The sequence below is a fragment of the Kocuria sp. SM24M-10 genome (assembly GCF_001027955.1).
Taxonomy (GTDB): domain Bacteria; phylum Actinomycetota; class Actinomycetes; order Actinomycetales; family Micrococcaceae; genus Kocuria; species Kocuria oceani.
The window spans coordinates 54,608-110,264 of the sequence record NZ_LDNX01000120.1; the positions used below are offsets into that span (position 1 = coordinate 54,608).

General features: G+C 74.7%; 51 protein-coding genes and 1 tRNA gene (1 of these 52 only partly in view). 31 read left to right on the forward strand and 21 right to left on the reverse strand.

The features are described from left to right. Window positions 1-217 precede the first annotated feature (217 nt). The gene (locus ABL57_RS13875; protein WP_047804065.1) at window positions 218-1,090 is read left to right on the forward strand and encodes a Bax inhibitor-1/YccA family protein; all 873 of its coding nucleotides are present in this window, start codon (window positions 218-220) and stop codon (window positions 1,088-1,090) included. A gap of 99 nt (window positions 1,091-1,189) precedes the next feature. On the opposite strand, the gene ABL57_RS13880 is transcribed toward ABL57_RS13875, so the two are convergent. Next, window positions 1,190-1,792: a hypothetical protein gene (locus tag ABL57_RS13880; RefSeq protein ID WP_053004976.1), complete on the reverse strand. Its 603-nt coding sequence runs from the start codon at window positions 1,790-1,792 to the stop codon at window positions 1,190-1,192. A 163-nt stretch (window positions 1,793-1,955) separates the two neighbouring features. On the opposite strand from ABL57_RS13880, the gene ABL57_RS13885 reads away from it, so the two are divergent. Beyond that, complete coding sequence (locus ABL57_RS13885; protein WP_053004977.1) at window positions 1,956-3,404, forward strand: AI-2E family transporter; 1,449 nt, start codon at window positions 1,956-1,958, stop codon at window positions 3,402-3,404. An 84-nt stretch (window positions 3,405-3,488) separates the two neighbouring features. After that, window positions 3,489-4,736 carry a threonine ammonia-lyase gene (ilvA, locus tag ABL57_RS13890; RefSeq protein ID WP_047804066.1) on the forward strand — a complete coding sequence of 416 codons (1,248 nt, stop codon included), beginning with the start codon at window positions 3,489-3,491 and terminating at the stop codon, window positions 4,734-4,736. A gap of 90 nt (window positions 4,737-4,826) precedes the next feature. Here the strand turns inward: ilvA and ABL57_RS13895 are convergent, their stop codons facing one another. The 3 genes from ABL57_RS13895 to ABL57_RS13905 all read right to left on the reverse strand — a co-directional run bounded on the left by ABL57_RS13895 (window position 4,827) and on the right by ABL57_RS13905 (window position 6,232). Then, entirely contained in the window at window positions 4,827-5,036 is a 210-nt protein-coding gene (locus tag ABL57_RS13895; protein ID WP_047804067.1) for a hypothetical protein, read from the reverse strand. Window positions 5,037-5,043: 7 nt separating this feature from the next. Further along, complete coding sequence (greA, locus tag ABL57_RS13900) at window positions 5,044-5,547, reverse strand: transcription elongation factor GreA (protein ID WP_047804068.1); 504 nt, start codon at window positions 5,545-5,547, stop codon at window positions 5,044-5,046. A 235-nt stretch (window positions 5,548-5,782) separates the two neighbouring features. Then, a complete protein-coding gene (locus ABL57_RS13905; RefSeq protein WP_047804069.1) occupies window positions 5,783-6,232 on the reverse strand; it encodes a DUF4307 domain-containing protein in 450 nt (149 codons plus the stop codon). Window positions 6,233-6,437: 205 nt separating this feature from the next. Between ABL57_RS13905 and mca the strand changes: the two genes are divergently transcribed. From mca to ABL57_RS13920, 3 genes are read left to right on the forward strand one after another with little or no spacing between them, the layout of a single operon-like run. Further along, complete coding sequence (mca, locus tag ABL57_RS13910) at window positions 6,438-7,316, forward strand: mycothiol conjugate amidase Mca (protein ID WP_047804112.1); 879 nt, start codon at window positions 6,438-6,440, stop codon at window positions 7,314-7,316. 8 nt (window positions 7,317-7,324) lie between these two features. Next, window positions 7,325-7,660 carry a hypothetical protein gene (locus ABL57_RS13915; RefSeq protein WP_047804070.1) on the forward strand — a complete coding sequence of 112 codons (336 nt, stop codon included), beginning with the start codon at window positions 7,325-7,327 and terminating at the stop codon, window positions 7,658-7,660. 55 nt (window positions 7,661-7,715) lie between these two features. Continuing rightward, entirely contained in the window at window positions 7,716-9,818 is a 2,103-nt protein-coding gene (locus tag ABL57_RS13920; RefSeq protein ID WP_047804071.1) for a thioredoxin domain-containing protein, read from the forward strand. 1 nt (window position 9,819) lies between these two features. On the opposite strand, the gene ABL57_RS13925 is transcribed toward ABL57_RS13920, so the two are convergent. Next, window positions 9,820-10,527, reverse strand: coding sequence for a hemolysin III family protein (locus ABL57_RS13925; RefSeq protein WP_075872794.1), 708 nt, complete (start codon window positions 10,525-10,527; stop codon window positions 9,820-9,822). Between the two features lie 216 nt (window positions 10,528-10,743). Between ABL57_RS13925 and ABL57_RS13930 the strand changes: the two genes are divergently transcribed. Both ABL57_RS13930 and ABL57_RS13935 read left to right on the forward strand, forming a co-directional pair. Beyond that, a complete protein-coding gene (locus ABL57_RS13930; protein WP_047804072.1) occupies window positions 10,744-11,505 on the forward strand; it encodes an isoprenyl transferase in 762 nt (253 codons plus the stop codon). Between the two features lie 133 nt (window positions 11,506-11,638). After that, a complete protein-coding gene (locus ABL57_RS13935) occupies window positions 11,639-13,003 on the forward strand; it encodes a PhoH family protein (protein ID WP_082157451.1) in 1,365 nt (454 codons plus the stop codon). A gap of 22 nt (window positions 13,004-13,025) precedes the next feature. Here the strand turns inward: ABL57_RS13935 and ABL57_RS13940 are convergent, their stop codons facing one another. Beyond that, on the reverse strand, window positions 13,026-13,781 hold the full coding sequence (locus ABL57_RS13940) for a hypothetical protein (protein WP_047804073.1): 756 nt from the start codon (window positions 13,779-13,781) through the stop codon (window positions 13,026-13,028). Between the two features lie 68 nt (window positions 13,782-13,849). On the opposite strand from ABL57_RS13940, the gene ABL57_RS13945 reads away from it, so the two are divergent. From ABL57_RS13945 to ABL57_RS13955, 3 genes are all read left to right on the forward strand, one after another. Further along, window positions 13,850-14,374, forward strand: a complete 525-nt coding sequence (locus ABL57_RS13945) for a prepilin peptidase (RefSeq protein ID WP_047804074.1) — start codon at window positions 13,850-13,852, stop codon at window positions 14,372-14,374. 114 nt (window positions 14,375-14,488) lie between these two features. Next, window positions 14,489-14,959, forward strand: coding sequence for an NUDIX domain-containing protein (locus tag ABL57_RS13950; protein WP_047804075.1), 471 nt, complete (start codon window positions 14,489-14,491; stop codon window positions 14,957-14,959). Between the two features lie 166 nt (window positions 14,960-15,125). Then, a complete protein-coding gene (locus tag ABL57_RS13955; RefSeq protein WP_047804076.1) occupies window positions 15,126-15,371 on the forward strand; it encodes a hypothetical protein in 246 nt (81 codons plus the stop codon). A 114-nt stretch (window positions 15,372-15,485) separates the two neighbouring features. Here ABL57_RS13955 and ABL57_RS13960 read toward each other — a convergent pair whose 3' ends face one another. The 3 genes from ABL57_RS13960 to ABL57_RS13970 all read right to left on the reverse strand — a co-directional run bounded on the left by ABL57_RS13960 (window position 15,486) and on the right by ABL57_RS13970 (window position 18,333). Further along, window positions 15,486-16,931: a class II fumarate hydratase gene (locus tag ABL57_RS13960; protein ID WP_047804077.1), complete on the reverse strand. Its 1,446-nt coding sequence runs from the start codon at window positions 16,929-16,931 to the stop codon at window positions 15,486-15,488. A gap of 62 nt (window positions 16,932-16,993) precedes the next feature. Further along, window positions 16,994-17,644: a carbonic anhydrase gene (locus ABL57_RS13965; protein ID WP_047804078.1), complete on the reverse strand. Its 651-nt coding sequence runs from the start codon at window positions 17,642-17,644 to the stop codon at window positions 16,994-16,996. Beyond that, window positions 17,641-18,333 carry a DUF4245 domain-containing protein gene (locus ABL57_RS13970; protein WP_047804079.1) on the reverse strand — a complete coding sequence of 231 codons (693 nt, stop codon included), beginning with the start codon at window positions 18,331-18,333 and terminating at the stop codon, window positions 17,641-17,643. The genes ABL57_RS13965 and ABL57_RS13970 overlap by 4 nt, the downstream gene beginning before the upstream one ends. Window positions 18,334-18,568: 235 nt before the next feature. On the opposite strand from ABL57_RS13970, the gene glpX reads away from it, so the two are divergent. Together glpX and ABL57_RS13980 are read left to right on the forward strand one after the other, a co-directional pair. Next, window positions 18,569-19,516 carry a class II fructose-bisphosphatase gene (gene glpX, locus ABL57_RS13975; RefSeq protein WP_047804115.1) on the forward strand — a complete coding sequence of 316 codons (948 nt, stop codon included), beginning with the start codon at window positions 18,569-18,571 and terminating at the stop codon, window positions 19,514-19,516. Between the two features lie 198 nt (window positions 19,517-19,714). Next, window positions 19,715-20,896, forward strand: coding sequence for a hypothetical protein (locus ABL57_RS13980; protein WP_047804080.1), 1,182 nt, complete (start codon window positions 19,715-19,717; stop codon window positions 20,894-20,896). Between the two features lie 110 nt (window positions 20,897-21,006). Here ABL57_RS13980 and ABL57_RS13985 read toward each other — a convergent pair whose 3' ends face one another. The 4 genes from ABL57_RS13985 to ABL57_RS14000 form a co-directional block, all read right to left on the reverse strand. Then, on the reverse strand, window positions 21,007-22,020 hold the full coding sequence (locus ABL57_RS13985; RefSeq protein WP_047804081.1) for a peptidoglycan bridge formation glycyltransferase FemA/FemB family protein: 1,014 nt from the start codon (window positions 22,018-22,020) through the stop codon (window positions 21,007-21,009). A 75-nt stretch (window positions 22,021-22,095) separates the two neighbouring features. Next, window positions 22,096-23,712 carry an LCP family protein gene (locus tag ABL57_RS13990; RefSeq protein ID WP_047804082.1) on the reverse strand — a complete coding sequence of 539 codons (1,617 nt, stop codon included), beginning with the start codon at window positions 23,710-23,712 and terminating at the stop codon, window positions 22,096-22,098. Between the two features lie 49 nt (window positions 23,713-23,761). Then, on the reverse strand, window positions 23,762-24,247 hold the full coding sequence (gene purE, locus ABL57_RS13995) for a 5-(carboxyamino)imidazole ribonucleotide mutase (protein ID WP_047804116.1): 486 nt from the start codon (window positions 24,245-24,247) through the stop codon (window positions 23,762-23,764). A 136-nt stretch (window positions 24,248-24,383) separates the two neighbouring features. Beyond that, complete coding sequence (locus ABL57_RS14000) at window positions 24,384-25,499, reverse strand: 5-(carboxyamino)imidazole ribonucleotide synthase (RefSeq protein ID WP_047804083.1); 1,116 nt, start codon at window positions 25,497-25,499, stop codon at window positions 24,384-24,386. Between the two features lie 290 nt (window positions 25,500-25,789). Between ABL57_RS14000 and ABL57_RS14005 the strand changes: the two genes are divergently transcribed. After that, the gene (locus tag ABL57_RS14005) at window positions 25,790-26,434 is read left to right on the forward strand and encodes a GtrA family protein (RefSeq protein WP_047804084.1); all 645 of its coding nucleotides are present in this window, start codon (window positions 25,790-25,792) and stop codon (window positions 26,432-26,434) included. Between the two features lie 10 nt (window positions 26,435-26,444). On the opposite strand, the gene ABL57_RS14010 is transcribed toward ABL57_RS14005, so the two are convergent. Beyond that, window positions 26,445-27,233 (reverse strand): TIGR03089 family protein, encoded by a 789-nt coding sequence (locus ABL57_RS14010; RefSeq protein ID WP_152683404.1) that lies wholly within the window; start codon window positions 27,231-27,233, stop codon window positions 26,445-26,447. Between the two features lie 312 nt (window positions 27,234-27,545). Between ABL57_RS14010 and ABL57_RS23405 the strand changes: the two genes are divergently transcribed. The 5 genes from ABL57_RS23405 to ABL57_RS14035 all read left to right on the forward strand — a co-directional run bounded on the left by ABL57_RS23405 (window position 27,546) and on the right by ABL57_RS14035 (window position 31,680). Then, window positions 27,546-28,076: a WhiB family transcriptional regulator gene (locus tag ABL57_RS23405; RefSeq protein WP_053004980.1), complete on the forward strand. Its 531-nt coding sequence runs from the start codon at window positions 27,546-27,548 to the stop codon at window positions 28,074-28,076. A gap of 14 nt (window positions 28,077-28,090) precedes the next feature. Then, on the forward strand, window positions 28,091-28,579 hold the full coding sequence (locus tag ABL57_RS14020) for a DUF3499 family protein (RefSeq protein WP_047804085.1): 489 nt from the start codon (window positions 28,091-28,093) through the stop codon (window positions 28,577-28,579). A gap of 114 nt (window positions 28,580-28,693) precedes the next feature. Continuing rightward, window positions 28,694-29,017, forward strand: coding sequence for a hypothetical protein (locus ABL57_RS14025; protein ID WP_047804086.1), 324 nt, complete (start codon window positions 28,694-28,696; stop codon window positions 29,015-29,017). A gap of 188 nt (window positions 29,018-29,205) precedes the next feature. Beyond that, window positions 29,206-30,537 carry an Ig-like domain-containing protein gene (locus ABL57_RS14030; RefSeq protein ID WP_047804087.1) on the forward strand — a complete coding sequence of 444 codons (1,332 nt, stop codon included), beginning with the start codon at window positions 29,206-29,208 and terminating at the stop codon, window positions 30,535-30,537. 99 nt (window positions 30,538-30,636) lie between these two features. Then, window positions 30,637-31,680: a TIGR01906 family membrane protein gene (locus tag ABL57_RS14035; protein ID WP_082157452.1), complete on the forward strand. Its 1,044-nt coding sequence runs from the start codon at window positions 30,637-30,639 to the stop codon at window positions 31,678-31,680. A gap of 54 nt (window positions 31,681-31,734) precedes the next feature. On the opposite strand, the gene ABL57_RS14040 is transcribed toward ABL57_RS14035, so the two are convergent. Continuing rightward, window positions 31,735-33,387, reverse strand: coding sequence for a dolichyl-phosphate-mannose--protein mannosyltransferase (locus ABL57_RS14040; protein WP_203225634.1), 1,653 nt, complete (start codon window positions 33,385-33,387; stop codon window positions 31,735-31,737). Window positions 33,388-33,466: 79 nt separating this feature from the next. On the opposite strand from ABL57_RS14040, the gene rsmI reads away from it, so the two are divergent. The 3 genes from rsmI (at window position 33,467) to cynS (ending at window position 35,865) form a co-directional block, all read left to right on the forward strand. Then, entirely contained in the window at window positions 33,467-34,372 is a 906-nt protein-coding gene (rsmI, locus tag ABL57_RS14045; RefSeq protein ID WP_047804088.1) for a 16S rRNA (cytidine(1402)-2'-O)-methyltransferase, read from the forward strand. Between the two features lie 151 nt (window positions 34,373-34,523). Next, window positions 34,524-35,366: a formate/nitrite transporter family protein gene (locus ABL57_RS14050; protein ID WP_047804089.1), complete on the forward strand. Its 843-nt coding sequence runs from the start codon at window positions 34,524-34,526 to the stop codon at window positions 35,364-35,366. 61 nt (window positions 35,367-35,427) lie between these two features. Further along, window positions 35,428-35,865 (forward strand): cyanase, encoded by a 438-nt coding sequence (cynS, locus tag ABL57_RS14055; protein WP_238986061.1) that lies wholly within the window; start codon window positions 35,428-35,430, stop codon window positions 35,863-35,865. A 281-nt stretch (window positions 35,866-36,146) separates the two neighbouring features. Here the strand turns inward: cynS and ABL57_RS14060 are convergent, their stop codons facing one another. The 3 genes from ABL57_RS14060 to ABL57_RS14070 are packed head-to-tail and all read right to left on the reverse strand — an operon-like array spanning window position 36,147 to window position 41,037. Next, window positions 36,147-38,492, reverse strand: coding sequence for a transglutaminaseTgpA domain-containing protein (locus ABL57_RS14060; RefSeq protein ID WP_053004981.1), 2,346 nt, complete (start codon window positions 38,490-38,492; stop codon window positions 36,147-36,149). Beyond that, window positions 38,489-40,090 (reverse strand): DUF58 domain-containing protein, encoded by a 1,602-nt coding sequence (locus tag ABL57_RS14065; protein WP_047804091.1) that lies wholly within the window; start codon window positions 40,088-40,090, stop codon window positions 38,489-38,491. Before ABL57_RS14065 ends, ABL57_RS14060 begins: the two co-directional genes overlap by 4 nt. Then, window positions 40,087-41,037, reverse strand: coding sequence for a MoxR family ATPase (locus ABL57_RS14070; protein ID WP_047804092.1), 951 nt, complete (start codon window positions 41,035-41,037; stop codon window positions 40,087-40,089). Before ABL57_RS14070 ends, ABL57_RS14065 begins: the two co-directional genes overlap by 4 nt. Window positions 41,038-41,157: 120 nt before the next feature. Here ABL57_RS14070 and ABL57_RS14075 point away from each other — a divergent pair, with 120 nt between their 5' ends. The 4 genes from ABL57_RS14075 to ABL57_RS14090 all read left to right on the forward strand — a co-directional run bounded on the left by ABL57_RS14075 (window position 41,158) and on the right by ABL57_RS14090 (window position 45,546). Further along, window positions 41,158-42,171: a TatD family hydrolase gene (locus tag ABL57_RS14075; RefSeq protein ID WP_047804093.1), complete on the forward strand. Its 1,014-nt coding sequence runs from the start codon at window positions 41,158-41,160 to the stop codon at window positions 42,169-42,171. 214 nt (window positions 42,172-42,385) lie between these two features. Continuing rightward, a complete protein-coding gene (locus tag ABL57_RS14080) occupies window positions 42,386-43,288 on the forward strand; it encodes a DUF559 domain-containing protein (RefSeq protein WP_047804094.1) in 903 nt (300 codons plus the stop codon). 411 nt (window positions 43,289-43,699) lie between these two features. After that, entirely contained in the window at window positions 43,700-44,602 is a 903-nt protein-coding gene (gene rsmA / locus ABL57_RS14085) for a 16S rRNA (adenine(1518)-N(6)/adenine(1519)-N(6))-dimethyltransferase RsmA (RefSeq protein WP_047804095.1), read from the forward strand. After that, a complete protein-coding gene (locus tag ABL57_RS14090; protein WP_047804096.1) occupies window positions 44,599-45,546 on the forward strand; it encodes a 4-(cytidine 5'-diphospho)-2-C-methyl-D-erythritol kinase in 948 nt (315 codons plus the stop codon). The genes rsmA and ABL57_RS14090 overlap by 4 nt, the downstream gene beginning before the upstream one ends. A 52-nt stretch (window positions 45,547-45,598) precedes the next feature. On the opposite strand, the gene ABL57_RS14095 is transcribed toward ABL57_RS14090, so the two are convergent. Beyond that, window positions 45,599-47,356, reverse strand: coding sequence for a polymer-forming cytoskeletal protein (locus ABL57_RS14095; protein WP_047804097.1), 1,758 nt, complete (start codon window positions 47,354-47,356; stop codon window positions 45,599-45,601). A 192-nt stretch (window positions 47,357-47,548) separates the two neighbouring features. Here ABL57_RS14095 and ABL57_RS14100 point away from each other — a divergent pair, with 192 nt between their 5' ends. Continuing rightward, entirely contained in the window at window positions 47,549-48,871 is a 1,323-nt protein-coding gene (locus ABL57_RS14100) for a ScyD/ScyE family protein (RefSeq protein WP_152683405.1), read from the forward strand. Between the two features lie 166 nt (window positions 48,872-49,037). Here ABL57_RS14100 and ABL57_RS14105 read toward each other — a convergent pair whose 3' ends face one another. Beyond that, window positions 49,038-50,264, reverse strand: a complete 1,227-nt coding sequence (locus tag ABL57_RS14105; RefSeq protein WP_053004982.1) for a phosphotransferase — start codon at window positions 50,262-50,264, stop codon at window positions 49,038-49,040. Window positions 50,265-50,268: 4 nt separating this feature from the next. Further along, entirely contained in the window at window positions 50,269-52,116 is a 1,848-nt protein-coding gene (locus ABL57_RS14110; protein ID WP_047804099.1) for an ABC-F family ATP-binding cassette domain-containing protein, read from the reverse strand. 466 nt (window positions 52,117-52,582) lie between these two features. Between ABL57_RS14110 and ABL57_RS14115 the strand changes: the two genes are divergently transcribed. The 4 genes from ABL57_RS14115 to ABL57_RS14130 form a co-directional block, all read left to right on the forward strand. Beyond that, window positions 52,583-53,350, forward strand: coding sequence for a hypothetical protein (locus ABL57_RS14115; protein ID WP_047804100.1), 768 nt, complete (start codon window positions 52,583-52,585; stop codon window positions 53,348-53,350). Between the two features lie 62 nt (window positions 53,351-53,412). Then, window positions 53,413-53,485, forward strand: a tRNA-Gln gene (locus ABL57_RS14120). 207 nt (window positions 53,486-53,692) lie between these two features. Next, a complete protein-coding gene (gene glmU, locus ABL57_RS14125; protein ID WP_238986062.1) occupies window positions 53,693-55,174 on the forward strand; it encodes a bifunctional UDP-N-acetylglucosamine diphosphorylase/glucosamine-1-phosphate N-acetyltransferase GlmU in 1,482 nt (493 codons plus the stop codon). Continuing rightward, window positions 55,171-55,657: the 5' portion of a ribose-phosphate diphosphokinase gene (locus ABL57_RS14130; protein WP_047804102.1), read on the forward strand. 497 nt of this gene lie beyond the right edge of the window; 487 of the gene's 984 nt are visible here — the first part of the coding sequence; the start codon lies at window positions 55,171-55,173; its stop codon lies off the right edge, out of view. Before glmU ends, ABL57_RS14130 begins: the two co-directional genes overlap by 4 nt.

A 55,657-nucleotide genomic window follows, 5' to 3' on the forward strand; every position in this document is an offset into this window, starting at 1 on the left:
CAGCGGCGCCGCCGGCCGGACGGTGAGCAGGGTGCGGGCGGGGGCCCGGCCCCGCGCGCGGGGAATGCCCCGCCCCCGCGGTGCCCTCCGCGGGGGCAGGCACCGCGGTCCGCGCCACGCCCTCGGCTTAAGCACAGCCGTTCCCCTGCTTCCACGATGCCTGCGTTGCTACCCTTGAGGGACATCACGCACAGCAGTGCCAGGGAAGGACCGACACATGGCCGGCGGGAACCCGCTCCTCCGCGATTTCACCAAGCAGGGCGCAGGCAGCGCCCAGCAGTCCCACGGGACCCAGTACGGGCAGAGCTCCTACGGGACCCCCTACCAGCAGCCCGGATACGGCCAGGCCGGATACGGTCAGACCGGCCCGTACTCCGCCGACCGGCTGGACTCGATGTACAACGCTCCGGCGGCGGGCACCAACCAGACCGGCCGGATGACCTACGACGACGTCATCATGCGCACCGCCACGGTGCTCGGCGCCGTGGTGGTCGGTGCGCTGGCCGGCTGGATCATGCCCGTGCTGACCCTGCCGGGCGCCCTGATCGGGTTCGTCCTGGCCATGGTCAACGTCTTCAAGCGCCAGCCCTCGCCGGCGCTGATCCTGGCCTACGGCCTGTTCGAGGGCATGTTCCTCGGCGGCATCTCGAGAATGTTCGAGAGCATGTACCCGGGCATCGCGGTCCAGGCCGTGATCGGCACCCTCGCGGTGTTCGGCTCCGTGCTCGTGCTCTTCCGCTCGGGCAAGCTGCGCGCCTCCGCACGGGCGACCAAGATCTTCATGGTCGCCCTCATGGCCTACGTCGTGTTCGCCCTGGTCAACCTGGGTGCCGTCCTGCTGTTCGGCTTCAACATCCGCACGGACAGCCCCCTGGGCCCGTGGCTGGGCCTGGCCATCGGCGCGATCGCCATCCTGCTGGCGGCCTACAGCTTCGTGCTCGACTTCGAGAACATCAAGCGCGGTGTCGAGGTCGGCGTCCCGGAGAAGATGGCCTGGTCCGCGGCCTTCGGCCTGACCGTCACCCTCGTGTGGCTCTACATCGAGATCCTGCGCATCCTGGCGATCATCCGGGAGATGACTTCCAACTAGGTCCTCGTTCCCAGGTTCCGCCACCGGCGACGGCCCGGTCCCCTCACGGGACCGGGCCGTCGCCGTGTCCGCTGTCCCGCCCCGGGGCGGGCGGTGGCCTCAGTGGTAGGTGATCCGCGGACCGGGCGCGGGAAGGGTGGCCGCGTGCGCCGCGGCGGCCCCCCGCGGCGGACGCCCCACGAACAGCCAGCCGAGCACCTTCTCGTCGGAGCCCAGCCCGTAGAAGGCGCGCAGCGCGTCCTCGTCCGCGCCGTCACGGGGCGCCCAGGCGGTGGCCCAGCCCGCGCCCCAGAAGGCGGCCTCGAGCAGCGGGCGGGCCCCGTGCGCGGCGGCGAGCTGCTCCTTGCGCGGCGCCCCCAGGGCGTCGTCGGGGCTGAACACCAGCGCGCACCCCAGCCCCCCGGTGCTCGCCCACTGCAGCGACCCCCGGAACGTCGCCAGCCGCCGCAGCTGCTTGCCCTTGAGCCGGGGGAACGGCGTGCTCATGGTGGGCACCCGGCGCATGCCCGCGGCCGCCGCCGCCAGCTCGGGCGCGGAGCGGCGCGTGGTCACGGCCACCCGCCAGCTGAGCCCGGGGTCCGCGGCGGCCGGGCCGGCGGCCGCGCGGAGCACGGCCTCCAGCTCCTCCCGCGGCGGGGCATCCGGGGTCAGGGCGGAGGCGGGACGCCGCTGGGCGAGGATCCGGAGGAACGCACGTGACATGGCGCCAGTCTGTCACCGCGGGCGCCCCGGCGGCGGTTTCCGCGACAGCCGCGTCGGCCGTCCCCGGCAGAGGCGCTCCCGTCCGGTCCGCACCCGGAGGAACCGGGTGCCGGTGTCGGCCCCGCGTCACCTGCCGGTCGTCCGGCCGTGGAAGGATGATGCCATGCCTTCCACTGCGCACGACGCCGAGCGTCCCCCGCTCCCGGGGCCCGGCAACGAGCTCCCGCCGTTGCACGGCAACGCCGCCGGGGGTGTGGCGGTCTCGGTGCGCGTCGCCGCCGCCTGGTCGTGGCGGCTGCTCATCATCCTCGCGGCCGTGGGCCTGTTCGGCTACATGCTCTCCACGATCACGGTGGTCATCATCCCCGTGCTCATCGCGGGGCTGCTCGCCGGCCTGCTGTTCCCCCTGGTGAAGGGGATGCGGGCCCAGCACGTGCCCGCCGGTCTGGCCTCGGGCCTCACCGTCCTGGGCTTCATCGGCCTCGTGGTGGGCCTGCTCGTGCTGGCCGGGCGGCAGATCGTGCTCGGCTTCGCCCAGCTGTCCGAGAACGTGGTGGTCGGCACCCAGCAGCTGCTGGGCTGGCTCGAGGACGGGCCCCTGAACCTCAGCGCGGACAGCGTGAACGACTGGATCGACGAGCTCGGCACCACGGTGCAGGACAACAGCCAGGCCATCCTGAACGGGGCCATGTCCTTCGGCTCCACGGCCGGCAACGTCCTGACCGGCATCATCATCATGCTGTTCACGCTGCTCTTCTTCCTCATGGACGGGGAGCGGATCTGGCTCTTCCTGGTCCGGCTGTTCCCGGTCAGCGCCCGGCGCGCCGTCAACGGCGCCGGGCGGCGGGGCTGGCACTCGCTCGTGCAGTACGCCCGGATCCAGGGCTTCGTGGCGTTCGTGGACGCCGTGGGCATCGGCCTGAGCGCCTTCTTCCTCGGCGTGCCCCTGGCCCTGCCCATCGGCATCCTCGTCTTCCTCGGCTCCTTCATCCCGATCGTGGGCGCGGTGCTGACCGGCGCGGTCGCCGTGCTCGTCGCCCTCGTGGCCAACGGCTTCGGCACCGCCCTGGCCATGCTCGCGTTCGTCCTCCTGGTGCAGCAGATCGAGTCCAACGTCCTGCAGCCCCTCGTCATGGGCCGGGCCGTGTCCCTGCACCCGCTGGCCGTGTTCCTCGCCGTGGCCTCCGGCACGATCCTCTTCGGCATCGCCGGCGCCCTGTTCGCGGTGCCCGTGATGGCCTTCCTCAACACGGTGGTGCGCTACCTCGTGGGCGGGACCTGGAAGGGGGACGACGAGATCCCGTGGGAGCCCTACTACTTCCCCTGGGAGATCAAGAAGCACGCCAGCCGCAACGAGCTGACCCGGGACCAGATCATGGCCCAGCTCCAGCGCTTCCGCCGGACCCGGGCCCAGGAGCGCCTCCAGGCCGCGCTCAAGCGCGGGCGCAAGGCCGACCGCACCCGGACCGCGGCCGGGGACGCCGGACGGCCGGGCGGCGGACGGCCGGGCGGCGGACGGCCGGATGACGGACGGCCGGATGGCGGCGAGCGGCCGGAGGAGGCCGGCGCCGGCACCGGGGAGGCCCCCGGGCGGTCTCCGGACACCGACTAGGATGGGGACCGCGCCCGCCGCCGGCGGGCGCGAGCCGTGCCCCGCCCCCGGGTCCCGCGCACGCACCGACAAGGAAGACCCACCGTGAGCCTGGCCGCCCTGCCCGTCCGCCTCGCCGACATCGAGGACGCCGCCGCACTGCTCGACGGGGTGATCGACCGGACGCCGGTGGCCCACTCGCGGGCCCTCTCCCGCCTGGTCGGCACCGAGGTCAACCTCAAGGCCGAGAACCTCCAGCGCGCGGGCTCCTTCAAGGTCCGCGGCGCCTACGTGCGGATGGCCAAGCTCACCGCCGAGGAGAAGGCACGCGGGGTGGTGGCCGCCTCCGCCGGCAACCACGCCCAGGGAGTCGCCCTCGCCGCAGACCGGCTGGGGATCACCGCCCGCATCTACATGCCCATGGGTGCGGCCCTGCCCAAGGTCGCCGCGACCCGGGACCACGGCGCGGAGGTCGTGCTGCACGGCGACGCGGTAGACGAGGCGCTCGCCGAGGCGCAGCGCCACGCCGAGCGGACCGGGGCGGTCTTCGTCCACCCCTTCGACCACACGGACATCGTGGCCGGCCAGGGCACCCTGGGCCTGGAGCTCCTCGACCAGATCCCCGACGTCGACACCGTGATCACCGGTGTGGGCGGCGGCGGGCTGCTCGCCGGGGTGGCCGTGGCCGTCAAGGCCCGCGCGGAGCAGCTGGGCCGGCCGATCCGGCTGATCGGCGTGCAGGCGGAGAACGCCGCCGCCTATCCGCCGTCCCTCGCCGGGGACGCCCTGGTGACCCTCGAGCGCGTCTCGACCATCGCCGACGGCATCGCCGTGGGGAAGCCGGGCCAGCTGCCCTTCAGCATCATCAAGGAGCTCGTCGACGACGTCGTGACGGTCTCCGAGGACTCCCTCGCCCAGGCGCTGATCTTCCTGCTGGAGCGCAACAAGCTCGTGGTGGAGCCCGCCGGCGCCGTGGGGGTCGCCGCCCTGCTGGACGGCCGGCTGCAGGAGCGGTACCCGGACCTGGGCAGCACCGCGGTGGTGCTCTCCGGCGGCAACATCGACCCCATGCTCATGCTCAAGGTCATCCAGCGCGGCCTCTCCGCCGCCGGGCGGTACATGACGATCAAGATGATGCTCACCGACCGGCCGGGCGAGCTGGCGCTGATCTCCAAGGTCATCGCCGTGCAGGACGCCAACGTCACCGGCGTGGACCACACCCGCATCGGCGGCGCGCTCAGCATGGGCGACGTCTCCATCACGATCGACATGGAGACCAAGGGCCACGAGCACTGCCGCCAGGTCCTCCGGGCGCTCGAGGCCGAGGGGTTCCACCCCGTCGTCGTGCACTGAGCGCCCCGCCGGTGCGCGCCGCGCCCGGCACGGCGACGGCGCCGGCCCCCGTGGGGACCGGCGCCGCTGCCGTGCGCGCGGGCGGCGACGTCAGGAGCGACGCCGCCCGGTGAGGTAGGTGGCGAAGCCGCTGACGAACGTCGCGAACACGAAGACGTTGCGCAGGCTGCCGGGGGCGCTCGCCGCCGGATCGCCCTGGCCGGCGAAGTGCAGGACCACGGCGACGACGCCGAGCACCACGGTGAGCACCATGAGGGCCCGGGTGCCGGGCCCGGGGCTGCGCAGCCAGTGGGTCGTCACGGCACGCTCAGCCCTGGAACGGCTTGGCGTCCAGGATCTTGACCGGGATCTGCTTGCCGTTGGGCGCGGTGTAGGACAGCTCGTCGCCGACCTGGTGACCGGAGATGGCCGAGCCCATCGGGGACTTCTCGGAGAACACCTCCAGGTCGCTGCCGGCGGCCAGGTCCTCGGCCACCTCGCGGGAGCCGATCAGGAAGGTCATCGGCTCCCCGGCGATCTCCGCGGTGACGACCATGCCGGCCTCCACGATCCCGTCGTCCGCGGGGGCCTCGCCGACCTGGGCGTTCTCGAGCAGGCCCTTGAGGTGGGCGATGCGGCCCTCGTTCTTGCCCTGCTCCTCGCGGGCGGCGTGGTAGCCGCCGTTCTCCTTGAGGTCGCCCTCCGAGCGGGCCTGGTCGATGCGCTCCACGATCTCGTGCCGGTACGGCCCGGAGATGTAGTCGAGCTCCTTCTTCAGACGGTCGTAGGCCTCCTGGGTCAGCCAGGCGCCCTGGTTGCTGGTCTTGGTCACATTCTCTCCTCGGTGGACGGACGGCCGGACCGCCGGAGCCCGCCCGGGGCGTCCCGGGCGGCGGCGGACCGGAGCGACGGCGCGGGCGCCGTCGTCGGTGCGGGGATCCGCATAACGCAAAGTCCCCGCCCCGGTGCCGGGCCGTCCGTGCGGACGGTGCCCGGTGGCCGGGGACGGGGAGTCCTGACCTCCCAGTCTAGGCGGGGCCGGGGGAAGGCCCAAAGCACGGTGAGGTTTACGACACGTCCGCGGCGGCCGTGCCGTCCTCGACCCAGCAGGAGTCGACGACCGCGGTGGTGGCCAGGTTCGTGGTGCGCACGGAGGCGCGGTGGGTGCTCGTCCCGCCGTCGCCCAGCTGCTCCTCGGGCACCGCCCCGACGGTCACCTCCGCCCAGCCCACCACGGCGTACTCCTCGTTCAGGGCGCTGACCGCGCAGGTCACCACGTCGCCGGGACGCTTGGTGAGGTCGAAGTCCGCCGTCACCCGCGCCTCGGAGACGACCTGGAAGCCGATGTCCTTGAACGTGGGCGCCGCGCCCCGGGCGGTGACCACCCACACGATGAACACGGCCGCGAGGAGGGTCGCCAGCACCAGCAGGCCCAGCCAGCCGCGCGGGCCGAGCCGGCGGGCACGGGCGGGGCGTCCGTAGCGGTCGCGGAGCAGTGCGGGGGAGTCGGTGGACACGGCGGCCTCGGGTCTCGGCAACGGGGAAGGCGGCGCCGGGCCCGGCGACCGCCCGTCCACTGTAGCCGAGCCCGCTGGGAGCATCCCGGGCACGCCGCGGCCCCGCGGACGCGTAAAATGGAGGGCGGCCCGTGCCCGCAGCGGCCGTGCCGCACCACCCCCGACCGATCCCGAGAGGACCTCCCGAGTGACCTCCCTGTCCCAGATGCGCCTGCTGGCCGTCCACGCCCACCCCGACGACGAGTCGAGCAAGGGTGCCGCGACCATGGCCCACTACGTCCGGCAGGGGGTCGAGGTCATGGTGGCCACGTGCACCGGAGGGGAGCGCGGTTCGATCCTCAACGGGGAGATGGAGGGCCACCCCTACGCCGAGCGGGACCTGACCGGCCTGCGCCGGCTGGAGATGGCCCAGGCCGCCGCCGCGCTGGAGATCCAGCACCGGTGGCTGGGCTTCATGGACTCGGGCCTGCCCGAGGGCGACCCGCTGCCGCCGCTGCCGTGGGGCTGCTTCGCCCTGCAGCCGCTGGAGCGGGCCGCCGCCCCGCTGGTGCGGCTCGTGCGCGAGTTCCGCCCGCACGTGATCCTCACGTACGACGAGAACGGCGGGTATCCGCACCCCGACCACATCCAGACCCACAACGTCTCGGTCGAGGCGTTCCGCGCCGCCGGCGACCCCGACCGGTACCCGGGCCTCGGCGAGCCCTGGACGCCGCTGAAGCTCTACTACGACCGGGCCTTCAACCTCGAGCGCTTCGTCGCCCTGCACGAGGCTCTCGAGCAGCGCGGCCTGCAGTCGCCGTACGCGGAGCGGATCGCGGCCTGGCAGGAGACCGACCCGGAGGGCCACCGCCCGCCCGCCCCCCGGCACGAGACCACCACAAAGATCCAGTGCCCGGACGCCTTCGTGCGCCGGGACGAGGCGCTGCGCAGCCACCGCACCCAGGTGGCCCCGGACGGGATGTTCTTCGCCGTCTCCGCCGAGATGCAGGCCGAGGTGTGGCCGTGGGAGGACTACGTGCTGGCGGACTCGCGGGTGTCCACCGCACTGCCGGAGAACGACCTGTTCGCCGGGATCCTGGGCTGAACGAGGAGATGACCGCCGTGCTGAACGTGCTCGCCCTGCTCCCCGCGATGGCGCCAAACCCGATCGACGAGGGCACGCTGCGCCCCGGGCTGGACCCCAGCCAGGTGACCCCCGGGGTGGCCGGCTTCCTCATGTCCCTGGTGCTCGCGGTGGCCGTGATCCTGCTCGTGCTCGACTTCAACCGCCGCAACCGGCGGATGCGCTACCGCGCGGAGTACGCCGAGCGCCGCGCCGCCGAGGAGCAGGTGGGCGGCTACACCCGGGAGGCCCCCGACGCCCCGGCCGCCGGGGAGACCCCGGGCTCTGCGGCCGAGGACCCGGGAGGACCCGACCCGCGCGGCTGAGACCGGGGCCCCTTCCTCGGGGCCCCGCGCCGGACCCGAGACCCGAGGAGCGCACGTGCCCAACCGACTGACCGGACAGTCCTCCGCCTACCTGCGCCAGCACGCGGACAACCCCGTGGCCTGGCAGCCCTTCGACGACGCCGCGTTCGCCGAGGCCGTCCGCCGCGACGTCCCGGTGTTCCTCTCGGTCGGCTACGCCGCCTGCCACTGGTGCCACGTGATGGCCCACGAGTCCTTCGAGGACCCGGAGGTCGGCGCCTACCTCGACGAGCACTTCGTGCCGGTCAAGGTGGACCGGGAGGAGCGCCCCGACGTGGACGCCGTCTACATGAGCGCCACCCAGCTGCTCACCAGCCAGGGCGGGTGGCCCATGAGCGTGTTCCTCACCCCGGACGGCCGGGCCTTCCACGCCGGCACCTACTTCCCGCCCCGCCCCGCCCACGGCATGCCGTCCTTCCGGCAGGTGCTCGAGGCGGTGACGGAGGCGTGGGCCACCCGCCGCGGCGAGCTGGAGCAGGCCGCGGACGCGGTCGCCCGCGCCGTCGCCGGACAGGCGGAGGACCTGCGCACCGCCCTGGCCGCCGGCGCGGTGCCCGTGCCGGCGGCCGGGGACGGCCCGGACCCGACCGCCGCGGCCCTCGAGGTGCTCCTGCAGGAGGAGGACCCGGTCCACGGCGGATTCGGCGGAGCCCCCAAGTTCCCGCCCTCCACCGTGCTGCCGCTGCTGGAGCGGATCGCGGCCGGGCCCGGCGGACCGGCCGCGGAGCAGGCCCGCGGCCTGCTGGGCCGCACCCTCGGCGCCATGCGGGTCTCCGCGCTCTTCGACCAGGTGGGCGGCGGCTTCTACCGCTACTCGGTGACCCGGGAGTGGTCCCTGCCGCACTACGAGAAGATGCTCTACGACAACGCCCAGCTGCTGCGCGCCTACGCGCGCGCCGCGGCCCGGGAGCCCGGCCGCGGCGACGAGCGCACGGCCGCGGCCACGGCCGCGTTCCTGCTGCGCGAGCTGCGCCTGCCCGGCGGGGCGTTCGCCTCCTCCCTGGACGCGGACAGCCCCTCCGCGGACGGGGACGTGCACAGCGGGGAGGGCGCCTTCTACGTGTGGACCCGCGCCGAGCTGGCCGCGGTGCTCGGCCCCGAGCGCGGCACGGCCGTGGCCGACCTCATGGGGGTGGCCGCCGGCCGCGCCCAGCCGCTGCACCCGGGGCGCGTCCTGGACGAGGAGGAGCAGGCACTGTGGGACGCCGCGCGGCCCGAGCTCGCGGCGGCCCGGGCGGCCCGGCCCGCCCCGGCCCGGGACGACAAGGTCGTGGCCGGGTGGAACGGGCTGGCGATCACGGCCCTCGCCGAGGCCGGCGTGCTGCTGGAGGACCCCGCGCTGCTGCTCGCGGCCGAGGAGGCCGCCGGGCACCTGTGGGAGGTGCACTGGGACGGCGGCCGCCGCCGGCTGGCGCGCACCAGCCACGCCGGCTCGGCGGAGCGCTCCATCGAGGGCCTGCTGGAGGACTACGCGCTGCTGGCCGAGGCGTTCCTGGCCCTGTACCGGGCCACCGGCGCCACGGCCTGGCTCCGGCGGGCCCGCACGCTCGCCGACGCGGCCGAGGAGCGCTTCTCGCACCCGGACCCGGACGGCGGGGAGCGGGCGCCGGGACGGATCTGGTCCGACCTCGCCGACGTCCCCGCCCCGCTGCTGGCCGCCGGCGGCTCGGGGCGCGCCCAGCCCCTCGACGACGTCACGCCCGCCGGCGCCGCCGTGCTCGCGGCGGTGCTCGTGGAGCTGTGGGCCCTGGACGAGGACGAGGCCCGCGCCCGGCTCGTCCCGTCCCTGCTCGGTCCGCTGCAGCTCCTGGCCCAGCGCTCGCCCCGCGCCGCGGGACGGGCCCTCACCGTGCAGGCCGAGCTGGTCTCCGCGCCGGCCCACGTGGTGCTCGCCGGAGGGACCGCCGAGGACAAGCTCGAGGCCCGCCGCGCCGTCGGGCCCGCCGCGGTGCTGGGCACCCACGTGATCGACGCCGACGCCCCCGGGGCGCCCGGCGCCGCACGCGGGAGGACGGCGCCGGGCGGGCGGTTCACGGTCTACGTGTGCCGGGACTTCGTCTGCCGCGCCCCGGTCCACACGGTCGCCGAGCTGCGCGAGGAGCTGGCGGCGGGGGACTGACTCAGCCGAGCATCGCGAGCATGATCGCCACGTAGTGCAGCCCGAAGCCGAGGACCGTGCAGGCGTGGAAGATCTCGTGGAAGCTGAACACCTCGGGCAGCAGCCGCGGGCGCTTGGTGCCGTAGAACACCGCGCCGGTGATGTAGGCGGCGCCGCCCGCCGCGGTGAGCACCGCCGCCGGCGGGCTGGTCTGCCAGAACTGGGGGAGGTAGACGACGGCGAGGCAGCCCATCACCACGTAGAGCGGGGTGTAGAGCCACCGGGGCGCGAGCGTCCACAGCAGCCGGAAGAGCACCAGCCCCGCGGCGCAGGCCCAGATCACGCTCAGCAGCACCCGGGACTGGTCCGGGGCCAGCAGTGCGACGGCCAGCGGGGTGTAGGTCCCCGCGATCAGCAGGGCGATGTTGGAGTGGTCCATCCGGCGCAGGACCATGTGCAGCCGGCGGGGCCAGTAGGCGCGGTGGTAGATCGCCGACACGCCGAACAGCAGGATCCCGGTGACCCCGTACACAGCGCACGCGATGCGCAGCTCCGTGGTCGGGGCGAGCATTATCGCCACGAGCCCCAGGGCGACGACGACGGGCGTGAAGCCGGCGTGGATCCAGCCCCGCCACGCGGGCTTGCGCTCCGCGAGGTCCTCGAGCCGGTGCTCGATCGCCTCCCCGAGCTCTGCGGCGGCGCGGGCCGGCCCCCCGTGCGAGTGCTCCATGGTGTTCCTTCCGGCGTGCTGCGGTGAATCCGGACGATCCTCCACCGGGTAGTTTAGGAGGCGTCCCCGGCCGCCGCCCGGGCCCGTGACCGCCGACACGGCCGGGTCCGCCGCCCCCACCAGCTCCGGCGGCGCGCCAGGCACCCCGCTCAGCACGAGCACCAGCACCAGGACCCGCGGCCCCCGCCGCGGGCGAGACCTCGGGAGGACCCACAGATGCCCAAGCCACGGCCGCTCTACCGGTTCTACGAGCGCCGGCTCGCCGCCGACCTCGACCCGCGGCGGCTGCCCAAGCACGTCGGCGTGCTCGTGGACGGGAACCGGCGGTGGGCCAAGCAGTTCGGCGCCTCGACCTCGGACGGGCACAAGGCGGGGGCGCAGAAGATCGTGGAGTTCCTGGGCTGGTGCCGGGAGCTGGACATCGAGGTGGTCACCCTCTACATCCTCTCCACCGAGAACCTCAAGCGTCCGGCCGCGGAGCTGGAGCCCCTGCTCGAGATCATCTCGGACCTCATGGAGACCCTCTCCGAGACGGGCATCTGCCGGGTCCAGCCCGTGGGCGCCCTCGAGATGCTGCCGCCGCGGCTGGCCGCGTGCCTGGCCGACCTCACCGAGCGCACGGCGGACAACGCCGGCCCGCACCTGAACATCGCGGTGGGCTACGGCGGCCGGCAGGAGATCGTCGACGCCGTGCGGGAGGTCCTCACCGAGGCCCTCGACGCCGGCGCCGACGTCCGGGAGCTGGCCCAGGAGCTGTCGGTGGAGCACATCTCGGAGCACCTCTACACCCGCGGGCAGCCGGACCCGGACCTGCTCATCCGCACCTCGGGGGAGCAGCGGCTCTCCGGCTTCCTCATGTGGCAGTCCGCCTACAGCGAGTACTACTTCTGCGAGGCCCTGTGGCCGGACTTCCGGCGGGTGGACTTCCTGCGGGCGCTGCGCGACTACGCGTCCCGCCAGCGGCGCTTCGGCGGCTGAACCCCCCCGGGACGTCGCTGGCAATTTCCGCCTCGTTCACCGTTTCTGCTCGCGCGGCGGGTCCGGCCTGCGTACGTTGTCCTCAGGCGGGCGGCGCGGACGCCGACCGCCGGACAGAGGAGGAAGGGCCGCCATGAGCATCTCCAAGAACACGGAGCGCATCGTCGACATCTCCGCCCCGCTGGGCGCCGCCCAGCCGCGGACCGGGGTGCGCTCCTACGTGATCGACACCTCGGTGCTCCTGTCCGACCCACGGGCCGTCCTGCGCTTCGCCGAGCACGAGGTGGTGCTGCCGGTCGTGGTGATCACCGAGCTGGAGGGCAAGCGGCACGACCCCGAGCTGGGCTACTTCGCCCGGCAGGCCCTCCGCCTGCTCGACGACCTGCGGGTGGAGCACCACGGGCTGAACCGTCCCGTCCCGATCGGGGACCAGGGCGGAACCCTCGTGGTGGAGCTCAACCACGTCTCGGACACCGTGCTGCCCGTGAGCTTCCGGCTCAAGGACAACGACTCCCTGATCCTGGCGGTGGCCCTGAGCCTCTCCAACGACGGCCGGGACGTGTGCATCGTGTCCAAGGACCTCCCGATGCGGGTGAAGGCCTCCGCCCTGGGCCTGGAGGCCGAGGAGTACCGGGCGGAGTGGGTGGGCTCGGACGTCGAGTGGTCCGGCACCGCGTCCGTGGACGTGCCCGACGACGTCGTGGACCGGCTCTACACCGGTGAGGCCGTCGTGGTCCCGGGCACGGAGGGCCTGCCGGCCAACACGGGCCTGACCCTGCACTCGACCCGCGGCAGCGCCCTGGCGCGGATCCGCGCGGACGGTGCGGCCCGGGTGGTGCGCGGGGACCGGGACGTCTTCGGCGTCAACGGCCGCTCCGCCGAGCAGCGGCTGGCCATCGACCTGCTGCTGGACCCCGAGGTCGGCATCGTCTCCCTCGGCGGCCGGGCCGGCACCGGCAAGTCCGCCCTGGCGCTGTGCGCGGGCCTGGAGACGGTCATGGAGCGCCGCGAGCACCGCAAGGTCATGGTGTTCCGCCCGCTCTACGCGGTGGGCGGCCAGGAGCTGGGCTACCTGCCCGGCTCCGAGGAGGAGAAGATGAACCCGTGGGGCCAGGCCGTCTTCGACACCCTCGGGGCGCTGGTCTCCCCGGAGGTCGTCGAGGAGGTGCTCGACCGCGGGATGCTCGAGGTGCTGCCCCTGACCCACATCCGCGGCCGCTCCCTGCACGACGCCTTCGTGATCGTGGACGAGGCCCAGTCGCTCGAGAAGAACGTGCTCCTGACGGTGCTCTCCCGCATCGGCCAGGGCTCCAAGGTGATCATGACCCACGACGTCGCCCAGCGCGACAACCTGCGGGTGGGCCGCCACGACGGGGTCACCGCGGTGGTCGAGGCGCTCAAGGGCCACCCGCTGTTCGGCCACGTCACCCTCACCCGCTCGGAGCGCTCGCCGATCGCGGCGCTGGTGACGGAGGTGCTGGGCGACCTGGAGCCCTGAGGCCGGCCCGTGGCCGGTCGGCTCAGGGGCCGACCGGCCAGGGCAGGTGCCGGCTCACGTCGGTGAGGTCCAGCCGCACGGAGGTGAAGAGGTCGTCGATGAAGTAGTCGTCGACGGCCTCGATCCTCAGGTCGTGGCCGGTGCCCGCGAGGGGCCCCTCGAGGACCTCCGAGCGCACGCACACGCCCGTCCGCTCGTCGAGCAGCACCCGGGTGCGGGCCGGGGCGAGCGGATGGCCCGGCGTGCTCGGCGTGTAGGCGGAGCCCGGGGACACCACCGCGCCGCGCACCGCCCGCCCGTGGTGGACGCCCGTGAAGACCTCCTCGACTGTGCACGGGCGCCGCTCCGGCAGATAGGGCGGCACGGGGGCGCTGCCGGCGAGCTCGACCGGGTCGAGGATGGCCTGCCAGCGGCCGCCGCCGAAGACGGGGTCCCCGTAGGCGGCCTCCGGCCGGCGCTCCACCAGGCCGGAGTCGGTGAAGACCGGGGTCACGAGGGACGGCGCGAGCAGCCAGGACGACGAGGTGGAGGCCACGTAGAAGTCGTCGCGCGAGCGCTCCAGCGAGGTGGCCGTGTAGAGGGGGACCCCGTCCAGGGTCTCCACGCGCAGCTCCGACGGACGGCGCACCCACGCCCGCACCGGCTCGCGCGGTGCCTGGTCCGGTGGTGCGAGCCAGGACAGCCCGAAGCGCAGGGTGTCCCAGCGCCACGGCGAGGACCGGCACAGCGCGGCGAACTCGTCCGGATCGGTGGGCGCGGGGGCGGGGGAGCGGGGCATGGCCCCAGTCTAGGGAGGCCGGCACCGGTCCACAGGGCCCGGGCCCGCCGGCCGGCCCGGCGGCTACGATGCCCGGTGTGAGCGCCTTCCTGACCGACCAGTTCGCCCGCGGGGACGCCGCGGGCTGGGCCGCCGGGGCGCTCGCGGCGGCCGGCCTGCTGGTGCTGGCCGGCGGGTGCGCGTGGCTGTGGCGCACGGACGTGCGCGAGCACCTGCTGCCCGGCCGGGTGGTGCGCCCGCTCTATCCCGTGTGCGGCGGGCTGCTGGGCGCCGCGGCGCTCGTGGCCGGGGAGCCGGTGCGGCTGCTGTGGATGCTGTGGGGCCTGGCGGTGATGGGCGGGATCTACGTCCTGCTCCGCCTGCTGCATCCCGCCGGGATGGGTATGGGCGACGTCCGGCTGTCCGGGCTGCTGGGCATGTGCCTGGGTTCCGCCTCGGTGTGGCACGCAGTGCTCGGCGCGGCGGCCGGGTTCGTGCTCGGCGGTCTGGCCGGGGCCCTGCTGGTGGTCGCGGGCCGGGCCGGGGCCCGGACCCGCGTGGCCTTCGGCCCGGCGATGATCAGCGGCGCCCTCGGGGTGCTGCTGCTGCTCTGAGCGCCCCGGCCGGCCCGTGCCGCGCGATCCGTGCCGCGCCGGCCCGCGGGCGCCTGCCAGAATGGGCCGGGACCCCCGGCCCCCGGGCCGACCACCGCCGGACAAGGATCGCCCATGCCCGTCCCCGAGTTCGTCCTCTCCCTGCGGGAGAAGATCGGCCACGACCTGCTCTGGCTGCCCGCGGTCACCGCCGTCGTCCTGCGCGACGACGGCCGGGTGCTGCTGGCCCGGCGCAGCGACAACGGCAACTGGGGGCTGGTCAGCGGGATCGTGGAACCCGGCGAGGAACCGGCGGTCACGGCGGTGCGGGAGTGCCTGGAGGAGACCGGCGTCGTCGCCGTCGTGGAGGACCTCGTGGCGATCAAGGCCGGCGAGCCGGTGCAGTACCCCAACGGGGACCGGTGCCAGTTCCTCGACCACACCTTCCGCTGCCGCTGGGTCTCCGGGGAGGCCCGGGTCAACGACGACGAGTCCCTCGAGGTCGGCTGGTACCACCCGTCCGACACCCCGGAGCTCCCGCCGCACCAGCGGGCGCGGCTCGACGCGGCCCTGGCCCACGACGGCCGGGCGCGCTTCGTGGTCTGAGCCGGCGGCCGCTCCCGGTCCGGACCGGGAGCGGCCGACGCCGCGGGGAGCCGCCGCGGGGGAACGACGCACAAGAAACACAGCGTGCTTACTTGTGGGCCGGTGCACACGTTCCTAGACTCGGAAGCGTCCGCACCCGCAGCACCGACGAGCAAGGAGGAGCAACATGGCCACAGGAGAGACGGGTTTCGACGACGTCACCTACGACCTGGTGTCCGTGCAGTACCACGCGCTCAAAGCAGGTCACGACTACGGCCAGTACGTGCGGGACGCCCGCAACGCCGGCCGCGACGACATCGCCGACTTCTTCGAGAAGGTGATGTCCGAGGACTCCGCACGGGCCCAGCAGTGCCACGAGTTCATCAAGGAGCTCTCCAAGTCCGGCGAGTCCGGCCCCGCCGTGACCTCCTGATCCGGAGCACCGGTCCGGGGCGGGAGCCGCCGGACGACGAAAAGGGGGTCGCCCCCGCACCGGGACCGTGTCCGGTGCGGGGGCGACCCCCTTCCGCGCGTGCCTCGCGCCGGGTCAGGCGTTGGGGCCCGTCATCGTGGTGACGTCCAGCGCGCGGTCCAGCTCCTCCTCGGTGAGCTGCCCGTTCTCGACGTAGCCCAGGGCGAGAGTCGCCTCGCGCACCGTCATCTTGTTCGCCACGGCGTGCTTGGCGATCTTCGCGGCGGCCTCGTAGCCGATGGCCTTGTTCAGCGGGGTCACGATGGAGGGGGAGGCCTCGGCCAGGAACCGGCAGCGCTCCACGTTCGCCTCGAGCCCGTCGATCATCTTCTCCGCCATGACCCGCGAGGAGTTGGCGAGCAGCCGGATCGACTCCAGCAGGGCGGAGGCCATGACCGGGATGCCCACGTTGAGTTCGAAGGCTCCGTTGGTGGAGGACAGGGACACCGTGGTGTCGTTGCCGATCACCTGGGCGCAGACCTGGATCGTGGACTCGCAGATCACCGGGTTCACCTTGCCCGGCATGATCGAGGAGCCCGGCTGCAGGTCGGGGATGAGGATCTCGCCCAGGCCGGTGTTGGGGCCGGAGCCCATCCAGCGCAGGTCGTTGTTGATCTTCATGTAGCTGTAGGCCACGGTGCGCAGCTGCCCCGAGGCCTCGACGAGGCCGTCCCGGTTGGCCTGGGCCTCGAAGTGGTTGCGCGCCTCCGTGATCGGCAGTCCGGTCTCCTCGGCCAGCAGCTCGATCACGCGGGCGGAGAACCCGGCGGGGGTGTTGATGCCGGTGCCCACTGCGGTCCCGCCCAGGGGCACCTCGGCCACGCGGGGCAGGGCGGCCTGGACGCGCTCGATGCCGTAGCGCACCTGGGCGGCGTATCCGCCGAACTCCTGGCCCAGGGTCACCGGGGTGGCGTCCATCAGGTGCGTGCGCCCCGACTTCACGACGTCCCGGAACTCGGCGGCCTTGCGCTCGAGGGACTCGGCGAGCTGCGTCATGGCGGGGACCAGGTCGTTGACCAGGGCGCCCGTGACGGCCACGTGCACGGAGGTCGGGAAGACGTCGTTGGAGGACTGGGAGGCGTTGACGTGGTCGTTGGGATGGACCTCGACGCCCTTGCCCTCCAGCGCCCGGCTGGCCAGGGTGGCCAGGACCTCGTTGGTGTTCATGTTGGAGGACGTCCCGGAGCCGGTCTGGAACACGTCGATCGGGAAGTGCTCGTCGTACCGGCCCGTGGCGACCTGGTCCGCGGCCTCGGCGATCGCGCGGGCGCGCTCGTCGTCGAGCACCCCCAGCTCCGCGTTCGCCAGGGCGGCGGCCTTCTTGATCTGCGCCAGCGCGACGATGTGCTGGGGCTCGAGGGTCCTGCCGGAGATGGGGAAGTTCTCGACGGCGCGCTGAGTCTGGGCGCGGTACAGGGCCTGTGCGGGCACCCGCACCTCGCCCATGGTGTCGTGCTCGATGCGGTACTCGGTGGACGCTGCCGTGCTGTTTGCCGTGGTGTCTGTGGTGGTGTTCGCCATGGCGTCAGTCTAGGTCAGCCCGAGGTGACGCCCGGCACGGTGACCCGCGGCGTCCGGGGTCCTCAGCGGGCCGGCAGCCAGGTCCCGTGGCCGTGCACGAGCTCGGCCTGCCCGTCCTGCAGGTGGTAGAAGACGCCCACCACGGCCACCTCGCCCTGCGAGACGGCCTCGTTGATGATTCGCGACTGCTCGAGCAGCCGGGAGGCCGTCTGCTTGGTGTGCTCGACCACGGCCGAGTTGACGTCGGGCTCCCCGTGCCGCCGGGCGTCGAGCACGGACGGCATGATCCGCTCGATGAGGTCCCGCTGGAAGCCGCGCGGCATGTCCCCGGAGTGCGCGGTCGCGTGCGTGGCGCTGACCGCCCCGCACGAGTCGTGGCCCAGGACCATGACCAGCGGGGTGCCCAGGTTGGCCACGGCGTACTCGATCGAGCCGAGCACGGCGTCGTCGATGACCTGCCCGGCGGTGCGGACCACGAAGGCGTCCCCGAGCCCGAGGTCGAAGATGATCTCGGCGGCCAGCCGGGAGTCCGAGCAGCCGAAGATCACCGCGAACGGGTCCTGTCCGCCCGCCACGGACTGCCGGCGGGAGGCGTCCTGGTTGGGGTGCAGGGACTCGCCGGCCACGAAGCGGGCGTTGCCCTCGCGCAGGCGCTGCCAGGCGGCGGCCGGGGTGCGGGGCGAGGAGTCGTCGGATCGGATCTCGGGGGTCATGGCTGCTCCGTGGGTGCGGGGTCGGAGACCTCGGCGAGTGCCGCGGTCACTGCGGTGGCGAGGTGGTCCAGCTCGGCGCCGGGCGCGTCGCCCTTGAGCACCACGGTGGAGCCGTCGACCTCGCCGGAGTAGACGGTCAGGGCGTCCCGGTCCCGGGACTCCTCCCGGACGTGGACGTCCCACTGCACGCCCCCGGCCTCGGCGGTCGCGGAGACGGGCACGGCCTCGGTCTGCTGGGCCAGCCACGTGGGGTTGGCCAGGGACGTCTGCACGAGGCCGATGAAGTTGCCCTGCGGGGTGGCCCAGCCGATCTCCCAGTAGGGCACGCCCTCCGCGGCCCCGGCGTCCCAGCGGGCGTAGTTGGCCGTCCAGTCCTCACCCGGCTCGGGGACGACCGGCGGGAACGGGGCCTCCTCGGCCACGTAGTCCGCCTCCTGCGCCACGTCGATGTCGGGGCGGTACGGCTGGGCGTCCGGGCGCGGCTGGAGCCACACGAACGGCAGCACCAGCAGCAGCAGGACGGCCATCGAGATGATCATGCCCTGCACGGGGGCGTTGATCCGCCGCGCCTGCTTCTCCGTGATCTGGGGCAGGGGCGGCGTCCCGGGGCTGGGCGCGGACCCGGGCGCGGCCGCACGGGGCGCGTCCGCGGGCGGCTCGGCGGAACGGTCGGGGGTCGGGGAACTCACGGGTCCATTGTGCCCTGTCCGGGAGGTCGCGGTCGCACCGCCGGGCTGACTGTGAGCCGGCTCCCAGCGCGCGGACGGGCGGGCGATATGCTGGGCGGGACGCGGTCCGCGCCACGGCCGATCCCGGCCCGGTGGCCCGCAGACCCGAAACTCGAAGGTGAGGAACATCGTGGCCCAGGAATCCCCCGGAACGACCAAGGCATCCAGCAACAACGTGGCCGACCGCAACCTGGCGATGGAGCTGGTGCGCACGACCGAGGCCGCGGCGATCGCCGGGGGCCAGTGGGTGGGCGCCGGCGACAAGAACGCCGCCGACGGGGCCGCGGTCGACGCCATGCGGGCCCTGCTCTCCACCGTGCACTTCAACGGCACCGTGGTCATCGGCGAGGGCGAGAAGGACGAGGCGCCCATGCTGTTCAACGGCGAGCAGGTGGGCGACGGCTCCGGGCCGGCCTCCGACGTCGCGGTGGACCCCATCGACGGCACCCGCCTCACGGCGCTGGGCATGAACAACGCCCTGGCCGTCATCGCGGTGGCCGACGGCGGGTCGATGTTCGACCCCTCGGCCGTGTTCTACATGGACAAGCTCGTGGTGGGCCCGGAGGCCGCGGACTTCGTGGACCTGCGCCTGCCGGTCAAGCAGAACCTGCACCTGGTGGCCAAGGCCAAGGGCATCCACGTCAACCAGCTCACCGTGTGCGTGCTGGACCGCCCCCGGCACCAGAAGCTCGTCGACGAGATCCGCGCCACCGGTGCCCGCACCCGGATGATCCTCGACGGGGACGTGGCCGGCGCGATCGCCGCGTGCCGCGAGGGCACCGGCGTGGACGTCATGATGGGCATCGGCGGCACCCCGGAGGGCATCGTCACCGCGTGCGCCGTCAAGGCCACCGGCGGGATCATCCAGGGCCGGCTCGCGCCGGTCGACGACGCGGAGCGGCAGAAGGCCGTCGACGCCGGTCTCGACGTCGACGCGGTGCTCTCCACGGACGACCTCGTCACCTCCGACAACTGCTTCTTCGCCGCCACGGGCATCACCGACGGCGACCTGCTGCGGGGTGTGCGCTACCGCGGCCGGCGGATCACCACCCAGTCCATCGTGATGCGCTCCCGCTCCGGGACCGTGCGCATGGTCGAGGCCGAGCACCTCGCCGCGAAGTGGGAGAAGTACGCCCGCCGCTGACCCCGGCGCCCCAGCCCGTCCGGCCGGCACAGGACCCCTCGGGCCGGCCACCGGCACGGGGGGTCCTCGCCGTCCCCGTCATGCCGTGTCCGGGGGCCGATGCGGCGACCGGCCGCCCTAGACTGGTGCCGAACTGCGGGCGCCGACCGCGGTCCCCCCACCGGGGCGGGGCGCCCGGGTGATGAGGAGGACTCCATCGTGAGCACCACGGTCAGCCCGTGCCCCAACCGCAAGACCTGGGACGCCACCGTCCGGGTGACCGGCGGCCACCCCCAGCAGCTGTGGGGGATCGGCCAGGCCCAGATCTCGGCCGAGGGCCCGGGCCTGCGGGTGGACCGGGTCATGGTCCACGACGCCGAGCAGCGCACCGTGGGCTACGCCCAGCTCCACCTGCGCTCGGAGGCCGAGCGCGTGGTCGCCGGCACGGTGCACGCCCACGTGCACCGGCCCCAGGACCTGCCGGTGGTCGCCGAGGCCCTGGCGCTCTGGGCCCGGGAGGAGCACGCGGCGGAGCTGCTGCGCTTCCAGCCCGACACGCTGCGCACGCCGGGCACGGCCGAGGCCCTGGCGGCCGCCGGCTTCGCGCGGCCGGCCACCGGCGGCGGCCCCGACGAGCCCCGCCGGCTGGAGGTCCCGCTGGGGGAGACCCAGCAGGACCTCTCCCGCCGGCTCTCCGAGGCGACCCTGGGCCGGTGCCGGGCGGCCCTGCGCACCCCCGGCGTGACCGTGCGCGAGGTCACCGCGCAGAGCCGGGCGCTGGCCAACATCGGGCTGCGCACCCGGCTCATCACGCAGCTGCTCGAGGACCTGGGGGACGACTCCCTGCTGCTCGTGGCCACCGAGGAGGGCGACGTCGGGGCCGAGACCGCCCTGGGCTACCTCTGGTTCGTGCACACGCGCGGGCTGGCGATGATCTACCGCCTGGGCTTCACCCGCCGGGGCCGCGATCTGGGCCTGGACGACGCCCTGCTGCTCACCGGGCTCGTGGAGCTGCAGAAGCGCCGCGTGCAGCGCCTCGACGGCGGGGACCCGGACGAGGCGGACGTGCCGCAGGTGGTCCGCGAGCTGGCCGGCACGGAACGGCCGGTGCTGGGTCCGTGGGAGAAGTCCCTGGGGCGCAGCCCGGCCGGGGAGTTCTCGGCGGAGGCGGCCGACGCCGTCGCGGCGCGCACCGGCACGGCCGTCGCCGCGGAGCTGGGCCTGGAGGCGCCCGCCCCGGCGCGGTCCTGGTCCCCGGGCGGCCCCGAGACGGCCGCCGCGCCCGCCGACGGCGACGGCGCGGGGGGCACCGGCCGCTCCCGGACCCGGCGGGCCCGGGCACTCACCCGGCGGGTGGTCGGGGAGGGGCTCTCCGCGCTGCGCGACGCGGCCGGGCGCTGACGCGGCCGCACCGGCAACCCGGCGACGGGCGCGGTCGTGGCGATGCCTCGGCGCTGCGTCGCCTCCGGGGCCTCGGTCCGGGGACCGGCGCGGCCTCCGCGCCGATCCGCTCAGGCGTCCCGGCGGTGGGCGAGGGCCGCGCGGAGCCGCCCGGGCACTCCCGGGAGCTCCCGGCGCGCCGAGGCGGCCGTCTCGCGGGCGGCGCGCAGGCCGGTGTAGGCCGCGTACCGGCTGCGGCCCACCGGCAGGTCCCAGGTCCCCGGGTAGGCCTCCGGGCGGCCGCCGAAGGACTTCTTGAACTTCGTGAAGCCGTGCCAGGCGTGCTCCGGGTCCGCGCCCTCGGGGGCCGTGCCGAACAGGTCGAAGCGGCGCAGGCCCTTCTGCCGGGCGTCCAGCACCATCCGCACGACCAGCGGGATGCCCGCGGAGAGCTTGCGGTGCTCGAAGTCCATCGCGGCGTGGGCGTAGGTGCGGGTGTCGTCGGAGTCGTAGACGAGCGAGGCGCCGATGGGCTGCCCGTCCAGCTGCGCCACGTACAGGACGGCCGCACCGAGCGGCATGAGCGTGCGCGCGGCCTCGCGCAGGTAGGCGTCCTGCTGCCGGGTGAAGTCCTTGCGCTCGGCGGTGGCGTCGAGGAAGCCCAGCAGGACGTCGACGTCCCCCGGGTCGGTGGACGCGGTGAACGTCACGCCCTTCTTGGCGATGTTGCGGTGCAGGTTGCGGTTGGTGGACTTCATGTCCTTGAGGATCGCGTCCTCGTCCTGCGTCAGGTCGATCACCTGGGTGTGCCCGGGCTGGACCTGGCGCGGCGCCGGGCGCAGACCGCGGCGGCGCAGCGAGGCCTCGGGGGTCTCCAGCCCGTCGGTCACGGCGGCGTCCACGGGCTCCACCCGGACGAACCAGCACCGCTCCTCCCGGGCCGTGCGCACGAGGTGCTCGAGCGCCTCCTCGAAGGCCTGGGGGGTGCCGGCCTCGGGGCCGTACGGGCAGTACAGGTAGCGGCCGAGCCGGCCGCCCTCGAGGACCGCGAGGTAGCGCCACCCGTCCCCGGAGGCCTGGAACACCCGGTGCCCCAGGTTCCGCTGGAAATCGGCCCATGCATTCGACTGAAGTATGTTCGCCACGCCCCCACTGTACCGGTGCGTCCAGGAGCCCCCGGCGCGGTCGCCCGGGCCCCCGGGCCGGGACGGCGGCCCAGGTCAGGGCACGGAGCAGGTGCCGTTGGGGGTGAGCTCCTCGGCGGGCACCCGGGGGAGCGCGGCCGGGACCGGGACGGCCATGGCGACCCCCGGGCCCACGGCCGCGCCGCGCGGCAGCGCCTCGGCCTGCCGGGCCCCGCGGTCGGTGGCCTCCTCCAGCACCTGGGCGAGGTCCTCGTGCAGCCGGTCGTAGTCCGGGTAGGTCGGGAAGGACGGGTCGTAGTAGGGCGGGCCGGCGGCGAACTGCGCCAGCTCGTGCTCCTTGGCCTTCAGGGCCACGTCCACGAACGAGCCGATCTGGCTCTGCGGGATGTCGGTCTCGACGACCTGCGTGCCGGACTCCGCGAGGTCCTGGAACCGGGCGAGGACGTTGACGGGGTTCAGCTGCTTGAGCATCGCGGCCTGCACGCAGCGCTGGCGGGCCTGCCGGTCGTAGTCGGTGGCCCCCTCGCGGGACCGGGCGTACCAGAGGGCGTGGTAGCCGTCCAGGTGCTGGACGCCCGGCTCGATGTAGCCGAAGATCTCGTTCGGCAGGCCGGTGACCAGGTCGGTGCCGCCGCCGATCGGCACGCGCCCGCCGACGTCGATGGTGATCCCGCCGAGGGCGTCCACGAGCTGCTCGAAGCCGTTCATCTCGACGATCGCGTAGGCCTGGACCTCGATGCCGAGCACCCCCGACGCGGCGTCCTTCATGGCCTCGGCGCCGGGGTCCGCGGCGTCCGGGTACAGCTCGGCGTGGTTGTTCGTGACGTCGGTGTAGAGGGCGTTGAGGATGCACTCGTCGCCGCAGTCGAAGCCCTCGGGGTAGACCTCGGCCAGCGGGGAGTCCTCGGGGAAGGGGGCGTTCTGCAGATTGCGGGGCAGGGAGATGGTCACGGTCCGCCCGGAGTCGGCGTCCACGCTGAGCACCGTCATCGAGTCGGGGCGGCGGCCCGAGCGGTCCTCCCCGGAGTCGGTGCCCATGAGCAGGATGTTGTAGCGCCCGTCCGCGGGCCGGAAGGGCAGTCCGCCCCCGAAGACGTCCGAGACCGCCCCGCGGGTCACGGACAGCAGATAGGCGGAGTAGGCCAGCCCGCCCGAGGTGACGAGCATGAGCGCCACGGTGGCGGCGGCCACCGCCCGGCGGGTGCGCTGCGCGAGCAGTCCGGGCCGGATCAGGCGCAGCGTGTCGAAGAAGAGGAACGCCCACCCCAGGGCCAGGCCCAGCAGCACGGCGATCAGCAGCAGGGACGTCAGCGAGTTGGTCAGGAACCAGATCAGAGGAGTCCGCCACAGCAGGAGACTCACGAGGGCCAGGGCCAGGGCCGCCCAGACGACCACGTCGGCCTTCAGGGCGGCGCGCCCCGTCGCCCGCCGGCCCGCGACGAGCTGGGCGCTGCCGGGAACCACGAGCGTGGACAGGAGCAGCGTCCAGGCGCGCCGGGCGCGCGTGCCCTCCCCGGCGTGCTGCGGGTGGCGCAGCGGGTCCGTGAGCCGCGGCGGGGACGCGGCGTCGTCGTCGCCCCGCCGCACGGCGGTGACGGCGTCCTCGGGCGTCGCGCCGGAGCCGGGTCCCGGATCAGGTCGGCGGTGCGGCGGACGGGGGTCCGGCTCGGCGCGGGGGGTGTGGCCGTTCACGGGCAGCTCCGGCGGGGAAGGGCGGGTGGGGAAGGGCGGGGCGGCGGGCTCAGGCGCCGAGGCGCGAGCGCAGGGCGGCGCCTTTGTCCTGGGCGGTCTGCCGCAGCTCGGAGGCGAAGTGCACCAGTTGCTCGCGCAGCTGCGCGGCCCGGTCGTCCGCGCCCGCGGCGAGGATGCGCGCCGCGAGCAGTCCGGCGTTGCGGGCCCCGCCGATGGACACGGTGGCCACCGGCACGCCGGCGGGCATCTGCACGATCGACAGCAGCGAGTCCATGCCGTCGAGCGTCCGCAGGGGGACGGGCACCCCGATCACGGGCAGCGGGGTCACGGAGGCGAGCATGCCGGGCAGGTGGGCGGCGCCCCCGGCCCCGGCGATGAGCACGCGCAGGCCGCGGTCGTGGGCGCGCCGGCCGTAGTCGATCATCTCGGCGGGCATCCGGTGGGCGGAGACGACGTCGACCTCGTAGGCGATGCCGAACTCGTCCAGGGCGGTGGCCGCGGCCTCCATCACGGGCCAGTCGGAGTCCGACCCCATCACGACGCCCACGACGGGCTGCTGCTTCTCGTTCACTGGCACTCCTGGACTGCTGGGGTGGTGCGCGGCGCAACCGCACTCCGGTCTGGGGCTACGGTAGCCGTCCCGGCTGGACGGACCGTGAGGGGCACGCTGGTCAGGCCCGGCCGTCGCGCAGCACGGCCGCGGCGCGGGACGCCCGGCGGCGCAGCTCCGGGATCTCGTCCGCCGCGCCCGTGATGTTCACGTGGCCGATCTTGCGTCCGGGCCGCACCGCCTTGCCGTAGTTGTGGATCTTGGCGCGGGGCTCGGCGCTCATCGCGTCCCGGTAGGCGCCGAAGAGGTCCTGGTTGGCCCCGCCCAGGTAGTTCTTCATCACCGCGGACCCGCCGATCAGCCCGGTCTCCCCGAGGGGGAGGTCGAGCACCGCGCGCAGGTGCTGCTCGAACTGGCTGGTCACGGACCCGTCCATCGTCCAGTGCCCGGAGTTGTGCGGGCGCATGGCCAGCTCGTTGACGAGGAACCCGGGGCCGCGGCCGGGGCTCTCGAACAGCTCCACCGCCAGCACGCCCGTGACCCCGAGCTCGGTGGCCAGGGTCAGGGCGGCGTGGGCGGCGGCGGCGGCCACCGCCGGCTGCAGGTCCGGGGCGGGGGCGAGCACCTCGTCGCAGACGCCGGCCACCTGGATGGACTCCACGACCGGCCAGGCACGCACCTCGCCGGAGGGCGTGCGGGCCACGAGGGCCGAGAGCTCGCGGGAGAACGGCACCTTCTCCTCGGCCAGCAGCGGTCCGTCCGTGCGCGCGAACCACTGCGCCGGCTCCTCGCCACGGGCGTCGGCGGCGGTGTCCAGCACCATGACGCCCTTGCCGTCGTAGCCCCCGCGCGGGGTCTTGAGCACCACGGGCCAGCCGGCCTCTTCGCCGAAGGCCACGAGCTCGTCGGCGTCGGCCACCGCCGCCCACCGGGGGTTGGGCAGGCCCAGGCGCTGCACGGCCTCGCGCATCCGCAGCTTGTCCTGGGCGTGCACCAGGGCGTCCGGCCCGGGGCGGACGGCGACGCCCTCCGCGAGCAGGGCGTGCAGGTGCTCGGTGGGCACGTGCTCGTGGTCGAAGGTCAGCACGTCCACGTCCGCGGCGAACCGGCGCAGCGCCTCGAGGTCGGTGTAGTCGCCGACCGGGGCGGTGGGCACGGCGGCGACGGCCGAGACGTCGGGGCCCTCGGCGAGCACGCGCAGCTCGATGCCCAGGGCGGTGGCGGAGGGCGCCATCATGCGGGCGAGCTGCCCGCCTCCGACGACGCCGACGACAGGTGCGGTTCCAGAAGCTCTCACCCGACCAGCGTATCCCGGCCCGGAGGGACCGCCCGGCGGGCCGTCCCCTGCCCGTCCCCTGACCGTCCCCCGGCTGTCGCCGGGCCCGTAACAGGGCGCCCACGCCCAGGGAGCGCGCAGGAGGGGCGGGGTAGGATGTGCCGAGGTCCGCCGCGGGGGCTTGCCCGCGTCCGTCGACCGCTGCGCCGGCCGGCGCCCACCGACCCACCACCTGGGAGACCTGAAGCCGCGTGAACCGTCTCGTCGACCGTTTCGATGCCCTGTGGCACCTGTTCGTCAAGGAACTCATGAAGTTCGGAGTCGTCGGGGCGCTCGCCTTCGTCATCAACGCGTCGCTCACCTGGGTGCTGATGCACACCTGGTTCCAGGACGGTCACCTCAAGGCCAAGTTCGTCGCCACCGGCGTCGCGATCCTCTTCGCCTGGGTCGCGAACCGCCTCTGGACCTTCCGGCACAAGCGCCAGTCGGACAAGCGCCGCGAGCTGGTGCAGTTCCTCGTGGCCAACGGCATCGGCATGGCCATCGAGCTGGGCTGCCTCGGCTTCAGCTACTACGTGCTGGGCCTCACGAGCGCCTACGCGTCCTTCGTCTCCGGCACGATCATCGGCACCATCCTCGGCACGATCTTCCGGTACTTCGCCTACCGTTTCTGGGTCTTCACCGAGGAGCTCGACGAGGACCCGAACTTCGCCGACACCGCGGCCCTCGAGATCGCGCTGATCACCGGTGCCGCCCCCGCGGGCGGCACCGAGCACCCGCGGCGGGGAACCGCCGAGCAGGCGCCGCGGGAGACCGCCGAGCACACGCCCCGGGAGAGTGCTGCGCACCCCGGCCGGGACGCCCACGAGGGCGCGGGCCCGGCCGAGGGCCGCTGAGCGGAGCGGATCAGAACGCCACGGCGTTCTCGGCCGCCAGCACGGACGCCCAGGACGGGTCGGTGCCGTCCGCCGGCCGGTCCGTGACGACCACCGCCCGGCCACCGGCCAGCACGCCCAGGACGCGCAGCAGGTGCTCCGCGTCCATCCGCCGTCCGGGCACGTGCACCGCCGCGGCCCCGCCCCACGTCTGCTCCCGGCCGGACACGCACGCGGCGGCGTCCGGCAGCAGCGCCCCGTGGCTCAGGGGCCCGTCATCGCCCGCCGCCCACAGGGCCGGCCCGTCCGGGTCCGGCTCCTCGAAGCCCTCGTACACGTCCGCGTGGGACCGCACCTCGGCGCAGTAGTCCAGCGCGTCCCCCTCGGGCAGCTCCCCCCGGTACCCGAGCGAGAGCGCCGGGCGGTCCAGCACCACCGCCCGCGCCCCGGAGGGCACCCGCCCGAGCAGGGCGGGAAGCGCACCCCGGGCGTCCACGAGTCCCGCCACGGCCCGGTCACCGGGCTCCGGGGCACCTCCGGACGGGTCGACCGGCCGCAGCCCGGCGCCCATGGTCCACGTGCCCAGGGCCACGGCGAGGCCGCGCCAGTGCACCTCGTCGCCCAGGGCGACGACGTCGCCCGCCTGCAGGTCCAGCTCGTCCACCCACAGGTTCGCCGTCTTGGCCGCCCAGTTGTCCAGCACTCGGCCGGAGAGTTCCACGCGCTCGCCGTCCTGCCCGTACCAGATGAGGGCGGGGTGGCTGCTCCGGCGGAGCTTGTCCACCAAGCGGGGGACAGAGGTGGGGGTAGGGATGTCCAAGGGCTCCTCCTGGGGGTTGCGGGGCCGCCGGAGGCCGTCCCGAGGCATATGCGTCGGCGTGCATTCTTCGCTTTTCCGGGCGCTTCGCGCCAAACCGGGCGTGACCTGGAAAAACGTCTACTCCCAAAGGAAATCTGGGCCGATATGGTTCCAAGGGTCCCTCCGGCGAGAGGGTTGACGCAGTAGTAGTTACACACGTGTAATGAGGAAGTCCGGCAGGCGATCACCAAAGATTCGTTCTCCGGGATGCAACGAACTGGTACCCCCGCAGTATGCCAGTCCGGGGCCAACGTGTCGGATGGAAGGAAAGTCATGGGAGAGGCCGCACGCCAGCAGCTCGTCGATTCCACCCCCCTCAGCACCTCGCGGCGCAGCGTGCGCTCGGTGCCCGAGGACTGGTTCGTGGATCCGGCCGACCCTCGGGCCGCAGAGCGCCACGTCCGCCGCGCCGGCGGCAGCCTGGAGGAGCAGGCCACCGCCTACCTCGCCGCGCACGACACCGTGCAGAACCTCTCGGGGGACGCGGCCGGCCCGGTCGTGGACCTGCTCGAGACCCCGGTCGCCGACGGCGGCCTGGACTGGGGCTCGGTCGCCGGGCTGTACGCGGTGGAGGAGGACGAGGGCGAGCTCGCCTGGCAGACCGACGCCCTGTGCGCCCAGACGGACCCGGAGGCGTTCTTCCCGGAGAAGGGCGGATCCACCCGTGACGCCAAGCGCGTCTGCGAGGCGTGCCCGGTGCAGAGCGCGTGCCTGGACTACGCCATGAGCAAGGACGAGAAGTTCGGCATCTGGGGCGGGCTGTCCGAACGGGAGCGCCGCCGCCTGCGCCGGCTGACGCGCTGAGGTAGTTTCGTGCGATGAGCTCCTCCGGCAGTGCCACCCGACGTTGCTCCCGCCAGACCTGCACGCGGGACGCGGTCACGACCCTCACCTACGTGTACTCGGACTCGACCGCCGTCGTGGGACCGCTGGCCGGCCACGCCGAGCCCCACGCCTACGACCTGTGCGCGGTGCACTCCGACCGGCTCACGGTGCCGCGCGGCTGGCAGGTGGTTCGCCTGGAGCTGCCGGAGGACCGGGCACGCCGCGAGGACATCGGTGCCGTGGCCGAGGCGGTCCGCGAACCGGAGCCGCCCGCGGCCGTCCGGGAGCGTCCCCGGGCGGTGCTGCGCGACGTGTCCCTGCCCCGCTCCGCCGCACCCCGGGACGCGCTCCCGGACCGTCCGGTCCCGGAGCGCCGGCTCCCGGAGCCGCTCCCGCGCGACGTCCCGATGCCCGACAGCCTGCGGCGGCCGCACCTGCGGCGGCCCACGGGGCACGGCGGCGCGGCGGTGCCCGAGGTCTGAGCGGCGCGGCGTCCGGCGGAATGCTCCGCACGGCGGTGCCCCCGCCCTAGGATGAGCCGCAGACCGTGCCTGTCCGGCACGGAGGCTCTTCCCCCCGGAGCACCAGGAGACCCCATGACTGTCCCTGCAACGACGCAGCCGACGCACGCCGTCCCGGCCGAGAACCCCTATGCGCACGGCCCCGCGCGCCGTCCCGAGAGCAGCGGGGGTCACCGTGCCGCTCCCTGGGCGGCCCCCGTCCCCGCCCCCGAGCCGACGCCCCCGGCGACGACCGTCCTGGACCCGGGACTGGCCGCGATCCTGCGCTGCCCCCTGACGGGCGGGACGCTGATCCCCGTGGACGCGGACCGCTTGATGAGCGACCGTCCGTTCCGGGACGGCGTGCACCCGGTCTATCCGATCCGCAACGGGATCGCCTGCCTGTGCCCCGACCGCTGAGCGCTCGGGACCGGCGCACGCCCGCGGGCACCCTCCGCCCGGGATCCTCCCCTCGGCGCCGACCGGGGTCACGAAGCCGTTAACATTCGTACCCGCGGGGTGGCCGAGTAGGTCGTGCACGGGTCGGTGTGCCTATCGTGGGGCCCGTCCCCGAGCGCTTCCCCCCGTCCCCTCGAGGTGTCCCCACGATGTCCCTGTCCTCCCGTCCCCACCGCGCGCCCCGCGCCGTCCCGGCCCGCCGCCTGCTCGCGCTGGCCACGGCGACGGCGGTGCTCGCCACCGGCTGCGCGCACGCCGCCGGGGCCCACTCCGGTGAGCCTGCGCCCACCGTCGCGTCCTCCACCGGGTCGGCGGCGACCTCGGCCCCGAGCGCGACGCCGGCCATCACAGGGCCGGCCACCACGGGGCCGACCGCCACGGAACCGGCCACCACGGCGCCGGCGGGCCCGCAGCCGGCCGGCGTCGTGGTCACGCCCGCGGACGCCGCCGTGGAGCACAATCCCGTGGACCCGGTCGTGGTGCGCACCGGCGTTGGCGAACTGGGCGAAGTGGTGCTCGTGCCCGCCGCCGGTGGGGTGCCCGTGCCCGGGGAGCGCTCCGCGGACGGGCGCACGTGGACCAGCACGGACGTGCTGGCCTTCGACACCGCGTACGTGCTGCACTGGACCGCCGCGGCCGGCGGCACCACGAGCACGGGCACGAGCACCTTCAGCACCGTCTCGGCGGCCCAGGAGGTCGACGCGCGGGTCAACGTGGCCGAGGGCGGGGTCTACGGCACCGGGCAGATCCTGCAGTTCACCTTCTCGGAGCCCGTCCGGCACCGCGACGAGGTCGAGCGGGCGATCACCGTGCGCGGCGGCGGGGACCGGGCCGGGGCCTTCCGCTGGTACTCCGGCACCGTGCTGCGCTACCGGCCCGCGGACACCTGGGAGCCGCACTCCGAGGTGACCGTCTCCCTGGACCTGCTGGGCCTGGACGTGGGCGGCGGGATGATCGGCAACCACGACCTGCGCCGCAGCTTCTCGATCGGCGCCGAGCACTACGCCCGCGTCGACGACGCGACGAAGACGCTGACGGCCTACGTCGACGGCGAGGTCGCCGGGACGTTCCCCGTCACCCTCGGCAACCCCGACTGGCCCTCCACCACGGGCCGGAAGGTCATCATGGAGCAGGCCCCCAGCTACCTGTTCAAGGCCTCCTCGCTGAGCCTGCAGCCCGGCGACCCGCACTGGTACGAGACCTTCTGGGCCTCCAACGTGTCCCGGCTGACGGCCAGCGGCGAGTTCGTGCACCAGGCCCTGCCCTCGGCGATGCCCGTCCTGGGCGAGGCCAACGTCTCGCACGGGTGCGTGGGCATGTCCGCCGAGGGCGCGAAGTTCGTCCACGACGTCTTCCGCCCCGGCGACATCGTGGAGGTCGTCGGCACCGGGTATCCGCAGGCCGACCCCGACGACGGCTACGGAGACTGGAACATCCCGCTGGAGCACTACGCCGACGAGTCGTGGCAGGGCAAGTGGTGAGGCGCCGCCGCTGAGGTCCCCGGTGGGTAGGATCGGGACCGACCGGCGCGGTCCCGCCCGCGCCGAGCCCATGAGCACCCCCGACCGAAGGACCCGCCCGTGCCCTCCTCCAGCAACGACAAGGCCCCCTGGCAGCAGGCCGGCTCCGCCGCGGCGGACGCCCGGCGCGGCGAGGACCCGGTGTGGACGGGACTGCTGCCCGCCGTCCCGCCCGCCGACCCCGCGCCGGAGCCCGGCCGCGACGGCGCACCCGCGCGCGAGAGCGGAGCCGAGCCTGCGGAGGGCAGCGCGGCGGCCGGCGGGTCCGGGCGGGCTCCGGGCGGCTCCCGCGCCGTCGGGGCCGTCGACGTCGGGGAGGACGACGAACCGGACGCGGAGGCCCGCCGCCGGGCCGCCCTGCGCCGCGACGCGCTGGCCGACGAGCCCCGGTTCCCGCGCCTGCAGCAGGTCTTCCTGGCCCTGCTGCTGCCCCTGGCGCTGCTGGCGGCGGCGGTGCGCACGGTGGCCACGCCGCTGTTCCTGTGGGCGGAGTACCACCGGCCCGGCTTTCCCGCGGACCGCTACGGCTTCTCCACGGACGAGCGGATGGTCTACGGGTCCTACGGCCTGGACTACGTCCTGAACTGGGCGCCGCCCGAGTTCCTCGGCGGGCTCGTGGGCGCGGGCGGGGGCCGGCTGTTCCTGGGCTCGGAGGTCGCGCACATGACGGACGTGAAGATCGTCCTGCAGAGCGCCCTCGCCGCGGTCGCCGTCCTGGCCGTGCTCGGCCTCGTCTCCTCCCTGTACCTGCGGGCCAAGGCGCCGGGGGCGGCCTCGGGCGCCCTGTTCTTCGGGTCGTGGCTGACCGTGGTGCTGCTGGTGCTGCTGGCCGTGGCGGCGGTGCTGGGCTGGCAGCAGTTCTTCGCCCTGTTCCACTCGCTGTTCTTCGCGGAGGGCTCCTGGACCTTCCGGGTCTCCGACACCCTGATCCGGCTCTATCCCACCCAGTTCTGGATGGACGCCGCGATCACGGTGGGCGCGCTGGCCCTGCTGGGCGCCCTCGCCGTGATGGCCGCGACGTGGCCCACCGCGTTCCGCCGGCACCGGGCCCTCGACCGGGTGCGCCGGCGCCAGGAGCTCAAGCGACGGCTCGCCGGACGCTGACCGGGGCGGCCCCGGACCGACGACCCGGACCCGGGCGGCCCGGATCCGGGCGGCTCAGATCCAGGCGGCGAACCACATCCGTTCCCGCCACTGCCCGTAGGGGACCGTCTCGGCGTACCAGACCGGGGCGAAGTGGGCGCTCAGCAGCAGCGCCGCGGCCGTGAACACCCCCACCACCAGGAGGCCTGCCCGCCGGCGGCGCACGGAGTCCTCCGGCCGGCCCAGCACCAGCCCCAGCATCCCGGCGAGCATCAGCATCAGGAACGGCTGCACCGGCAGCGCGTAGAAGTAGTACATCGTCCGCTCCGGAAACAGGTACCAGGGCAGGTACCCGGCGGCGAACACGCCGAGCAGCGCCCCCCAGCGCCAGTCCCGCCGCACCGCCCACAGCCACGCCGCCACCAGCACGGCGGCGATCCCCGTCCACCACAGCAGCGGGTTGCCGATGTTGAGGATGGCCTGGGAGCAGTTCTCCACGGCACATCCGGCCGCACCCTGCTCGGGGGCCTCGTAGAAGTAGGAGGTGGGCCGTCCCAGGGTCAGCCACAGCCACGGCAGCGCCTCGTAGGAGTGCTCGGTGCCCAGGCCGCTGTGGAAGCCGTAGGCGGAGGAGTGGTAGGCCCACAGCGAGCGCAGGGGAGCGGGCAGCCACAGCACGCCCTCGCCCGGGTGCTCCTGCGCCCACCGGCGGTCGTAGGCGCCGGTCGAGGCGAGCCAGCCCGTCCACGTGAGCACGTAGACCACCGCGCCCGTGCCGACCACCGCCAGGAACGCCGGCACGCCGTCCTTGAGCACCGCGGCCGGGAACCAGTGCCGGATCCCGGCCGTGCGGCGGGCGTTGAGGTCCCAGAGCACCGTGAGCACACCGAGGCCGGCGACCAGGAACAGGGCGCTCCACTTCACGCCGACCGCCAGCCCGCAGGCCGCGCCCGCGGCGATCCGCCACCAGCGCACCCCCAGCCACGGCCCCCACGCGAGGCGGCGGGCCAGCTGCGCCTCGGGCACCTGCCGGTCCGGGGGCACCCCCAGCCGGGCGACCAGGCGGCGGCGGCCGTCCCGGCGGTCCAGCAGGAGCAGGACGAAGGCGAGCAGGACGAAGAACATCAGGAAGACGTCCAGCATCGCCAGCCGCGACTGCACCAGGTGCAGCCCGTCCACGGCGGTGAAGAGCCCCGCGAGCGTGGCCACCGTGAGCGAGCGGAAGAGCAGCCACCCGGCGGCGCACACCAGCGCGATCGACAGCGTGCCGAACAGCGCCGAGGAGAAGCGCCACCCCACGGGGTCCTCGGCGCCGACCAGCCACATCCCCCAGGCGATGAGCCACTTGCCGACCGGCGGGTGGACCACGTAGGACGGGCCGCTCAGGGCCTCCGGCGGCGTGCCCGCCACGAACAGCTCGTCCGCGCCCTCCGGCCACTGCCGCTCGTAGCCGTAGCGCAGCAGGGAGTAGGAGTCCTTCACGTAGTAGGTCTCGTCGAAGACGATCGCGTCCGGGTGGGAGAGCCCGTGGAAGCGCAGCACCCCTCCCAGCACCACGACGAGCAGCGGTGCCAGCCAGGCCAGGCGGGGCACCGCCGCGGCGGGCGGCAGCAGCCGTGCCCGCAGGGCGTCCGGGGCGAGGGACCGGCGCAGCGTGGTCACCGGTTCCCCGGCCCGGGTCACCGGGCCGCGGGCTGGGGCGCGCACCGAGGAACTCACGGAAGTCATCGTAGGGGACGGGCCCCCGCCCGCCCCGGACGTCCGCGGGGGAGGGGAGAGCCCCCGGGCCGGGCCGTAGAGTGGACCCGTGCACACCGAACCCCACGACGACGCCCCGACCGCCGCCCCCGCCGACCCGGCCGGCGGCACCGCGGGCCCCGGGCGGGTCGTGCTGGCGGGCACCCCGATCGGCAACCTGGGGGACGCCCCGCCCCGGCTGCGGGAGGCCCTGGAGACCGCGGACGTGCTCGCCGTCGAGGACACCCGCAGGCTGCGTCGGCTCACCGCCGGCCTCGGCGTCACCACCCGCGGGCGGGTGCTGACCCACCACGAGCACAACGAGGCCGGGCGGGTCGCCGAGCTGCTCGACGCCGTGCGCGCCGGGGCCACCGTGCTGGTCCTGTCCGACGCCGGGATGCCCACCGTCTCCGACCCGGGCTACCGGCTGGCCGAGGCCGCCGCGGCGGAGGGCCTGACCGTGACCGCCGTGCCCGGCCCCTCGGCGGTGCTCACGGCCCTGGCGGTGTCCGGCCTGCCCACCGACCGGTTCACGTTCGAGGGCTTCCTGCCGCGCAAGTCCTCCGAGCGGGCCGCCCGCCTCGCCGAGCTCGTCGGCGAGCGCCGCACCATGGTCTTCTACGAGGCCCCGCACCGGCTCGCGGTCATGCTCACCGCGCTGCAGGAGGCGTTCGGGCCCGGGCGCCGGGCGGTCGTCGCCCGGGAGCTCACCAAGCTGCACGAGGAGGTCGTGCGGGGTTCCCTCGCCGAGCTCCTCGACTGGTGCGCCGAGGGCCAGGTGCGCGGGGAGATCGCCGTCGTCGTCGCCGGTGCCCCGGCCCCCGAGGCGGCCCGCCCCGAGGACCTCGTGGCCGAGGTCGAGGCCCTCGTGACCGGGGGCGCCCGGTTGAAGGACGCCGCCGGGGAGGTCGCCGCGCGCTCCGGCGTGGGCAAGCGGGAGCTCTACGAGACGGTGCTGGCCGCCCGCAAGGGCTGAGTGCGGCGCCTCACCGCCGGGCCCGCCCAGGGTGCGCCCGAGTTGACCCGGTGGTGCCTGCACCGACACGGCGCGGAAACACGGTCCGCCCAGAATCGAGGGCAGCCGGGTCCCCGGCACCTCCCGTCCTTCCCCGTATCGGAGCCACGCCATGTCCTACGTGCATCCCTCGGACTTCGTCACGAAGATGATCGACGCCGGTGAGGCGAAGGTCTTCATGTCCACCCGGGACACCCTGATCCGGGCGTTCATGGCCGGTGCCATCCTCGCCCTGGCCGCGGCGTTCGCCGTGACCGTCACCGTGCAGACCGGTCAGGCGGTGGTCGGGGCGCTGCTCTTCCCGGTGGGCTTCTGCCTGCTGTACCTGCTCGGCTTCGACCTGCTGACCGGGGTGTTCACCCTGGTGCCCCTGGCCCTGATCGACAAGCGCCCCGGCGTCACGGTGCGCTCGATGCTGCGCAACTGGGGGCTCGTCTTCCTCGGCAACTTCGCCGGGGCGTTCACCGTGGCCGTCATGATGGCGATCATCTTCACCTACGGCTTCTCCACCGCGCCCAACGAGGTCGGGCAGGCCATCGGCTCGATCGGGGAGGGCCGCACGGTCGGCTACGCCGACTACGGCGCCGCCGGGATGCTGACCCTGTTCGTCCGGGCCGTGCTGTGCAACTGGATGGTCTCCACCGGTGTGGTCGCCGCGATGATGTCCACGAGCGTCTCCGGCAAGGTGATCGCCATGTGGATGCCCATCCTGCTGTTCTTCTACATGGGCTTCGAGCACTCGATCGTCAACATGTTCCTGTTCCCCTCGGGCCTGATCCTCGGCGGCGACTTCTCCGTCATGGACTACCTCGTGTGGAACGAGATCCCCACCGTGCTCGGCAACCTCGTGGGCGGGCTGACCTTCGTGGGGCTCACCCTCTACGCCACCCACGCCCGGACGGGCCTCACCCGGCCCCGCCCGGTGGCGCAGGACGTGCCCGTCGCCGCGGAGTGACCCGCCGCCTGCCGCACCGACCGCCCTTCCGCCGTTCCGAGGAGCACCAATGACCCCCATCATGACCAGATCCGACGCCGCCGAGCTCGTGGTCGCCGCCAGGCTGCGGCGCGGCCTGTCCTGGCACGAGATCGCCGAGCGGATCGGCGCCGCACCGGTGTGGACCACCGCCGCGCTGCTCGGGCAGCACCCGCTGAGCGCGGACCAGGCCGGCCAGGTCTGCGAGCTCCTCGGGCTGGACGGGACGGTGGCCGAGAGCCTGCAGCGGCAGCCGTCCCGGGGCGCCGACCCGGAACGCATGGCCGATCCCACGATCTACCGCTTCACCGAGGCCCTGGCCGTCTACGGACCGGCCCTCAAGGAGCTCATCCACGAGGAGTTCGGGGACGGGATCATGAGCGCGATCAACTTCCGGGTCGACGTCTCCCGGCGCCCGGACCCCGACGGCGACCGCGTGGTGGTCACCTTCGACGGGAAGTTCCTCGACTACAGGTGGTGAGCTCGTCCCTCCCACTCCCACGCTCATGCCCACTCCCGGCTTCCCGTAGAGCCCGAGGTGATCTCTCTCGAGCGCCGAGTCCCCCATGAGCTCGCAATCCCCCCGGTCTGATCGGGGGGATTGCGAGCTCATGGGGGACTCGGCGGGTTGGGGGTTCCGGTGTGGGGGACTCGGCGGGTCGGGGGTCAGATGTGAGGGGACCCGGCGGGTCTGCTGTTCGGGTGTGGGGGACTCGGCGGGGCGGGGGAAGGAGGCGGGGCGGAAGGAGGCATGCGGGGCGGTCAGTGCCGGTGACGCCAGGTGGGCGGCAGCCAGCGGGCCCGGCGGGCACCCGGGCCTCCACGCCCGGCCAGCGCGGCACGCACCGCGGCGAGGTCCTCGGGATCGGCCTCGGGTGACCACGGCGCCGCTGCCGGCGCGTAGAGGGCGCGCTCCACGTCCCGTCCCAGCCGGCCCAGCGCGGCGCCGGCCGTGGGCACGGTCGCCGCGATCCGCTCCACGAAGGCCCGTGGGGTCTCCGCGGCGGCCCGGCCCAGGCCGTGGTCGGCCGCGAGGTCCTCGAACTCCGCCCAGCCCGCCGTCGCACGGGCTACCGCCGGGGCGCCGGCGTCCCCGAGCAGGCGCATCCGCCGCCTGCGCCGCCGGTCCCGCAGCAGACGGGGGAGGGCGGCGAGCAGGACGAGCAGCGTCGCGGCCAGTCCGCCGGTGAGCCACAGCAGCCGGCCGGCCGGTCCGGGATCAGGCTCGGGGGCGGTGGCCGCGGGAGGCTCCGGCGTCGGCACGGCCGTGGGCGCGGCCGAGGGCGCGCCGGTCTCCTCGGGCCCGGCCGTGCTCGCCGGGGTGGGGGTGTCCTCCGGCGCGGCGGTCGGCTCGGTCGAGCCCTCTCCCTCCGCCGGCCCCTCGTCCTCGTCGGTGGCGCCCTCGGCGGCGTAGCCGGGCACGTCCCCGGTGCCGGGGGTCGGCTCGAAGCGCACCCAGCCGGTGCCCTCGAACCACAGCTCCGGCCAGGCGTGGGCGTCGCGCGGCAGGACGGTGAAGGTGTCCCCGAAAGTGCCCTCGGCCGCGGTGGGCGACGGCAGGTAGCCCACCGCCACGCGGGCCGGGATGCCCAGCTCGCGGGCCATGACGGCCATCGCCGGGGCGAAGTGCCCGGCGTAGCCCGTGCGGGTGGCGAGGAACTGCTCGAGCGCGGCCATGCCGCCGGCGTCGTAGCCCCGGGCGGCCGGGGCGTTCGCGTCGTAGCGGAACTCCTCCGAGCGCAGCCACTCCTGCAGTGCCAGCGCCTGGTCGAAGGCGGTCGGGGCGTCCCCGGCCCGTTCCCGCGCGGCCTCGCGCAGGGCCGTCGGGGTGTCCTCGGGCAGCTCGAGGAACGGGGCGAGCTCCGCGGTCCGCGCCGCGGCCGGTGCCCCGCGCAGCTGCGCGGACGTCGGCTCGGCCGCCACCGCCCGCGCCTCGTAGGTGGTGCCCTCGGGCGGGACGCCGTCACCGTGCACGGTGCGGTGCTGAGGGCTCACGGCCCAGTCGCCCTCGTCGAGCCCCGTCACGCCGACCGGAGCCCAGGGCAGGGGCAGCCAGCGCTCGGACCAGTCCCGCAGCTGCACGGAGGCGCTGCGCTCGGCGGCGGCCGGTCCCGCGGCGTCCGCGCCGAGGGCGTCGAGACCCGGCTCCAGGCCGGTGCCGTCCGGGAACCACTCGGCCCCGGTGAAGTCGTCGAGCACGAGCACCCGCAGGAGCTCGGGCTCACCGGTGCTCGTGCGGTACTCCAGGCGCGGCCGCTGCTCCGCCGAGCGCAGGTCCTGCCCCACGGCCCGCAGCGGCCCCACCCCGGGGGCGCGGTCCCCGCCCGGTCCGCTGCCCTGGGGGAACGCGCCGTTGACGAAGCCCGGCACCACACCGGGCACGAGCAGGGTCACGGCCAGCACCCCGGCGACCACCACCAGGGCCCGGGCCCAGGTGCCGGGGGCGGCGGCGGTGCGGGCCTCGCGGACCGCGCCGAAGCGGCGGGCCCCGGCGAGCAGCACCAGGGCGGCGAGCACGGCCGCCGCGGTCCCGGCCAGCCCGACGCTCTCGGGCAGGACCAGGGCGGGCAGCACCAGCGGGGCCAGCACGCCCAGGGCGCTGGCCCCGGGCAGGCGCAGCACCACGAGCACCGTGTCCACGAACAGGGTCACGAGGCCCGCGGCGACGGCGGCGACGAACGCGAGCGCCGTCGTGTCCGGGTACGGGGCGGGTCGTCCCGCCGCGATCCCGGCGGCCTCCCGTCCGAGCTCCCCGGCCAGGGCGAGGCTGCCGGGGGTCGGGACGAAGCCCAGCAGCGCGGGCTCGCGCAGGAACACCACCGTGAGCACCAGCGCCAGGGCGCCCGCCCCGAACAGGGGCGCGAGCACGGACAGGCCCAGCACCCGTGACGTCGCGGTGGCGGCCAGCACCGCGAGCGCGGCCAGCAGGCAGCCGGGGACCCAGCTCCCGCCGTCGAGGACCGCAGCCGGTCCCACGAAGGACAGCGCGACGGCCAGCAGCACCGTGCCGGACAGGCCGAGCACGGCGGCCACGGAGCGCCGGGGTGCCGGGGGCACGCCGGGGGCGGCGGAGTCGCGCACAGGGGAGCGCACGGGGGCGGCGGTCACCGCAGCGCTCCGGCCGTGCGGGACCCGGTGCCCAGATGCGCCCAGGCCTCCTCCGGGACCGTGGCCGCGGTGACGACGACGACGGACCAGCCCGCCGCCTCGAGGGCCGCCGCACCGCCCGGAACCCGGTCGGCGTCGGCGGCCACCAGCACCGCGCTGCCGGCGCCCGCCCGGTGCGTGCCGTGCAGGATCCGCTGCGCGCCCGCCCGGTCGAGGTCGCCGGAGACCAGCAGCACCGAATGGACCAGGCCGTCGCGGTCGAACCGGTCCGCCAGTCCGTCCTCGGTGCCGGGCCAGGCGCCGGCCCGGTCGCCGGGACCGGCGCCGGTCCCGGCACCCGGATCGGCACCGGGCGCGGAGACCGGGTCCGCGCTGCCGCTGCCGCCGACGGTCCCGTCGATCCCGCGGCTGTCGCCGGGGCGAGCCTCTCCGCCGCGGCGGCTGTCGGTGCCGGCCATTCCGCTGCCGCTGCCGCCGTCGATGCCGCGGCCGCCGCCGCGGTGGCCCGCTCCGCGGCGGCCGCTGTCGGCGCCGGCGGTGACGTCCGGCACCGGCAGGGGCCGGACCCGGGCCAGTCCGTGCCGGGCGTCCTCGGCGGCGTCGTCGTCGATCGCGGTGACGCGCCCGCGGACCGCGGCGTCGTCGTCCTCCCCGCCCCGGGGCAGGGGACGGCCCCGGGTGTCCAGGGCGTGCACGGCGGTCTCCCGCTGCGTCAGGTGCTCGAGCACCGCGGCGGTGAAGGACACGGCCCACTCGAACTCGGCCGTGCTGGGCAGCACCCCGGCCCACTGCCGCTCACCGGGCCACGCCGTGTCGTCGAGGTCCAGGAGCAGGCTGAGCCGCCGGGTGCTGCGGGGGTCCTCCTGGCGCACCATGAGGGTGCCCTGCCGGGCCGAGGCGGCCCAGTGCACCCGGCGCACGGGGTCCCCGTGCCGGTACTCGCGCACGGTCACGTTGTCGGGACCGGGCTGGGGCTGCGCGGTGCGGACGGGGTCGGTGCCGGACTCCCGCAGCCGGTCGGCGCGGATCTCGGGCAGCTCCACGGGATCCGGGGCGACGTGCAGGGAGGTGCGCTCGGAGGCGTCGAGCAGCTCGGTGGCCAGCCCGAACGGATCGGCGACCCGCACCGTGGCCGGGCCCAGCGCGTACACCCCGCGCCGGCGCGGCCGGACGGTGTAGGCGGCCGCCTCCCCGCCGGGCTGCACGCTCAGCTCCCGGTCCCCGCCGAGGGGCTCCGGCACCCGCTCGAGCACGGCCACGGCGCCCGCGGCGCTGCCGGCGCGCCGGGACCGGTGCCGGACCCGCAGCCGCACCACGGCCGAGTCCCCGGCCGTGACCAGGGCCGGGTCCACCCCGCGCTTGAGCAGCACCCGGGGCTTGACCACGGACAGGGACAGGGCGGCGAACAGCGGGGCCCCGCCCAGGAACAGCGCGAGCGCCAGCACGTCCTTGCGGCCCAGCCAGGTGGCCAGCAGCAGGCACAGCGCCCCGGTCCCGAGGAACGCCCAGCCGCGGCCGGTGAACCGCGCGCGGGAGTCCACGGGCTGCTCCGCCCGCTCGCCGTCCTCCGTCCGCAGGGTCTCCGGCCGGCGGCTCATCGGGACCGTGAGGCCGGCTCGGCCGGGACGCGGACCTCGTCCAGGACCGCCCGCACCAGCTCCTCCGCGGAGTCGGTGCCGGCGCGGCGGTCCAGGATCAGCCGGTGCGCCAGGACGGGCACCGCGATCGCGCGGACGTCGTCGGGCAGGACGTACTCCCGTCCGGCGAGCGCGGCCTCCGCCCGGGCGGTGGCCTGGAGCTGGAGCAGCGCCCGGGGGCTCGCGCCCAACCGGATCTGCGGATGCGAGCGGGTGGCCTGGCCGAGCGCCACCACGTAGGCGCGCACGGCGTCCGAGACGTGGATCCCGCGCACGTGGGCGACCAGGCGGGCGGCCTCCTCGAGCGGGACGACCGGGCGCAGGCCCTCCAGCGGGGAGCCGCCGCCGTGGTCGGACAGCATCGACATCTCCGCGGCGGTGTCCGGGTAGCCCATCGAGATCCGGGCGGTGAAACGGTCCCGCTGCGCCTCCGGCAGCGGGAAGGTCCCGTCCATCTCCACCGGGTTCTGCGTGGCGACCACCATGAAGGGGGAGGACAGCCGGTAGGTGGTGCCGTCCGCGGTGACCTGCCCCTCCGCCATGCACTCGAGCAGCGCGGACTGGGTCTTGGCCGAGGCCCGGTTGATCTCGTCGCCGATGACCACGTTGGCGAACACCGGGCCGGGCTTGAACTCGAACTCCCGCCGGGCCTGGTCGTAGACCGCCACCCCGGTGATGTCCGTGGGCAGCAGGTCCGGGGTGAACTGGATGCGCGCCACCGAACCGCCGATCGCCGAGGCCAGCGTCCGGGCCAGCATGGTCTTGCCCACCCCCGGCACGTCCTCCACGAGCAGGTGGCCCCCGGCCAGCAGCACGCTCAGGGCGGTGCGGGCCGCCTCGGGCTTGCCCTCGATCACCGTGTTGATCCGGTCCAGGACCGCCTGCGTGTACTGGGGGAAGGACTCCATGGGCTCCTCGGCTTCCTGCTCGGGCGTCTGCTCCCAGTATGTCTGTCCGGCCCCAGCTCGTAGATTGGTCGGTGCCCGCGTGTTTCCCGCCCCGTTCCCCGAGTTCCCGAGGTGCCGCCCGTGACCGACCCCAACACCACCCTCCTCACCGCATCCCTGTGGCCGGATCCGGCGTCCCGGCCCGAACCCGCCCCCGGCGCGACCCCCGCCGCCTACGCGCCCGAGCACTACGCCGTGCCCGAGGACGCCCCCGCCGGGGAGGGCACCAGGCGCCGTTCCGCCCAGGGCGACGACGGGCGCCGCCGCAACCTCGCCTACCCGCCGGCGCCGGAGCCGCTGCCGCACCCGGTGGTCGACAACCACACCCACCTGGACCTGCAGGACGGCCGGGTCCAGGTCTCGGTGCGCGACGCCGCGGACGCCGCCGCGCTCGCCGGGGTGGGCGGGCTCGTGCAGGTCGGCTGCGACGTCCCGTCCTCCCACTTCGCCGTGGCCGCCGCCCAGGCCGACCCCCGGGTCCTCGCCGCGGTGGCCCTGCACCCCAACGAGGCGCCGAAGCTGGCCGCCGCCGGCGCCCTCGACGAGGCGCTGGCGGAGATCCGCGCCCTGGGGGAGCACGACCGGGTGCGGGCCTTCGGGGAGACCGGCCTCGACTACTACCGCACCGAGGGGGAGGGCCGGGAGCACCAGAAGCGCTCCTTCCGGGAGCACATCCGCTTCGCCCGGGAGACCGGCAAGGCGCTGCAGATCCACGACCGGGACGCCCACGCCGACGTCGTCGCCGTCCTGCTGGAGGAGGGCGCTCCGGAGCGCACCGTCTTCCACTGCTTCTCCGGGGACGCGGAGCTCGCCCGGACCTGCAACGAGCACGGCTGGTACATGTCCTTCTCGGGCACCGTGACCTTCAAGAACAGCCACGACCTCAAGGCCGCGCTGCGCATTGCCCGGCCGGAGCTGGTGCTCACCGAGACCGACGCCCCGTTCCTCACCCCGCACCCGTACCGGGGCCGGCCCAACGCCAGCTACGTGGTCAACTACACGGTGCGCGGCATGGCCGAGATCCTGGAGCAGGAGCTGGAGCCGCTGTGCGAGCGGATCTGGTCGAACACCACCGAGGCCTACGGCCCCTTCTGACCCCCCACTTGTGCGCCGGCCCCCACTTGCGCGCCGAGCCCCCCATGAGTTCGCAGTTCCCCCCGATTGATCAGGGGGAACTGCGAACTCATGGGGGACTCGGGGCCGGTCCATGGTGGCTCCCCAGGTGCCGGCCCCGGCGCCGTCTCGCCGGCACGTCCACATCGAACGGTGGCGGTCCCCCGCAGCAGATGAACCCTGCTAATCCCGAGGCATGAGCGAACTGCAGAGCACGGCGGACCTCCTCGACACCGGCCTGAGCAACCACGAGATCCGCCGTCGGAACCGCACCGGGAAGCTTCAGCGGGTGCACCCCGGATACTTCATCGCCGCGGACCGGCTCCCGAGCCTGACCCCGGAGCAACGCATGCTCCTGAAGCACCGAGACTTTGCGCGGGCCGCACACACCGTTCCGGTGTTCTGCCTGGCCTCGGCGGCTGTGGTGCACGGCCTGGGACTGCGGCGGGTGCCCTCCCGGATCCACACCGTCTCCCCGCCCGGGCACGGCACGCACCACGGGTACGACGGCGTCGTCCGCCATCAGACGAGGCTGCCGACCGCGGACGTGGTGGTGGTGGACGGGCTGCGCACCACCTCGGCGGAACGGACGCTGCTGGACTGCGCACGCCTGCTGCCGTTCACCGATGCCGTGGTGCTCGCGGACCAGGCGCACCTGCTGGGAGTCTCCCGCACCCGGTTGGAGTCGCTGCTTCCGGAGTGGGCCGGGCAGCGCGGAGTCCGGCGCGCGCGATCGGTGCTGACCGTCATGGATCCGCGCTCCGAGTCCGTCGGGGAGACGCTCACCCGGTTGTTGCTGATGGAGTACTCGCTGCCCGTGCCGGAGCTGCAATGGGTCATCGACGGCCGCAGCGGGTCCTACCGCGCCGACTTCGCCTGGCCGGAGCACCGCCTGGTGCTCGAGTTCGACGGGGAGACCAAGTACGTCGGCACAATGACCATCCACTCCGTCCTCCGGGACGAACGACGCCGCGAGAGCGAGATCCAGGAACTCGGCTGGACGGTGATCCGGGTGGGGTGGCATGACGTCGTACGCCGTCCCGCGGCGACCGTCGCCCGGATCGAGACGGCTCTTCGCCGAGGAACGGGCGCCCGCTGACTCCTTGGGCACCGATGCTCGGCGCCGCATCCGATGCCGCAATTGCTGCCGGCTTGCGAGGTTCTCCTGCTGTCATGTGCTGTCGACGAGCCACCCGCCCCGCGATGCCCTTGCCTCATCCCTTCTAATCCCTTGCCGCCCAGTTCGAGTCCCCCATGTGCTCGCAATTCCCCCAGGACGATCCGGGGGAATTGCGAGCACATGGGGGACTCGGCGGGGGCCTGGGGGAGTCCGCGGGGCCTGGGGGAGTCGGCGAGCACATGGGGGACTCGGCGGGGACTTGGGGGAGTCGGCGGGGCAGGAAGGGGACTCGGCGAGGGGTGTGGTGCGGGGTGGGCGGGGGCTGCGGCAACCGGGGTGTGGGGGCTCGGGAGAGGGGAGCGGGAGGCGGGCGGCCGATACGATGTCCCGGTGACAGAATCCACCCCGCCAGGAGCCGCCGACCGCCCCCTGCTCGGGCCCGCGGAGATCCGCGCGCTCGCGGAGCAGCTGGGCATCCGGCCGACCAAGACGCTCGGGCAGAACTTCGTGATCGATCCCAACACGATCCGGCGGATCATCGCAGCCGCACGGCTGAGCGAGCACGAGACGGTGCTGGAGGTGGGACCGGGCCTGGGCTCGCTCACCCTCGGGCTGCTCGACGCCGCGGAGCAGGTGGTGGCGGTGGAGATCGACCCTCCGCTGGCCGCGCAGCTGCCCCGGACCGTGGAACGCTTCCGGCCGGAGCTGGCCGACCGGCTGCACGTGCTCGAGCAGGACGCCCTGCGCGTGCTCGAGCTCCCGGCCGAGCCCACCGCCCTGGTGGCGAACCTGCCCTACAACGTGGCCGTCCCCGTGCTGCTGCACCTGCTGGCCCGGTTCCCCTCGATCCGGCACGGGCTGGTCATGGTCCAGGAGGAGGTGGCGGACCGGCTCGCCGCGGCGCCGGGGTCCAAGGTCTACGGCGTGCCGTCGGTCAAGGCCGCCTGGTACGCCGAGGTCACGAAGGCGGGGACGATCGGCAAGAACGTGTTCTGGCCGGCCCCCCAGATCGCCTCCGGGCTGGTGCGCTTCGTGCGCCGCGAGCAGCCGGTGGCGGAGGTGGACCGGCAGCTCGTCTTCGCCGCCGTGGACGCGGCGTTCGCCCAGCGGCGCAAGACCCTGCGCGCCGCCCTCGCCGGGTGGGCCGGCTCCGCCGCGGCGGCCGGGGAGCTGCTCGAGGCCGCGGGGATCGACCCCGGGCAGCGCGGCGAGAAGCTGGACGTGACCGCCTTCGCCCGGATCGCCCGGGCCGGGGCCGCCGCCGGGCTCACCGCCGGAGCGCGCGGCGCATGAGCACGATGATGCTCACGGAGCAGGTCCAGGCCCCCGGCAAGGTCAACCTCTTCTTCGCCGCCGGCCCGCCGCGCCCGGACGGCTACCACGACGTGGCCAGTCTGTACTGCGCGGTCGGCACGACCGAGACCGTGACCGCCACGCTCACCGCGGGGACCGGGTTCACCGTGGGCGTCGCCGCGGTCCCCGGCTCGCTCGTGGCCCAGCAGATCGCCCTCGGCAGCTTCCGCCTCGACGCGGTCCCCACTGACGACTCCAACCTGGTGGTCCGCGCCGCCCGCGCCGTGCTCGGACACCTGCCCGCGCTGCCCGGCGGCCTCCACCTGCAGATCGACAAGGCCGTGCCCGTGGCCGGCGGCATGGGCGGCGGCTCCGCCGACGCCGCCGCCGCCCTCGTCGCCGTGAACCGGCTCGCGGCCCGGGCCGGCGGCGTCCCCGGGCTCGACGACGACGCCCTGCTGCGGCTCGCGGCCGGTCTCGGCGCGGACGTGCCCTTCGCCCTCACGGGAGGCGCGGCGGTGGGCACCGGCACGGGCGCCCGGCTGCGGCCCGCGGCGGTCGGCGCGCCCCTGCACCTGGTGCTGGTGGCCGCCGAGGCGGGGCTGTCCACACCGGCCGTCTACGCCGAACTCGACCGGCTGCGCGCGGCCGAGGGCGTGCCGGCGCCCGGGCTGCCGGAGGGGCTCGAGCACGCCCTGGCGGCCGGGGCGCCGGAGGAGCTGGCCCCACTGCTGGCCAACGACCTCCAGCCCGCCGCCCTCTCCCTGGCCCCGCAGCTGGCACCGGTCCTGGCCGCGGGCGCGGCGGCGGGTGCCCTGGCGAGCTTCGTGTCCGGCTCCGGGCCCACCGTCGCCCACCTGCTGGCGGACGCGGATGCGGCCGAGACCCTGGCGGAACGGTTCAGGAGCCAGGAATCGCCTGCTCTCGCGGTGTCGGCTCCCTGACCTCATGACGTCCGGCCGCCGGGCTCCCGGTCCAGGGGCGTCCGGCTGACGTTCAGTCGTGCTGCGACCGGCTCTCGGGCCCGGCCCCCCGCCCGGACTCCACGTTGCCTTCGCTCGCCGCCCACGGCGGCCGGGCGGTCGTCGAGCCCCCTCCTGGGGATCCGGCGTCCGAGGTCTTCCCGGGACCCGTCGCCGCGCCCGGTCGCCGATCCGCCGGAACGTCCGAGCGTGAAAGCGGAGAAGCGCCCGGGCCGAGAGTCGGGAGAGCGTGCGAGGACGGACCCGGTGGCGCACCGGTCGGCCGTTCCTGCCTCCCCGCCTGCCTCAGCGTGCCGGCTGTCCCGGGGTCCTGGTCGCCGCTTCCCGGGTACGCGCCGATTCGGGCGCGTACGTGGGGGCCGGGTCCGGCCTGCGGGTACGCACCGGCTCCGGCACCCGGTCCGGCGGTCCCGCCCGGCGGCAGCCCCGCGGCCCGACCGCGCCGGTGCGCCCGGCGGCGGCGCAGCACGTCCCAGAGCCACACCGCCAGGGCGCCGACGCCGAACAGCGCCACCAGCAGGGCCACCACCGGCCCGAGGTAGGGCACCGCCCGCAGCAGCACGTAGATCAGCAGGCCCAGCGCCAGGGCCCCCGCGCGCTTGCCGAAGCGCGCCGGGGCGGGGTCCCGGAGCAGGAGGCCGCCGCCGGTGAGGCCGGCCACCACCGGGGCCAGCAGGGCGATGGCCAGGATCAGGCCGAGCACCAGCACGGCGTGGAGCACCACGCCGGTGGCCACGACCGCGGCCGCCAGCCCGCCGAGGGTCAGCAGTCCCAGGCCGATGCCCAGCAGGATCGCGACGACCAGGAGCGCCAGCGCCGCCACCGCGGTGCCGGCGATCGCGAGCACGCCCCATCCGAGGCTCAGGAGGGGACGGGTCCGCAGCACGGAGGCCGCTCCCGTCACGGTCCGCGGGATCAGCCACAGCGCCAGCAGCCCCGCCAGCAGCAGCGTGACGAACAGGCGCAGGCCGGACAGCAGCACGGCCAGCGGCCCGGTGGGCCCGGCCGGCTCGGCGTCGTCCACGACGACCCGCTCGTAGGAGATCTCCCCGGTGACCTCGGCGCCCGGGGCGATCGAGGCCTCGGCGGCCGACCGGTACGAGAGGTCCCCGGCCACGCGGGCCTCGTCGGTGAGCGTCAGGCCTCCCTCCACCGGGGGCACGGGCACCTGGGTGGCCGGCGCCCAGGCGGCCTCGACGTCGTCGGGGCTGCCGACGTCGGCCTGCACACTGCCGCCGATCGCGCCGGCCAGGGCGAGTCCGGCGGCGCCGGCGGTCACGCTCCCGTCGATGCTGCCCGCGAGCAGGGCCTGGTAAGCGCCGAGGAGCACGTCCCCGCCGACCTCGGTGCCGGGGCGGGTCTGCAGGCTGAAGCCGGCCGCCACGAGGTCCCCGGCCACGCGGGCCCCGTCCCCGATGTAGAGCGCCTGACCGGCGACCCGGGCGTCGTCGCCCACCGTGCCCTCGACCACGATGGTCTGGGCCGCGGCCAGGAGGTCGCCCTCCACCGTGCCGGTGACCGTCACCCGGCCCGCGGCCACCACGAGGTCACCGCGCACGGTGCCGTCCACGACGACCTCACCGGCGGCCGCGTACAGGTCGTCGTCGACGACCTCGCCCTCGGCGACCCGCACGGTCTCGTCGTTGCGGATCTCGGCGGCTCCGCCGGCCGGGGCGGCGAGCAGCAGCCCGGTGAGCGCGAGGGCCAGGGCGAGCGCCAGCCGCAGCAGGAGCGTGATGGGCGAGGTGCGGGACGGCTGTGGGACCTCCATGCTGTCGAGTGCACGCCGGGGCTCGGGAGCGTGTCAAGGATGCGGCCGCTCGTGACGCGTCCCCGCCGTCTACCTGCAGGTAGGTCAAGAGCCGGTCACGGTTGGCGCCGTTGCGGGCCGTTCCGCGCGCGTCGGTCCTAGCCTGGGCCTGTCGCACGGCTGGCGTGCGGCAACTTTGACCGGGGGTGGGTCATGAACAGACTGGGAGCAGGATCCGTCACGGCGGCGGTGGTGCTGGCCGGTGCGGTGCCGGCGGCGACCGCGCACGACGGCGACCGGCCGCCGGGGCCGCGCGTCGTCGCCGACGGCCTGGACAATCCGCGGCAGCTGAACTGGGGCCGGGGAGACGACTCCCTGGTCGTGGCCGAGGCGGGGCGCGGCGGTCCGGACTGTGTCGACATGAGGTGTGCGGGGGCGACCGGGGCGGTCACGCTGATCGGGGACCCGCACCGGCACACGCCCACGGTGACCTCCGTGGTCGAGGGACTGCTGTCCGTGGCGGGTCCGGACGGGTCCTTCGCGGAGGGGCCCGCCGGCGCGGACGCCACGGATGTGGAGGGGCAGTACCTCGTCGCCGGCTACGACCCGGCCCGCTTCGACCTCGCGGTGCCCGAGGCGCGGGGCGGGTCGATGCTCGTGGCCGGGACCGAGGAGGACGGGGCGTCCTATCTGATCCCGTACGCCGACCTGCAGGCTGCCGAGGAGGAGCTCAATCCGGACGGCGCGCAGGTCGACTCCAACCCGTACGCGGTGCTGTACGTGGACGAGGACGAGGACGCATCGCCGGACGGCTACGCGCTCGTGGCGGACGCCGGGGCGAACACGGTGTGGAAGGTCGAGCCGGACTTCTCCACCGCCACGGACGACGCCCCCCCGGAGTACGAGATCACCGCGTGGGCCACGTGGCCGACCACCGCCCTCGCCGACGGCACGGACGACCCGGCCGGGCCGGCCGAGTTCGTGCCCACGTCCCTCGCCACCGACGACGACGGGAACGTCTACGTGGGCGGTCTGGGCTCCGTCCGGCCGGGCGAGGCCTCGGTCGTCCAGTTCTCCGCGGACGGCGTCGAGCTGGAGCGGTGGGACGGCTTCACCGCCGTGACCGGCGTGGCCGTGGACGACGACCACCTGTACGTCTCGCAGCTGTTCGGACCCACGCCGCCGCAGCCCCCCGGGGAGACCCCGGCGGACGAGGCGCCGTCCACCCCGGGGGAGGTCCCCGGTCAGGTGGTCGTCCTGCACCGGCACCACGAGGACCCGGCGCGCTGGGCGGTCGACGTCCCGCTCCCGGCCGGACTGGCGGCCGACGGTTACGGCAACGTCTACGCAGCGGTCAACAGCGTCGCGACGGCCGAGGGCATCGCGGCCGGCCCGCAGAACCCCTTCGGCGCCGTCGGCGGCGGCGCGGTCTGGGAGCTGGACTTCTCCGACGCCTACCGGCTGGACGCCGCACCGGGCACCGAGGCACCGGACTCCGCGGAGGACGGGGAGACTACGGAATCCACGGACGGATAGCCCGGGGAGGAACGACGACGGTGGCGGGACCAGCTCCCGCCACCGCCGTCCTGCCGGGCCCGTCATGTCCAGCTCGTCGTGCTGGGCCTGTCGTGCTCGAACCGTCGTGCCGAGGCCGGTGTGCCGAGCACGGTGAACTGGACCTGACGCGCTCCGCTCGGTGTGTTCAGCCCGCCGAACGCTGCTCGGCCTGGGCGAGGAAGCGCTCGGCGATCTCCAGCCGCCGGCGGGCCCGGTCCGGCGGGCCGCCCGAGCGCCGGGCGCCGGCGACCAGGGACAGGGCCACCCCGGCGCAGCGGACCCGCAGCGCGGCGGGATCCACCGCGTCCTCGAAACCGGCCAGCAGCCGTTCGGCGGTGGCCGGCGCGTGCCCGTAGCGGTCGCTGACCGTGGGCAGCACGGCCACGTGGGCGACCAGGCAGGCGAGGTCGTCCACCCGGTGGCCCGGTCCCACGGAGTCGACGTCGAGCAGTCCCGTCAGCGGCCCGAACCGCCCGCGCCCGTCGGGGCCCACCAGCAGGTTGGCCTCGTAGAGGTCCCCGTGCACCGGCACCGCCGGGCCCGGGTCCGTGGTGCCGCGGGCGTCCTCGATCGCGGTGGCCAGTCGCTCGGCCCGCTCCCGCTCCTCGGGCAGCGCGACGGCGGCCGCGTGCCCGTAGTCCAGCACCCGGTCGGTCCAGCCGGCCCGCCGCGGCAGCTCCGCGGCGGCGGCGGGCAGGGCGTCGAGCAGCGCCAGGACGTGCTCGGGACGCAGCGCGGCGGCGCCGTCGTCCCGCACCGCGCTCGCCAGGGGCGCCCCGGGCAGCTCGTGGAGCACCACCACCTCCTGCACCGGCTCGCCCGCCGGCGCCGGCACGGGCAGCCCGGCGTCGAGCAGCATCCGCAGCCGGCCGTGCAGGGCGGCGGCCCGGCCGCGCCGGAGCACCTTGAGGTAGCGGACCCCGGAGTCGTGGGTGGCCCGCTGCACCGCCCGGCGGGTCGGCCGGTAGGAGATCGCGGTGAGCTCGGCCGGCACGGCGGAGCCGAAGACCGTGCGCCCCACCGCCTCGGGCGAGCTCGCCCACGCCAGCCCGGGCAGCCAGGGGTCGTGCGGATGCCGCCACGCGGCCAGGGCGAGGCCCTCGTGCGCGACCAGCAGCGGGCCACCGGCGTGCTCGACGGCCTCCCTGGGAGGGGCGGTGGTGCTCACGCAGACCACCTCGGCGACCCGCCGCTGCCCGTCCCGGGCCGCGACGTCGAAGATGGCGCTCGCGCCCACCCCGGGGCGGTGGTGGACCCGCCGCAGCGTCCACCGGTCGGCGTCCAGCCCGGCCGGGCGCAGCACCTGCTCCAGGACCGGGCTCATCCGGGGGCCGGTCAGCACGGCCACGGCCTCCCGCTCGGGGCCGGCCACCGGTCTAGGCCAGGTCCTCGGACAGCTCGAGCCAGCGCAGCTCGAGCTCCTCGATCTCGTCCTGGACCGCGGTCAGCCGGGCGGTGATGCCCGCCAGGCCGGTGTAGTCGGACTGGTCGTGGGCGGCCATCTCCGCGTGGATGGTCTCGACCTTCGCGGTGAGCTTCTCCAGCTTCCGCTCGATCGCGCTCACCTCCTTCTGCGCGCTGCGGGCCCGGGCGCCGGAGAGCTTCGGCGCGCCCTGCGCCGTCGCCCCCTTGGACCCGTTCGAGGACGCCCCCGTGGCCGCCAGCGGGTTCGAGGCGTTCGCCGAGCCGGCGGCCGTGCCGGTGCGCGACTGGGCGGCGAGCTCCAGGTACTGCTCCACGCCCCGGGGCAGGTGCCGGAACCGGCCGTCGATCACGGCGTACTGCTGGTCGGTGACCCGCTCCAGGAGGTAGCGGTCGTGGGAGACCACCAGGAGGGTGCCCGGCCAGGTGTCCAGCAGGTCCTCCATCGCCGCGAGCATGTCGGTGTCCAGGTCGTTGGACGGCTCGTCGAGGATCAGCACGTTGGGCTCGTCGAGCAGGATCAGCAGCAGCTGCAGCCGCCGCTTCTGCCCGCCCGAGAGGTCCTTGACAGGGGTGGCCAGCTGCTCGTTGGTGAAACCCAGCCGCTCCAGCAGCTGTCCCGGGGTCATCTCCTTGCCGTCGGCGAGGTAGGTGGTGCGCTTGGACGCGACCACGTCCGAGACCCGGTCCTCGGCCACGTCCTCCAGCTCGGACAGCTGCTGGGTCAGCGTGGCGATCCGCACGGTCTTCCCGCGCTTGACCCGCCCGCTGGTGGGCTGGGCGTCACCGGTGACCAGGCCCAGCAGCGTGGACTTGCCCGCACCGTTGACGCCGAGGATGCCGGTGCGCTCGCCGGGGGCGATCAGCCAGGTGACGTCCCGGAGCACCTCCCGCGGGCCGTCGTCCTCGGTGGGGTAGGAGACGGAGACCTTCTCCAGGTCCACCACGTCCTTGCCGAGCCGGGAGACGGCCAGCTGGGACAGCGCCACGGTGTCGCGCGGCGGCGGGACGTCGTTGATCAGCTGGTTGGCGGCCTCGATGCGGAACTTGGGCTTCGCGGTGCGCGCCGGGGCGCCGCGGCGCAGCCAGGCGAGCTCCTTCTTCATCAGGTTCTGCCGCTTGGCCTCCACGGTGGCGGCCTGCCGGTCCCGCTCCACCCGCTGCAGGACGTAGGCCGCGTAGCCGCCCTCGAAGGGCTCGACCATCCGGTCGTGCACCTCCCAGGTGTCGGTGCACACGGCGTCCAGGAACCAGCGGTCGTGGGTGACCACGGCCATGCCGCCCTGGTTCTTGGGCCAGCGGTTGTTGAGGTGGCGGGCCAGCCAGGTGATGCCGTCCACGTCCAGGTGGTTGGTGGGCTCGTCCAGGAAGATCACGTCCCAGTCCCCGGCCAGCAGCGCGGCGAGTGCCACGCGGCGCTTCTGCCCGCCGGAGAGCTCCCCGATCCGGGCGTCCCAGTCCAGGTCCTTGACCAGTCCGGCGATCACGTCCCGGACCTTCGCGTCCCCGGCCCACTCGTGCTCCTCGCGGTCCCCGACGACGGCGTGCCCCACGGTCAGCTCCGGGTCCAGCACGTCGGCCTGGTCGAGCATGCCCACCCGCACGCCGGAGCGCACGGTGACACGGCCCCCGTCCGGCTTCAGCCGCCCGGCGAGCAGCTTCATCAGCGTGGACTTGCCGTCGCCGTTGCGGCCCACGATGCCGATCCGGTCGCCCTCGTCGATGCCGAGGCTGACGGAGTCGAAGACCGTCTTGGTGGGGAATTCGAGGTGCAGGTTCTCGCCGCCGAGTAGATGTGCCACCCGTCAAGGGTACTCGCGTGCGGTGGCCGGCTTCCCGCCCAGCACCCGCCGCCCCCGCACACCTGCACACCCGCACACCCGTGCTCCCGCCACGCCCCTCCCGCTGAGTCCCCCCTCTGCCCGTCGAGTCCCCCTTCTATCTGCCGAGTGCCCCATGTGCTCGCAGATCCCCCCGATGGATCGGGGGGATCTGCGAGCACATGGGGGACTCGGCGCGAGGGGCGTGGCACGAAGGCTCGGTGCGAGAGGCATGACGTGGGTGACTCGGCGCAGACGGCGTGGCAGGGAGACTCGGCGCGAGAGGCATGACGTGGGGGACTGGGCGCGTGAGGCATGACATGGGGGAGTCGGCGCAGGAGGCGTGGCTGGGGCACTCGGCAGGGGAGGAGGGGGCGCCCAGGGTGGTGCCGAAGTGCGGACAGCGGGCTTTCAGCCACGGCACAAGCACGGGTGAGACCATGGAGGCATGGAGCAGCAGAACCCGACGGAGCGACCCTCCGCGACCACCGTCCACCCGATCGGCACCCGCCTGGACGGGGTCACGGACCTGGAGGAAGCCGTGCGCACGGTGCGCGAGCACCCCGGGCCGGTGGAGATCCCCGCCGGGCCCGGTCAATTGGCCGGGCGCCACCTCGGGTCGGTGCCCCAGCGGCAGGTCGGCGAGGCGCTGCGCGGGGCCGGTGCCGCGCCCCTGATCCTGCGGGCGGACATCTCCATCGACGAGGACATCCCGGACGAGGGCGTCATCGCCGTCCTCGACGACCACCTGTCCCTGGCCGCCGGCGTGGGCGCCGAGTACCTCGTGGTGCCCCGGGCAGGGGTCGGCGGGCGCGGGCGCAGCGAGGACCGGATCTTCTCCATGCTCGCGGCGCTCGCCGAGGCGGCCTCGGCCCACCAGGTGCACCTGCTGCTGGAGACGGAGGGCGCCACCGCGGACGAGGTGGAGCTGATCCAGTTCCTGGAGCGCGCCCGCAAGGAGGGAACGCTGGACGTGGACCCGCACTACCTGGCCTCCGTGGCCTGGAACGTCGCCGCGTCCACCGCCGCGGGGGAGGGCCCGGCCGCCGCGTTCGAGCGGATGCGGCCGCTGCTGGACCTCGCCCCGCTGATCGTGTGCGGGGTGGACGAGGACGCGGTGGAGAACCTGTTCGCCGCCGTGCCGGAGCTGCGGGAGGCCGCCGCGACGGCCCGGATCCTGGTCATCCTGGGGCGCCCGGGACCGGCCGGCGCCTGACCGCCTGGTGGTAGGGTGACTCCCTGTGCACGGTGTGCACCACTGCCGTTCCACGGCGGTGCTCCGCCTTGGTGTAATCGGCAGCACCCCGGCCTTTGGAGCCGCGGAGTCTAGGTTCGAGTCCTAGAGGCGGAACGTCCGCATCCCGCCCGACGGCCTGACCGCCGACAGCCTGCAAGACGGAGCCGAGACGGACCCGGTGAGCCCACCGGAGCCTCTCGACGATCGACGACCGAGGAGCTGCATCCCGCTGTGAGCACCCCCCACACTCCCGCCTCCGCGCCCGGGACGGCCGGCGGCCCCGCCGCCGTCATCGTCCTCGCCGCCGGCAAGGGCACCCGGATGAAGTCCAAGACCCCCAAGATCCTGCACCGGATCGGGGGTCGTTCCATGGTGGGGCACAGCCTCGTGGCCGCCCGCAGCCTGCACCCCCGGCGGCTGGCCGCCGTGGTGCGCTTCGAGCGGGACCTGGTGGCCCCGCACGTGCTCGAGCAGGATCCCGCGGCGCTGATCGTGGACCAGGACGAGGTGCCCGGCACGGGCCGGGCCGTGCAGGTGGCGGTGGAGGCGCTCGACGCCCAGGAGCGGCTGGCCGGCACCGTGGTGGTCACCTACGGCGACGTCCCCCTGCTGACCCCGGAGGTGCTGCAGAAGCTGGTCGCCCACCACGAGGAGCGCGGCAACGCGGTCACCGTGCTCACCGCCGACCACGAGCGGCCCGGCGGCTACGGGCGGGTCCTGCGGGACGCCGACGGCTCGTTCCGCGAGATCAAGGAGGCCAAGGACGCCACCGAGGCCGAGCTCGCGGTCACCGAGATCAACTCCGGCATCTTCGCCTTCGACGCCGACGCCCTCCGTGAGGCCCTGGCGCAGGTCACCTCGGACAACGCCCAGGGCGAGATGTACCTCACCGACGTCCCGCTGCTGGCCCGGCAGGCCGGCCGCGCCGTGGACGCGCTGAAGATCGAGGACCGCTGGGAGGTGGAGGGCGCCAACGACCGCGTGCAGCTGGCCCAGCTCGGCGCCCACCTCAACCGCCGCGTGCTCGAGGCGCACATGCGCAACGGGGTGACCATCGTGGACCCCGCCACCACCTGGATCGACGTGCAGGTGCGGATCGGCGCGGACGTCACGGTCTTGCCGGGCACGCAGCTGCTCGGCGGCACCCGGGTGGCCGAGGACGCCGTCGTCGGCCCGGACACCACCCTCACGGACGTGGAGGTCGGCCCCGGCGCGCACGTGGTGCGCACGCACGGCTCCGGCTCGGTGGTCGGCCCCGGCGCCTCCGTGGGGCCGTTCGCCTACCTGCGCCCCGGCACGGTCCTGGGCGCGGACGGCAAGATCGGCACGTTCGTGGAGACCAAGAACTCCCGGATCGGCACCGGCTCGAAGATCCCGCACCTGTCCTACGTGGGGGACGCCACCATCGGCGAGCACTCCAACATCGGGGCGGCCTCCGTGTTCGTCAACTACGACGGCGTGCGCAAGCACCGCACCGTGATCGGCGACCACGTCCGGATGGGCTCCGACAACATGTACGTCGCTCCCGTCACCGTCGGGGACGGCGCCTACTCCGGGGCCGGCACCACGATCCGCAAGGACGTGCCGGCCGGGGCGCTGGCGCTGACCGAGGGCGCGCAGCGGATCGTCGAGAACTGGGTCGTGGAGCACCGCCAGGGCACGGCGGCGGCCGAGGCCGCGCTGCGCGCCCGGGCGGACGGCGCCGCGACGGCCGGGGACGCCCCCGGACAGAGCACGACCGGGCGCACCGCCGCCGGGCACACCACCGCCGCGCACACCACCGAGGAAAGCGAGCAAGAATGACGACCGCCATCACCAACGCAGGTGCGAAGCAGCTGGTCCTGGTCTCCGGCCGGGCGCACCCGCAGCTCGCGGAGCGCATCGCGTCGGAGCTCGGCACCGAGCTGATCCCCACGGCCGCCTACGACTTCGCCAACGGTGAGACCTACGTGCGCTTCGGGGAGTCGGTGCGGGGCACGGACGCCTTCCTCATCCAGTCCCACCCGGCGCCGATCAACCAGTGGATCATGGAGCAGCTGCTGATGATCGACTCGCTGAAGCGGGCCTCGGCCCGGTCGATCACCGTGGTCTCCCCGTTCTACCCCTACGCCCGGCAGGACAAGAAGCACCGCGGCCGCGAGCCCATCTCGGCCCGCCTGATCTCGGACCTCTACAAGACGGCCGGCGCGGACCGGCTGATGTCCGTGGACCTGCACACCGCGCAGATCCAGGGCTTCTTCGACGGCCCGGTCGACCACCTGATGGCCATCCCGCTGCTGGCGGACC

Excerpts from the sequence above, each read along its gene's own strand:
- ABL57_RS13875 (WP_047804065.1), top strand. The coding sequence starts at position 218 with ATGGCCGGCGGGAACCCGCTCCTCCGCGATTTCACCAAGCAGGGCGCA.
- ABL57_RS13880 (WP_053004976.1), bottom strand. The coding sequence starts at position 1,792 with ATGTCACGTGCGTTCCTCCGGATCCTCGCCCAGCGGCGTCCCGCCTCC.
- ABL57_RS13885 (WP_053004977.1), top strand. The coding sequence starts at position 1,956 with ATGCCTTCCACTGCGCACGACGCCGAGCGTCCCCCGCTCCCGGGGCCC.
- mca (WP_047804112.1), top strand. The coding sequence starts at position 6,438 with ATGCGCCTGCTGGCCGTCCACGCCCACCCCGACGACGAGTCGAGCAAG.
- ABL57_RS13915 (WP_047804070.1), top strand. The coding sequence starts at position 7,325 with ATGACCGCCGTGCTGAACGTGCTCGCCCTGCTCCCCGCGATGGCGCCA.
- ABL57_RS13925 (WP_075872794.1), bottom strand. The coding sequence starts at position 10,527 with ATGGAGCACTCGCACGGGGGGCCGGCCCGCGCCGCCGCAGAGCTCGGG.
- ABL57_RS13930 (WP_047804072.1), top strand. The coding sequence starts at position 10,744 with ATGCCCAAGCCACGGCCGCTCTACCGGTTCTACGAGCGCCGGCTCGCC.
- ABL57_RS13935 (WP_082157451.1), top strand. The coding sequence starts at position 11,639 with ATGAGCATCTCCAAGAACACGGAGCGCATCGTCGACATCTCCGCCCCG.
- ABL57_RS13940 (WP_047804073.1), bottom strand. The coding sequence starts at position 13,781 with ATGCCCCGCTCCCCCGCCCCCGCGCCCACCGATCCGGACGAGTTCGCC.
- ABL57_RS13945 (WP_047804074.1), top strand. The coding sequence starts at position 13,850 with ATGCCCGGTGTGAGCGCCTTCCTGACCGACCAGTTCGCCCGCGGGGAC.
- ABL57_RS13950 (WP_047804075.1), top strand. The coding sequence starts at position 14,489 with ATGCCCGTCCCCGAGTTCGTCCTCTCCCTGCGGGAGAAGATCGGCCAC.
- ABL57_RS13955 (WP_047804076.1), top strand. The coding sequence starts at position 15,126 with ATGGCCACAGGAGAGACGGGTTTCGACGACGTCACCTACGACCTGGTG.
- ABL57_RS13960 (WP_047804077.1), bottom strand. The coding sequence starts at position 16,931 with ATGGCGAACACCACCACAGACACCACGGCAAACAGCACGGCAGCGTCC.
- ABL57_RS13965 (WP_047804078.1), bottom strand. The coding sequence starts at position 17,644 with ATGACCCCCGAGATCCGATCCGACGACTCCTCGCCCCGCACCCCGGCC.
- glpX (WP_047804115.1), top strand. The coding sequence starts at position 18,569 with ATGGAGCTGGTGCGCACGACCGAGGCCGCGGCGATCGCCGGGGGCCAG.
- purE (WP_047804116.1), bottom strand. The coding sequence starts at position 24,247 with ATGGGGTCGGACTCCGACTGGCCCGTGATGGAGGCCGCGGCCACCGCC.
- ABL57_RS14000 (WP_047804083.1), bottom strand. The coding sequence starts at position 25,499 with ATGATGGCGCCCTCCGCCACCGCCCTGGGCATCGAGCTGCGCGTGCTC.
- ABL57_RS23405 (WP_053004980.1), top strand. The coding sequence starts at position 27,546 with ATGGGAGAGGCCGCACGCCAGCAGCTCGTCGATTCCACCCCCCTCAGC.
- ABL57_RS14020 (WP_047804085.1), top strand. The coding sequence starts at position 28,091 with ATGAGCTCCTCCGGCAGTGCCACCCGACGTTGCTCCCGCCAGACCTGC.
- ABL57_RS14025 (WP_047804086.1), top strand. The coding sequence starts at position 28,694 with ATGACTGTCCCTGCAACGACGCAGCCGACGCACGCCGTCCCGGCCGAG.
- ABL57_RS14030 (WP_047804087.1), top strand. The coding sequence starts at position 29,206 with ATGTCCCTGTCCTCCCGTCCCCACCGCGCGCCCCGCGCCGTCCCGGCC.
- ABL57_RS14040 (WP_203225634.1), bottom strand. The coding sequence starts at position 33,387 with ATGACTTCCGTGAGTTCCTCGGTGCGCGCCCCAGCCCGCGGCCCGGTG.
- ABL57_RS14050 (WP_047804089.1), top strand. The coding sequence starts at position 34,524 with ATGTCCTACGTGCATCCCTCGGACTTCGTCACGAAGATGATCGACGCC.
- cynS (WP_238986061.1), top strand. The coding sequence starts at position 35,428 with ATGACCAGATCCGACGCCGCCGAGCTCGTGGTCGCCGCCAGGCTGCGG.
- ABL57_RS14065 (WP_047804091.1), bottom strand. The coding sequence starts at position 40,090 with ATGAGCCGCCGGCCGGAGACCCTGCGGACGGAGGACGGCGAGCGGGCG.
- ABL57_RS14070 (WP_047804092.1), bottom strand. The coding sequence starts at position 41,037 with ATGGAGTCCTTCCCCCAGTACACGCAGGCGGTCCTGGACCGGATCAAC.
- ABL57_RS14080 (WP_047804094.1), top strand. The coding sequence starts at position 42,386 with ATGAGCGAACTGCAGAGCACGGCGGACCTCCTCGACACCGGCCTGAGC.
- ABL57_RS14090 (WP_047804096.1), top strand. The coding sequence starts at position 44,599 with ATGAGCACGATGATGCTCACGGAGCAGGTCCAGGCCCCCGGCAAGGTC.
- ABL57_RS14095 (WP_047804097.1), bottom strand. The coding sequence starts at position 47,356 with ATGGAGGTCCCACAGCCGTCCCGCACCTCGCCCATCACGCTCCTGCTG.
- ABL57_RS14100 (WP_152683405.1), top strand. The coding sequence starts at position 47,549 with ATGAACAGACTGGGAGCAGGATCCGTCACGGCGGCGGTGGTGCTGGCC.
- ABL57_RS14115 (WP_047804100.1), top strand. The coding sequence starts at position 52,583 with ATGGAGCAGCAGAACCCGACGGAGCGACCCTCCGCGACCACCGTCCAC.
- glmU (WP_238986062.1), top strand. The coding sequence starts at position 53,693 with ATGAAGTCCAAGACCCCCAAGATCCTGCACCGGATCGGGGGTCGTTCC.